The sequence below is a fragment of the Calidifontibacillus oryziterrae genome (assembly GCF_000331575.1).
GTDB lineage: Bacteria > Bacillota > Bacilli > Bacillales > Bacillaceae_J > Calidifontibacillus_A > Calidifontibacillus_A oryziterrae.
Map to the genome: position 1 here is coordinate 1 of NZ_ANOK01000009.1, position 50,563 is coordinate 50,563.

The window sequence follows — 50,563 nt, forward strand, 5'->3', positions numbered from 1 at the left end:
TGTCCATAGAGGGTGCCACCTAGGAGCCTGACCCCGGGAAATAATGGGAATTGGTCTTTTTGCTGCTAGACAGACACATTAATGAAATGCCTTCATACAATATTAATACATACAGTTTTTAGTGAGTATTTCGCCTATTTTGAATTATGTATATATTTTTAATTGGGTGGTAATACTGTAGCTGTGGAGGTGGACTAGATGGACTCATATGGTATGATAGATTCATTGGGGGAAACGTGTGTTATTTGTGAAAAAAGCAAAATAAAAGGTATTCATTTATATACTAGTTTTATTTGTTGTGAATGTGAAAAGGAGATCATTAATACTGAAGCCGATGATGACAAATATAAGCATTTTTTGTATCAGCTTCGAAAAGTTACCCATCCGATAAGTAAAGTGAATTAAAAGCAGATTTCAAATCTCGAACTGCTTCTTCATTAGTTTTATAAACCAGTGAAGGTGTAGTTCAAAATATTGGAGTCTGCTTTTTCGTTCGTTAAAAACGCATAAAATTGTAGCGAGGATGTTTCTCGATGTAGTAGAAATTTTTGGAATCAAGTATAAGTTCGCTATGTCTCTTCCTTAGCCTTTGTGGCTCGTCATTCGGCGAGTTTTCTGTATTGTTAGAAGGTATTATTTCCTTTAAAATGATATAGTAATGAACATAGGAATGAGGAAACAAAATGAACCAAAATACTGTTCCGTTATACCAAGGGTTATTAAATCATAAAAATAGTGATCCGATTTCATTTCATGTTCCTGGACATAAAAATGGTGCTATGTTCAAATCAGTTGATTTCGGAACGGTTTCTTTTAATGATTTATTGAGAATTGATTTAACTGAGCTTAATGGCCTAGACGATTTACATTCACCTACTAGCATTATAAAAGAAGCTCAACATTTAACAGCAGATCTTTATAAAGTAAAGAAGAGTTACTTTTTGGTAGGTGGCTCTACAGCTGGGAATTTAGCTATGATTCTTGCAACCTGTAATCCTCATGATGTTGTGTTAGTTCAAAGGAATAGCCATAAATCAATTATGAATTCCTTACAATTGGCTAATGTAAGACCTGTCTTTTTAAGTCCTGAATTTGACTATGAAAGTCAAATTGCAACAAATATCTCATATGAAACTGTAAAACAAGCCATAAAGGATTATCCCGAAGCAAAGGCGTTAATTTTAACAACACCTAATTATTATGGCATGGTCAGTCATAATTTAAATGAAATCATTAAACTTGCAAATTCTGCAGGTTTACTAGTGTTAGTAGATGAAGCGCATGGAGCACATTTTATATTAGGGAAACCTTTTCCTACAACAGCAGTGACCTTAGGCGCTGATATTGTAGTTCAATCTGCTCATAAAACACTCCCTGCAATGACAATGGGTTCGTATCTCCATTTTAATAGTTCGCGAATTGATATTGGTAAGGTAGAATATTATTTGCAGGTTGTGCAGTCAAGTAGTCCCTCTTATCCAATCATGGCTTCATTAGATTTGGCAAGGTATTATTTAGCTCATATTTCTAATAAAGATAAAGAAGAAATCATTGACTCAATCGAAAATTTTCGTGAAAGTCTAGCAAGACTACCTCAAATTAATTTAATTGCTCAAAAAAGTGATCTTTATCAAGCAGATATACTTAAAATAATAGTTCAATCCAACTGTGCTCTTACTGGTTATGAAATACAAGAAGCTTTTGAAAAAGAACATATTTATACTGAATTAGCTGATCCTTGGAATGTGCTATTTGTTTGTCCTCTATCGGAAGTAGAGGATTATTCAACTATTGTTGCCAAAGTTGAAAGGGCAATAAAACATGTTCCTACAGAGATAAGAGATAAACAAAAAGTTGATCAAAGTACTCCTAGCATTTTTACTTTGGCTATTACATACGAGGAAATGAGGAAACGTAAAACTTGTAAAATACCTTTACGTAATGCTGTCGGAGAAATAGCAGCCAGTTCTGTAATTCCTTATCCACCTGGCATACCTGTTATTTTACCTGGAGAGACAATTACCAACAATCATATCAATATGCTATTAACATTAAAGGAATCGGGAGCATATTTTCAAAACAATCCTGAGCTTTGGGACAAGGGAATAGATATTTTTAACTAAAGGAGACTAACAATTGTGAAAAACGGATACTTTATATCGTTGGAGGGTCCAGAAGGAGCCGGGAAATCTACAATTGCAAAACGAATTAAAGAATATTTAATACAAACAGGGAGGGACGTTATTTTAACAAGAGAACCTGGTGGGATAGAGATTGCTGAACAAATAAGAGGTATTATTTTAGATAAAAAGAACACGATGATGGATGGCCGAACAGAGGCGTTACTGTATGCTGCTGCAAGACGACAGCATCTGGTTGAGAAAATTATTCCAGCTTTGGAACAAGGCCAAGTTGTGCTATGTGACCGTTTTATTGATAGTAGTCTTGCTTATCAGGGATATGCAAGGAATTTAGGGCTTGAGGAGGTCTTAGCTATTAATAAATTCGCAATTGGCCATTATATGCCTCATTTAACCATTTATTTTGATGTAAGACCGGAAATAGGATTAGAGCGAATAAATAAAAATAAGGACCGTGAAATTAATAGATTAGATCTTGAAACACTTGATTTTCATCATAAAGTTTCGGAAGGATATAAGCTACTTGAAGAACGTTTCTCAGATCGGATTGTGAGAGTAAATGCCGAGCAACCAGAAAATAGAGTTTTTGAAGATACTAAATCAATAATAAACTTGAGATTACATACTAAATGATAATGAGGTAATGTTTTGTGTCGCTTGTAATATATGTAGTAAGGGGTGAGAGTTTCCAGTGTATACGTGGGGAGAATTGAAAAATAAGCAACCCAATGCTGTTAGAATGTTAACGAACAGTATTGCAAAGAATCGGATTGCCCATGCATATATATTTGAAGGTGGCCGAGGTACAGGTAAAAAAGAGGTTAGTATTCAGCTAGCCAAAAGCTACTTTTGTACTAAACGTATCGGAGTTGAGCCTTGTAACAGTTGTATTGAATGTAAGAGAATTGAATCAGGTAATCATCCAGATGTATTACTATTAACACCTGATGGATTATCATTAAAAAAAGAACAGATAAAAGACTTGCAAAGGGAGTTTGCAAAGAAAAGTGTAGAGGCAAAAGGGAAAATATATATTATCGAGCATGCCGATAAGATGACCGTACAGGCAGCTAATAGTTTGCTTAAATTTTTAGAGGAACCAAATGGTCGTACAATTGCAATGCTGTTAACAGAACAAGTTCAAAAAATGCTTCCAACAATATTATCAAGATGTCAAATCTTAAATTTTCGGCCGTTAACACCAGAATTGCTTTTTCAAGAATTGCTAGAAAAAAATGCTCCGACAGTATTAGCGAAAATTGTTGCCTCTCTTACCAATAATATAAATGATGCACTTGCTATTATTTCAGACGATTGGTTTGCACAAGCCCGAAATATAGTGATACAATTAAATGAGGTTCTCGTAAATAGAAGTCACCATGCACTTTTGTTTTTACATGAACATTGGCTACCACATTTTATCGAGAAGGAACAGCTGAACGTAGGTCTTGACTTATTATTATTATGGCATAAAGATCTTTTATATATCCAAATAGGTGAACAGAATAATCTTATTTTTATAGATCAAAAGGATTTACTTGAGGTACAGGCTATGCGATTTTCACAAAAAAGAATTGCAGACCAGTTAACCATAATTTTAGAAGCTAAAAAAAGGTTAGATGCCAATGTAAATCCACAATTATTGATGGAGCAGCTAGTTCTCAAGCTGCAGGAGGGATAACGTTTGTATGAGGTAGTAGGAGTTCGCTTTAAAAAAGCGGGTAAAATATATTATTTTGATCCAGGTGATTTTAAGATTAGCGAAGGAACATATGTCATTGTAGAAACCGTCCGTGGAGTTGAGTTTGGCAAGGTTGTTATTAGCTCTAAGAAGGTAGATGAAAATGATATAGTTCTTCCGTTGAAAAAAGTACTTCGACTAGCAGATGAAAATGATATAGTAAATGTTGAAGAAAATAGAAAAGAGGCAAAACAAGCATATGAGCTCTGTAATGAGAAGGTAATTGAGCATGGCCTTGATATGAAGCTTGTCGATGTTGAGTATACGTTTGATCGAAACAAAATAATTTTCTACTTTACAGCTGATGGCCGTGTTGATTTTCGAGAACTTGTTAAAGACTTAGCTGCAATTTTTCGAACAAGAATTGAGCTAAGGCAAATAGGAGTACGTGACGAAGCGAAGATGCTAGGTGGTATTGGACCTTGCGGAAGAATGCTTTGTTGTTCAACATTTTTAGGTGACTTTGATCCTGTTTCAATTAAAATGGCGAAGGATCAAAATCTATCACTTAATCCAGCGAAAATATCTGGTTTATGTGGTCGGTTAATGTGTTGCTTAAAATATGAAAATGATGACTATGAAGCAATAAAGGAAAGGCTTCCGGACTTGGGTGAAGAAATTATAACACCACAAGGAAAAGGCGTAGTAGTCGGACTCAATATTTTGGAGGGCCTTATTCAAGTAGAGCTACCAGAAATTGAACGTGTAATTGAATATACAATTAATGAACTAATCGAAGAAGGTACTGTTTCGTTTTAAGCCCACAAAGTAATAGAGGTGGAATCGGAGTGGACAAAAAACAATTATTTGATCATGCGATCCATATGGAGGAGCAAATCGGTCAATTATACAAGCAGTTAGGTGAATTTAAAGCTCATTTGGCTGATTTGCTAGAGGAAAATCATAATTTAAAGATGGAAAATCATCATCTTAGACAGCGTTTAGGAATAGATGAGGAGCCTGAAGGAGATGGCAATTCTTCTAGTACTAATAAAAAAGAGAAATCATCATTAGACGTTGGTGAGGGTTATGATAATCTTGCCCGTCTTTATCAAGAAGGATTCCATATTTGTAATGTTCATTATGGAAGCTTACGAACTGAGGGCGATTGCTTATTTTGCCTATCATTTTTAAATAAAAAGTAATGATAGCGGGACTGTCTTTTTTTTGGACAGCCCCTTTTTAATATATTTAGTTAAGGAAGGTTGTTTTAAATGATTGAATTAAAGGAAGGCGAGCGGTTAGATTACTTATTAGATGAGCGGATGAAGATTATTCAAAGTTCGGAAGTGTTTAATTTTTCTTTAGATGCTGTTTTATTGGCAAACTTTGTATATGTCCCAATTCAAAAAGGGGATCTGTTGGATTTATGTACAGGAAACGCCGTTATTCCGTTATTATTAAGTAAACGTACAAAAGGGTCGATAACGGGTGTAGAAATACAAGAACGTATATTTGATATGGCTTTACGAAGTATTAAATTTAATAATTTAGAACATCGTCTGTCTGTAATTCATGGAGATTTAAAGGATATGCCGCAGCGTTTAGGGCATAGCCGCTATGATGTAGTCACGTGTAATCCGCCATATTTTCCGACTCCTAGTGAAAATGAATTCAATGAAAATCTGCATTTGGCTATTGCTCGGCATGAAATAATGTGTACGTTGGAGGACGTTATTCGCGTCTCAAGTCAACTAGTACGACATGGCGGAAAAGTAGCATTTGTACACCGTCCTGGCAGGCTATTAGATATTTTGACTTTAATGCGGCATTATAAGCTTGAGCCGAAACGACTTCGATTTGTTTATCCAAAGGTAGGAAAGGAAGCAAACACGTTATTAATAGAGGGAACAAAGTATGGGAAAGCAGATTTAAAAATTTTACCCCCCTTATACGTGTATAAGGAAAATAACGAATACACTGAGGAGATGTATGAAATCTTATATGGGAAACGGTAAGCATTATGTGTATATATTAAGGTGTAATGATGGCACATATTATACAGGATATACAAATGACCTTGAAAAAAGACTAAACAAGCATCAAGCGGGAAAAGGTGCAAAATATACAAGAGGGCGAACACCTGTACAATTAATTTTCTCGCAGGAGTATGACACAAAAACTGAGGCGATGCATGCTGAATATCGGATAAAACAATTAACGAGAGAGCAAAAAGAAGCCTATATTAATAAGAAAATAAGCGTTACGTAACAACCACTGCTTTTCAATCGCTTCATCATAAAGTATGTTGAAGTACTATTAATGGAGGAATAATTATGAAGCAACAAAAAAGTTTTAGCTCTAGCGGTAAAGGCATTCTATACTTAGTACCAACACCTATAGGGAATCTAGAAGATATGACTTATAGAGCCATTCGTATTTTAAAGGAAGCGGATCTTATTGCCGCTGAAGATACGAGACAAACTGTGAAGCTTCTGAATCACTTTGTAATTTCAACACCGATCGTCAGTTACCATGAACATAATAAACGTGAGAGCGGTGCCCGACTGTTAGAGGAAATAAAAGAAGGGATGACTGTTGCATTAGTTAGCGATGCTGGTATGCCGGCAATTTCTGATCCTGGCTATGACTTAGTAATTGCAGCACTAACAGCGGATATTACAGTTATTTCATTACCGGGCGCAAATGCAGCACTTACGGCGTTAATTGCATCGGGGTTACCAACAGACCATTTTTATTTTTATGGGTTTTTGCCAAGAGGGAAAAAAGACCGGATTGCTGAACTGGAAAAAGTAAAGGGGTTAAAAGCCTCGATCATTTTTTATGAAGCGCCACATCGTTTAAAAGAAACACTAGCAGCAATTGCCCAGGTTTTAGGAGATCGAAAGGCAGCAATTTCTAGAGAGTTAACAAAAAAGTTTGAAGAGTACATAAGAGGTACGTTGAATGAACTTGTAATGTGGGCAGAACAAAATGTCGTAAGAGGGGAATTTTGTATTATTATTGAAGGTGATTCGGGAAACAACGGAATAGTTGATAAAGCTTGGTGGGAATCCATGCAGCTAAAAGACCACGTTCAATACTATATTGACAAGGAACATTTACACTCTAAGGATGCAATCAAAAAAGTAGCAGAAGAACGGAGATTAGCAAAAAGAGAGGTTTATCAGGCGTTTCATATAGAAGAATAGTTGCTAAAAGATAGACCTTTATTCAAACAAACAAAAAGGTGGTCGATGAATAATCGGCCACCTATATATTAAAATAGTTTATTTAGCTACAGATAGATGCTCTTGGATCTGTTTTAATAAAGTTTCTGCGCCTTCACGACTTAAAACGATTTTACCGTTTGCAAGTGTGAAATTATCATCAGATACTTCGCCAGTTACACTACAAGTCATGTTAGGCTTGTACTTCTTCAAAACGATACGGTCATCATCAACATAGATTTCCAAAGCATCTTTCTCAGCAATTCCTAATGTACGACGTAATTCTATTGGAATTACCACACGCCCTAATTCATCAACCTTACGAACAATACCTGTAGATTTCATATTAATTCTCCCCTCGTGTAATCAATTTCTTTATATAATAATTCGCCAACTTTCGACAAATTTCTCCTGTCTCTACTATATCAATACATCCAAAAGCAGTCAATTTATTTTTTGTAAAAATGTGTAGGAATTATAAAAAAATGTATATTAATAACCACTAAAACCGTTGATATATTAAGGTTTATAATTATCACTATAAGAATATTTAATATCATTTTCTTACATATTTTTACTGATAATGGAAGTATGGTTAGTTTCATTATAAGCTAAAATCGACAAATTTCAACAATATAAGTCGACAAATTTATCGTTTAGTATTGATAGTCTTGACATCCTTACTTGGGATTAGTATATTTTGGTGATAGTATAAAAGGGACGTTTTAAGTCTGAAACTAAAGGGGGCAATTAAAATGACTGATAAAAAGACATTTTATATTACAACACCTATTTATTATCCAAGTGACAAATTACATATTGGACATGCATATACAACTGTAGCTGGCGATGCGATGGCACGATACAAGCGACTTCGCGGCTTTGATGTTATGTATTTAACAGGTACTGATGAACATGGTCAAAAAATACAAAAAAAGGCTGAAGAAAAAGGGGTAAGTCCTCAAGCATTTGTTGACGGTATCGTTAGTGGAATACAAAGTCTGTGGAAAAAATTGGATATTACCTACGATGATTTTATAAGGACAACAGAAGATCGACATAAAAAAATAGTTGAAAGCATTTTTTCAAGGTTAGTTGAGAAAGGTGATATTTATTTAGACCAATATGAAGGTTCATATTGTACACCTTGCGAATCGTTTTTTACCGAAAGACAATTAGTAGATGGAAATTGTCCTGATTGTGGTCGTGCAGTTGAAACAGTAAAGGAAGAATCATACTTTTTTAAAATGAGTAAATATGTTGATCGCTTGCTTCAATACTATGAAGAAAATCCTGAGTTTATCCAGCCGGAATCTCGAAAAAATGAGATGATTAATAACTTTATAAAGCCGGGCTTAGAGGATTTGGCCGTTTCAAGGACTACATTTGATTGGGGAATAAAAGTACCAGGAGATCCAAAGCATGTGATTTATGTGTGGATTGATGCACTGTCAAATTACATCACCGCTTTAGGATATGGAACAGACGTTGATAAAAAGTATCAAACTTATTGGCCGGCAGATGTTCACTTAGTCGGTAAAGAAATTGTTCGCTTCCATACAATTTATTGGCCAATTATGTTAATGGCATTAGATGTACCACTTCCTAAAAAAGTATTTGCGCATGGCTGGCTTTTAATGAAGGATGGAAAAATGTCAAAATCAAAAGGGAATGTCATCGATCCTGTTACATTAATTGACCGGTACGGCTTAGATGCATTACGTTACTATTTATTACGTGAAGTTCCATTTGGGTCAGATGGTGTTTTCACACCAGAAGGCTTTGTAGAACGAATTAATTTTGATTTAGCAAATGATTTAGGAAACTTATTAAATCGTACCGTAGCGATGATTATTAAATATTTTGGTGGCAAAATCCCAGAATACAATGGAAAAGTAACGGAGTTTGATGAAGCGCTAGAAGTAATTGCAAAAGAGACTGTCCAAAAAGTAGAAAATGCAATGGAAAAAATGGAGTTTTCCGTTGCATTAACCGCGATCTGGCAACTTGTAAGTCGAACAAATAAATATATTGATGAAACTCAGCCATGGGCGCTTGCAAAGGATGAAGACAATAAGCCACAACTGGCATCTGTTATGTACCATTTGGCAGAGTCTTTACGCCATATTTCAATTATGCTACAGCCTTTTGTAACGAGAGCACCGAAAAGAATTTGGGAGCAGCTAGGTATTCAAGATATTGCAGCTATTACAAATTGGGATAGTTTGTATCAATATGGATTAATCCCAAGTGGTACAATGGTGCAAAAGGGTGAACCAATATTCCCGCGTCTTGAAGTTGAAAAAGAAGTGGAGACTATAAAACAGGATATGCAAGCTCCAGTCGGGCAAAAGGAAGCAAAACAGGGTGATAAAGATATTATCAAAGAAGAAGTTGAAGAAATTACAATTGATGACTTCATGAAGGTTGATTTACGCGTTGCTCAGGTGATTAAAGCTGAAGCTATAAAAAAAGCGGACAAGCTATTAAAGCTACAGTTAGACTTAGGCTTTGAAAAACGGCAGGTAGTCTCTGGAATTGCCGAATATTATACTCCTGAAGAACTTGTTGGGAAAAAGGTTATTTGTGTTACAAATTTAAAACCAGTCAAGTTACGTGGTGAATTATCACAAGGGATGATTCTGGCTGGAAAAGAGGATGGTAGGCTAAAGCTTGCATCCATTGATGGAACGATACCAAATGGAACAAAAATAAAGTAAATCCGTTTAAAAACACAAAAAAATACTATTATAAAGAAGGAAGATAAAGGATGCTATTTGATACTCATGTTCATCTTAATGCAAGACAATATGCTGAGGATGAAGAGGAAGTAATCAAGCGAGCTAAAACTGAAGGCGTGTCAACTATGGTATGCGTCGGTTTTGATCAGGAAACAATCAACGGTGCAATTAGAATTGCTGAACAATACGATTTTATCTATGCAGCAGTTGGCTGGCATCCGGTCGATGCAATCGATATGACTGCCGAGGATCTTGTTTGGCTTGAGAAACTAGCCGAACACCCAAAGGTTGTGGCTCTTGGTGAAATGGGATTAGATTATCATTGGGATAAATCACCGAAGGATGTTCAAAAGGATGTGTTTCGAAAGCAAATTCAACTTGCAAAAAAAGTAAAGCTTCCTATTATTATTCATAATCGCGATGCTACACAAGATATTGTAGAAATTTTAAAAGAAGAAGGTGCCCACGAGGTGGGTGGGATCATGCACTGCTTTAGCGGAAGCGTTGAAACTGCAAAAGAGTGTATCGATATGAATTTCTATATATCATTTGGCGGTCCGGTTACTTTTAAAAATGCTAAAAAGCCAAAAGAAGTTGCGATAGAGGTTCCGTTAGAAAAGCTATTAATTGAAACAGACTGTCCATACTTAACCCCTCACCCCTATAGAGGAAAGCGCAATGAACCTGCATTTGTTAAATTAGTTGCACAACAGATTGCGGAATTAAAGGGAATTACTTATGAAGAATTAGCGAAAAAAACATCTGAAAACGCAAAAAGATTATTTAGAATTTCATAATTTGTCGAAGGAAGAGAGGGTTGCTCTCTTCCTTTTTTAGCCTTTTTCTTACTAATTACATAGAACTACAAGATTCGTAGCGAAGATGTCGAGAAGTAAATGTGGATTTATAAGGTGGATTGGCCTTATAATTTGAAACCAAGAGGTTTGTCAAGATATTCGCGGATGGTAAATTATAAGAACAGAGGTAAATTATAGTTGACAACTAGTGAATGCTTTTATATAATTCACTCCGTGAAGAAGGAGGCATACATAATGCTTAAATCTAAGAAAGTAATAGTCGCCATATCTAGTATTCTAGCAGTGTTATTACTGGGAATACTTGCATATGAAGGGACTAAACAGCCTGTCACGGTTGTCTTGGATGGGAAAGAGGAAATAATTCGAACCCACGCTAAAACAGTAAAAGAATTGTTAGTGGAGCTAAAATTAGAAGTACTGGAGGAGGATAAGGTTACACCGCCGCCTGATACCGAATTAAGAGATGTAGTAAAGGTTACTTGGGACCCCGCACAACCAGTTAGATTTGTTGTGAAGGGTGATAAAACTATAGTATGGACTACTGCTAAAACGGTAGAAGAATTTATTAGGGAACAAAATTATGTCCTAAATGAACACGATATTATAACTCCAAGCAAAGATACAAAGCTTAATCAAGACACAGAAATAATTGTGGAGACAGCTTTTCCGATTACATTGAAGGATTCAGATGAAGAAAAGCAAGTTTGGACGACTTCGACTACTGTCGCTGACCTTTTGAAGCAACAAGAAATTAAGCTTAATGAACTTGATCGCGTTGAGCCAAAAGCTGATACTCAAGTTACAGAAAACATGGTTGTGAATGTAATACGCGTAGAAAAGGTCACCGATGTGGTGGAAGTGCCAGTTGATTATGCAGTAGTAACGAAAAAGGATGCTTCATTATCATCCGGAGCAGAAAAAGTAATAGCTAAAGGTGAAGAAGGATTAGAAAAACAGTACTTTGAAGTAGTTCTCGAAAACGGGAAAGAGGTCTCAAGGAAAGTTATAAAGAAGGAAAAAGTAAAGGATAGCAAAGACCGCATTGTAGCGATTGGAACAAAACCTATAAAAATGCAACCAGCCCGTGGCTATGACGGGCCGTCAGTGAAAGAATTTTATGTAAGTGCAACCGCATATACAGCATATTGTAAGGGCTGTTCTGGTATTACTTCTACAGGTATAAACTTAAGAAAAAATCCGGACCAAAAGGTAATTGCTGTCGACCCAAGAGTCATTCCGTTAGGAACAAAGGTATGGGTAGAGGGTTATGGTGAAGCTATAGCAGCAGACACCGGTGGTGCAATTAAAGGCAATAAGATTGATGTATTTATTCCAGATAAAGCTACAGTCGACCAATGGGGACGTAAAAAAGTTTTAATAAAAATTTTAGAATAGGATACGTATACACAGGGGATATTGTCCTCTGTGTTTTTTATTTGAAATAATTTAGCTTATACTGTTTTATATAGAAGACGATATATTTTGGTGAAAAGTTTCACCATTGGAGGAAAATATGCAAAAATTGAAAGAAATTATTGTTGTTGAAGGTAAAGATGATACAGTCCGTGTAAAACAAGCGATTGATGCTGATACAATTGAAACAAATGGGTCAGTCATTAATGAGACTACAATTGAACAAATACGACTCGCACAGGAGCAGCGAGGGGTCATTATTTTTACGGATCCTGATTATCCAGGAGAAAGAATTAGAAAAATTATTTCCGAGCGAGTTCCAGGCTGTAAGCATGCGTTTTTACCGAGACAAGAAGCGATAGCTAAAAAGGGGAAAGGTCTAGGGGTTGAGCATGCGTCGATTGAGGCGATTAGGCAGGCTTTAAGAGCTGTTCAGCAAGAAACGATAGATATTTCTGAGGAAATTGCAAAAGAAGATTTATTAGAGGCGGGTCTAATTGGGGATGCGCGTTCAAAGGAACGGAGAGAGAAGTTGGGTGTGATATTAAGAATCGGTTATACAAATGGGAAACAATTGCATAAGCGTCTAAATATGTTTCAAATAAAAAAATCAACCTTCTTACAGGCGGTACTTCAAGTGTTACAGGAGGAGAAAGAATGATAAAGGATATTGCAACTCCGCTGCGTACAAAAGCGATATTAGAAAAGCACGGCTTTTCTTTTAAAAAAAGTCTTGGACAAAATTTTTTAATTGATTTGAATATATTAAATCGGATCGTCGATTTTGCGGAACTAACGGAAAATAGTGGAGCAATTGAAATTGGGCCAGGTATTGGCGCTTTAACGGAACAGTTAGCGAAACGAGCGAAGAAAGTTGTTGCGTTTGAAATTGATGGGCGGTTATTACCAATTTTAAAAGAGACGCTCAATCCATATCCACATGTTAAGGTAATCCATAATGATGTGCTAAAGGTTAATGTAAGTGAAGTAATTAAATCCGAATTTGAAGCCGATCAAGATCTAATGGTTGTTGCAAATCTTCCGTATTATGTAACAACGCCTATTATTATGAAGCTACTATCGGAGCGCTTACCAATACGCGGCATGGTTGTCATGCTGCAAAAGGAGGTGGCAGACCGGATTTCTGCATCACCAGGAACTAAGGATTATGGTTCTTTGTCAATTGCGATTCAATATTATACAAATGCAAAAACTGTAATGATTGTTCCGAAAACTGTTTTTATGCCACAACCAAATGTAGATTCTGCAGTTATTCGTTTAACAAGAAGAGAGAAACCACCAGTTGAAGTAGTCAATGAAGAGTTTTTCTTTGAAGTCGTTCGCGCAAGCTTTGCCCAAAGAAGAAAGACGATATTTAATAATTTGGCTAGCTTTTTTAATGGACAGCTTGAAAAAAAACAAGTTGAAGAAGTGCTTGTATATGCCCAAATTGATCCAAAGAGACGCGGAGAAACGCTTGCTATTCAAGAATTTGCTGTTTTAAGTGATCATTTCTACAAAATAATCTCAGAGTAATTAGAGACCATTTCCCCCTTTTAATCATAGGTTATAAAAGGAATAGGTTATTAATGGAAAGGAGAAAGAAGTGGGTAGCGTATAGTAACGCTCGGACAGGAGGGGAAAATGGGTATCAAAGTTGGCGATATGGTTACAAGAATATCTTATAATCATGATTTACTTTTTCGTGTTATCGAAATTAACGATCAATTAGCAACCTTATTTGGCGAAGACGTCCGCCTAATAGCTGACGCACCATTATCAGATTTGGTCGAAATTGATGATAAGGAATATAAGGATAGGCAAAAAAAAGAAAAGGAAAAACAGGATCAATCATATCGGCTATTTCGCCAAGATTATAATCTAATTCGGCAGCGAAGTGAATATAATGCTTCAAATGGTTATGCTGAAAGTGAAACGTATTTTCAAATGCCAGGTCGTGTTTTGCATTTAGACGGTGATCCTGTTTATTTACAAAAGTGTAAAGCATTATATGAAAGACTTGGCGTTCCTTTTTTTGGCGTTCATTTAGATGAGAAGGAAATGCCGGATAAGGTAGGAAAGTTTATTGAACAATTGAGGCCGGATATTTTAGTTGTAACCGGACATGATGCCTATATAAAATCTAAAGGACGACAAACGGATCTAAAAGCATATCGCCATTCTCGATATTTTGTACAGACTGTAAATGAAGCAAGAAAGAAAATTCCAAATTTGGACCAGCTTGTTATTTTTGCTGGAGCTTGTCAATCCCATTTTGAGTCGTTAATAAGGGCAGGCGCTAATTTTGCAAGCTCTCCAACAAGAATAAACATTCATGCACTTGATCCAGTATACATCGTAGCAAAAATTAGCTATACGCCTATCAAGGACCATATTAACGTCTGGGATGTAATTCGAAATACCTTAACTGGTGAAAAAGGATTGGGTGGAATTGAAACAAAAGGGCTTCTACGAATCGGATTACCATATCGCAAATATGAGTATGAGTAACTATCTCTAGTGGTAAAACCATTAGGGGTTTTTTAGTATTTGGCCTGCAAATTCCGTCGAATTATACATATTTTTGCAAAAGTGAGGCAAAATAATGATATATTCACAAAAAAATAATAGTTGCAGCAAAAAAACCCATTGACAGGAAAAATGGTTCACTGATATAATTTTAATTTTATTTGACTAAATAATATCAGGATGTTATAATGTAAATTAGTGAGGTGGAGTGAATGGGAAAAACTTTATTGGACATTAAACGTAATCTTGATAATAACCTAGGTAAGCGTCTAACATTAAAAGCGAATGGCGGGCGACGGAAAACGATTGAGCGTTCAGGAGTTTTGGCTGAAACGTATCCATCAGTATTTATTATTGAATTAGACCAACAAGAAAATTCATTTGAACGCGTATCATATAGTTATGCAGATATTTTAACTGAAACGGTGGAATTAACTTTTTTCGATGAAAATTCAGGGAATATTGCATTAAGCGGGCAGTAAACTAAGTTTACTGCTTTTTAATTGTTTAGCAAATTATAAAATTTGATCCTGTGGATAAATACTATAGCACAGAGAGTAGTCATCCAGCGCAAGCGCTCAGCGACTAGTAAACTTAGCTCATCTCTTTTGCGATAAGTCAACATCGACTCGTCCCTCGACGTGTTTCCTTTATCCCAGTCGATGCGCTCTTATTTTTACGTCGCTAATCAGGGCGCCTATAGCTTTTGTTCTTTGCCATTCGGCAAATTATCTACATCTAATCTCTTTGTTAGCTTCGGTTCTCCGTTACGTTGTACGCTCCGTTACTCGAACCTTTGCTTCCTCGACCTTCTCGCTTCTAATTTGCCTATCGGTGTTACATTCTCTAATTAAAGAAACGTGTCTTATACATATTCTTCTTCGTATTATCCAAATACTATAATTGTCGCAGTTTCAGAAAGGGGTCATTAATAGTGGGTAGACGCAGAGGTTTAATGTCTCAGCAATTTAAAGATGAACTCGCAAAGGAACTAGGGTTTTACGATACGGTTCAAGCTGAAGGTTGGGGTGGAATAACCGCAAGACAAGCGGGTAGTATGGTAAAGCGTGCCGTTGAAATAGCCCAAAAAGGGTTAGTAGACCAGCAGCAGAATCAATAAAACGTAAATCTACTATGTCCAAACACAATAAACTGCGATAGCCGAAGTTTTTTAAGCTTCGGCTTTTTTATACTATAAGAAAGTTTAACTTTGTTAAAGGATTAAAGTATAAGAAAGTTAGGTTCGTTTTGCCAATAAATTTTTGTCTATTTATAATAAAAAATGGTTATAATGGATGTTTATGATACAATATCAGAAGTATCTTGATTGAAGTAGGTGATTGTAGATGGATAAGCGAATATTATTAAAAGCACCAGCGAAAATAAATCTGTCATTAGACGTTTTACATAAAAGAGCTGATGGGTACCACGAAGTAAAAATGGTGATGACCACAATTGATTTGGCCGATAGAATTGAACTTAGAGCAATTGATGAAAATAAAATAAGGATTGTTACCCAAAATCGATTCGTCCCTGACGATGAGCGTAATTTAGCATATCAGGCAGCAAAATTGCTAAAGGAACGATATGAGGTAAACAAAGGCGTAGAAATTTCCATCTCAAAGGTAATTCCTGTCGCGGCTGGTTTAGCAGGTGGGAGTAGTGATGCTGCAGCGACATTACGAGGGCTGAATCAATTATGGGGACTTGATCTTACAATTGATGAACTTGCACGTCTTGGTGCTGAAATTGGATCGGATGTCTCTTTTTGTGTGTATGGTGGAACGGCAATCGCAACAGGAAGAGGAGAAAAAATTGAACATATTATTTCGCCACCCCCTTGTTGGGTTATACTAGCAAAGCCGACAATCGGTGTTTCGACAGCAGATATATATCGTAATTTGAAATTGGATGAGGTCAATCATCCGGATATTGAGGCGATGGTTCAGGCAATTAACAACCAGGACTTTAAGAGTATTTGTGAAAATGTTGGTAATGTTCTTGAAAGTGTTACATTAAGACTTTATCCAGAAGTGAATCATATAAAATCCAAAATGATTAACTTTGGAGCCGATGCAGTTTTAATGAGTGGCAGTGGCCCGACAGTTTATGGTCTGGTTCAATATCAATCAAGACTTCAACGCATTTATAATGGATTAAGAGGATTTTGTGATCATGTGTACGCTGTTAGAATTCTGGGAAATCGAAATGAAAGCTGAAAAAGCAGGGGCTCTTGATTAAATCCGTATAAAAGTGTTATATTATCTATAAAATATTCGGATTTAAGGGAGGTGCGCTATATTGAAGATTAGACGAAGCGGGAGATTAGTAGACATGACGAGCTACTTATTAGACCACCCTCGTGTATTAGTATCACTTTCTTTTTTCTCAGATCGATATGGAGCGGCAAAGTCATCAATAAGTGAAGATTTGGGGATAATAAAGTTAACATTTGAGCAACAAGGTATAGGTTCTTTACATACAGTTGCTGGTGCTGCTGGTGGAGTTAAGTTTATCCCCTATGCTTCCGAGGAAGGTTCGCATGAATTTATCTCTAAATTGTGTGACCTTATAGCAAAACCGGAGCGTTTGTTGCCAGGTGGTTATTTATATTTGACCGATATTATTGGAAATCCACGACTAGTAAAAAAAATCGGCCTTTTGTTTGCTACTGTTTTTTCAGACCGCCAGGTTGATGTTGTAATGACAGTTGCTACAAAAGGAATTCCTATTGCTTATGCAGTTGCAGCTTATTTAGATGTCCCGGTTGTCATTGTAAGGCATGATAGTAAAGTAACGGAAGGTTCTACTGTTAGTATAAACTATGTTTCTGGTTCAACAGGGAGAATTCAAAATATGGTATTAGCAAGAAGAAGTTTGGCTGAAGGATCAAATGTATTAATTGTTGATGATTTCATGAAAGCAGGCGGGACTATAAACGGTATGGTAAATTTGCTTGAGGAATTTAAAGCAAAGGTAGCAGGAATTGGTGTTTTAGTGGAATCAAAGGAAATTGAAGATCGATTAGTAGATGAATATATTTCACTGGTACGGTTATCAGAGGTTAATGTTAAAGCGAGGCATATTGAAGTGGAAGAGGGGAACTATTTTCAATTTATGAAGCCACTTTCACTTGGAGATGAGGAGGAAATACGATGAAAGCAATTCATACAAACGAGGCACCAGCGGCAATAGGTCCATATTCACAAGGGATTATCGTAAATAATATGTTCTATAGTTCTGGACAAATCCCTTTAAAGGCTGATGGTGAATTAGTAACTGGGGATGTCCAAGTGCAAACACACCAAGTATTTACAAATTTAAAGGCGGTGCTAGCTGAAGCTGGAGCATCATTAGATTCCGTTGTTAAAACAACAGTTTTTATTAAAGATATGAATGATTTTGGAAAAATGAACGAGGTTTATGGGGAATACTTTGCAAATCATAAACCAGCCCGATCATGTGTTGAGGTAGCTAGGTTACCAAAGGATGTATTAGTTGAAATTGAAGTAATTGCTTTAGTTAAATAATTTATTACAAAAATCCAACATTTTCATAAAACGTTGGATTTTTTTTGAAATTTTTTTGCGAACGAGAAGGAATTAAAAAAAATATGTGGAATTATTGGTAATATGTTTTTATTTAGGAAATTTTTATTTAATAAAGGTGGTGATACAGATGGAAGTAACTGACGTAAGATTACGCCGCGTAAACACCGAAGGACGCATGAGAGCGATCGCCTCCATTACGCTTGATCATGAATTTGTCGTTCACGATATTCGTGTGATAGATGGAAATAATGGTTTATTTGTCGCAATGCCAAGTAAACGCACACCAGATGGAGAATTCCGTGACATAGCTCATCCTATTAATTCTGGAACTCGTGGAAAAATTCAAGATGCAGTTTTAGCCGAGTATCATCGTTTAGGTGAGCTTGATGAAGTGGAATATGAAGAAGCTGGAGCTTCATAATGTTGAAAAAACACAAAACCCAACTATAATTTTATAGTTGGGTTTTTTGCATATTCTATTAAAATTATTACATTTTCTCAGAAATGTTGAAATGCAAATATTTTTAAGATATATTCGAAGGTGGAAAAAGGTGCCCGAGTGGAGGTTTTCAATGAATCGTTTTGCCATTATTTTAGCAGCAGGTCAAGGTACAAGAATGAAATCTAAGCTTTATAAAGTTCTACATCAAGTATGCGGAAAACCAATGATAGAGCATGTTGTTGAACATGTGTCTGCACTTGATATTAAAAAAATTGTAACGATAGTTGGTCACGGAGCAGAAAAAGTTCAAGAATTTTTAGGTGATAGAACTGAATATGCGCATCAAGAAGAACAGCTTGGAACTGCACATGCAGTCGTGCAGGCTGAAGGAATTATTGGAAATGAACAGGGTACGACACTTGTAGTATGTGGAGATACTCCATTAATTACTCCTGAAACAATGAAAGCACTTCTTGAGAACCATGAAAAAACAAATGCAAAAGCATCCATCTTGACTGCTTTTACGGATGACCCAACAGGTTATGGAAGAATTATTCGTAATAATGAAGGGTCAGTTGAAAAAATTGTTGAGCATAAGGATGCTAGTCCAGAGGAGTTAAAGGTACAAGAAATTAATACAGGTACATACTGCTTTGATAATCAAGCACTCTTTATGGCTCTTAAAGAAGTGGGAAATGATAACGCGCAAGGTGAATTTTATTTACCGGACGTTATCGGGATTTTGAAGCAGAAAGGTGAAAAGGTTTCTGCATATCAAACGGAAGATTTTGAAGAGACGCTAGGTGTAAACGATCGTATTGCATTATCACAAGCAGAAAGCATTATGAAGGCAAGAATTAATCGGTTACATATGAAAAATGGGGTTACAATTATTGATCCCGCTAATACGTATATCTCAAAAGAAGCCGTAATCGGTGCTGATACTGTAATTTATCCGGGGACAATGATTAAAGGTAAGACAATTATCGGTAGTGATTGTGTTATAGGCCCTAATACAGAAATAGAAAATTGTAAGATTGGGGATTTTACCGAGGTAAGACATTCAACAATGTTTTCAAGCGAGATTGGTAGTCATGTAAAGATTGGTCCATTTGCTCATATACGACCACAATCCGTTATACATGACGAAGTAAAGATAGGGAATTTTGTTGAAGTGAAAAAATCTATTTTTGGAACAGGCAGCAAAGCATCTCATTTGAGTTATATTGGTGATGCTGAGGTTGGGAAAGATGTTAATTTAGGTTGCGGCTCAATCACAGTAAATTATGATGGTAAAAATAAATATTTAACGAAGATTGAAGACGGTGTTTTTGTTGGCTGTAATTCTAACCTAATTGCTCCGGTAACAATCGGTAAAAATTCATATATTGCTGCGGGATCAACAATTACTGATGATGTGCCTGAAAGCAGCTTATCTATCGCACGTGCAAGGCAGACAAATAAACTAGGCTATATTGAAAAAAAGAAAAAATAAAACAAACTTAACGGAGGGTTTTTGCCAAAATGCCAAACCAATATCTTGACCCAAATTTAAAAGTATTTGCCTTAGGATCAAATCAGGCTCTAGCTAAAGAAATCGTGGAACATATCGGGATTGAAATGGGGAAATCCGCAGTTTCTCACTTTAGCGATGGAGAGATCCAAATTAATATTGAAGAAAGTATTCGTGGTTGTGACGTCTATGTTATCCAATCGACAAGTGCTCCGGTAAATGAACATATTATGGAACTACTAATCATGGTTGATGCACTTAAGCGTGCTTCTGCTAAAACCATTAATGTTGTTATGCCATATTATGGATATGCTCGCCAAGATAGGAAGGCAAGGGCACGTGAACCTATTACTTCAAAACTAGTAGCAAATTTAATTGAAACTGCAGGTGCCACTCGAGTTATTTTATTTGATCTACATGCACCACAGATTCAAGGCTTTTTTGATATTCAAGTTGACCACTTAATGGGTGTTCCAATTTTAACTGATTACTTTAAACAAAAAAATATAGAGGATGTTGTTGTTGTTTCACCAGATCATGGTGGTGTTACTAGAGCACGGAAAATGGCAGACCGTTTAAAAGCCCCAATCGCAATTATAGATAAACGTCGTCCACGTCCTAATGTTGCTGAGGTCATGAATATTGTCGGTAATATTGAAGGGAAAACAGCTATTCTGATTGATGATATTATTGATACTGCTGGTACGATAACGCTTGCTGCAAATGCACTTGTAGAACATGGAGCAAAAGAAGTTTATGCATGTTGTACCCATCCGGTATTGTCCGGGCCTGCAATGGAGCGGATTATGAATTCAAAAATAAAAGAATTAGTTGTGACAAACACAATTGCATTACCTGAGGAAAAGAAAATTCCTAAGATTACGGAATTATCAGTTGCTCCATTAATTAGTGAAGCAATTATTCGGGTACATGAAGATCAATCTATTAGTACATTATTTGATTAAGAAGTAGCTGGATTTTATTTTTCATGTTTGATTTTCTTTTCTTTTGGAGAAATTGATAGATAGGGATATAAAAATTCCATTAGGAAGGTGATATTCTTGTCTGCAATTACTGCAAAAAAAAGAACTGATTTTAAAAATTCAACCAAAACAAAGCTAAGAAGAACAGGGCAAATCCCTGCTGTTGTGTATGGCAAGGACAAGCCAACAAAGCATATTTTCGTAAATTCGATTGACTTTGCAAAAACTGTTAAAGAAAATGGTCGAAACGGGATATTAAAGATAGAGATAGAAGGAGAAAAAGCTGAGTCTGTTATTCTTCAGGATGCACAAACAGATCCGTTAAAAGGTACGATTCTACATGCAGATTTCTTTGTTGTTGATATGTCTTCGACAATTGATGTTGAGGTACCTGTTGCATTAGTAGGAGAAGCAAAAGGGATCAAAGATGGTGGAGTTTTGCAGCAACCACTTCACCTAATTTCAGTAAGGTCACTACCGCAAGATATCCCCGCAAAGATTGAAATTGACATATCTCCTTATGATATTGGGGATACAATAGTAGTAGGAGATATTCATACCAATGGGAAGTTTGAAGTATTAAGTGATCCGGAGATGGTCATCGCGTCCATTCTTCAACCTAGAGTTGAACAAAACATTGATAGTGGTGAAGTTCAATCTGAGGATGAAGCAGAAGTTGCTGATACAGAAGATGCGGTCAATACAGAAGAATAACGGTTAAAAATGTTATAATAAGAGGGTGTCCCAAGCTTAGGGTCATGCAGCTCCGATACTACCTTGTGTAAACATTACATGTTTGCGCTTGTATGATTATCAGGGTGAGCCAGACACATTAAACGGGACATCCTCTTTTTTGTTAAGAAAGAAATTAGTTGAAGCGAGGGAAAGGAACATTGAAATATATAATTGGTTTGGGAAATCCAGGGAAGAATTACGAGAAAACAAGACATAATGTCGGGTTTATGGTAATTGATGAACTTTCTAAACGTTGGAACATACAACTTAATAAAGAAAAGTTCAAAGGGCTTTATGGTTCAGGAATATTTAATGGTGAAAAAGTCATATTATTAAAACCGCTTACATATATGAATTTATCAGGGGAAGCAATTCGACCATTGCTTGATTATTATGATATTAATACTAACGACCTTATTGTTATTTATGATGATTTAGATTTACCTACAGGTAAAATAAGGCTCCGATCCAAAGGGAGTGCTGGCGGACATAATGGTATCAAATCAACTATCCAGCATTTAGGTACAGAAAATTTTAACCGCTTAAGAATTGGAATTGATCGTCCAACTAATGGCATGGCAATAACGAATTATGTGTTAGGGGCGTTTTCAGATGATGAGCGTTCAGCCATTGACCATGCAATTAACCAAGCCTGCAATGCTTGTGAAAAGTGGCTAACCGTGCCTTTTCTGGAGGTTATGAACCAATTTAACACTTCCAGTTGATGAAAAATATGTATATAAACTCCTTGTGGTGATCATAATAAACGTAAGATTGCCTTTAGGGGGTTAATTATGCCTATTCGTTACTTCTGTAGACACTGTAATATCCAAATAGGTGAAGTTGATAACGATCATATTGAATCAAAAAGCTTAGGTTTCCACTTTTTGAATGATGAAGAACGATTAGATATGATACAATATGATGAAAATGGGAATATTGATGTTAAGTCGATTTGCGAGGATTGCCAAGAAGCATTACAGCGTAATCCAGACTATCACTCACTACATACTTTTATACAATAATATAAACAGGATAGGCTTTGGTACTGTACCAAGGCGTTTTTCTGTTTGTATATTGCTAAAGTCCTAGGCAAATTTGAACGAGAGAGAGTCGCTTATGTATTTAGATTGGGGAGGAATTGCTTTGATAGGTTTACGATCCTATTTTACAAATAATGGAGAGGTTAAAACAATTGCGAGCGGCTATCGAGAAGGACTTGTCGAGCAGCTAGTTGCAGGTTTATCTGGATCAGCTCGATCGCTGTTTATGGCAGCAATGTATAAAGAAACATTTCAACCGCAATTAGTTGTTACTCATAATTTATTTCAAGCCCAAAAAGTTTTTGAGGATTTGACAGAACTAATTGGGGAAGATGAGGTTTTTCTTTATCCTGTTAATGAATTAATTGCTTCGGAGATTGCAATTGCTAGTCCTGAATTAAAAGGGCAAAGAATTGAAGCTATAAATTATTGGTGTAAAGAAAAAAGGGGAATCGTTATTGCGCCAGTTGCAGCCTTGAGAAGACTTTTACCACCTAAAGAAATTTGGTTAAAAGGACATTATCATTTTCAGGTTGGAGAAGATATAGAGGTAGATTCCTTTTTATCTAGATTAGTTCATCTGGGATATGAAAGGGCTGCAATGGTAGCTACTCCTGGTGAATTTAGTGTACGGGGTGGTATCATTGATATTTATCCTTTAACGGAGGAATTACCTATTCGTATTGAATTATTTGATACGGAAATTGACTCAATTCGCTTTTTTAATATTGAGGATCAACGTTCTTTGGAAACATTACAATCTATTTCAATTGGACCTGCTTCTGAGGTTATTTTATTCGAAGAGAATTTTTTAAAGGGTGCAAACGAGCTAGAGCTGGGATTAGCTAAAAGCCTAAAAAAAATAAATGATACTACCGTTAAACAAGCCCTTACTGAAAATGTTACGTACGAGATTGATCAACTAAAAAACGGACAATCATTTACGGGGATTAGCAAGTATATGGATTTATTTTACGATCATCCAGCTAGTTTACTAGATTTTCTACCGGAGAACGGATTAATTATATTAGATGAAATCAGTCGAATTCAGGAAATGGCTAATAGCTTAGATAAAGAAGAGGCTGAATGGCAGACATCTTTAATTCAAAAAGGTGATATTATCACGGATATAACGCTACATCACCAATTTCAGGAGTTGTTAGAAAAGAAAAATCAACCAAAACTCTATTTATCTCTTTTTTTACGGCATGTTCCTTATACACATCCAGAAAATATTGTGAACATAACGTGTAAATCGATGCAGAACTTCCATGGGCAGATGGATCTTTTAAAGGGAGAGCTTGAGAGGTGGAAAAAAAGCCAATTTGCCGTAGTGTTCTTAGGGGAAAATGACGAAAGAGTAAATAAGCTAGCTAATGTTCTCGAGGATTATGATATTGAAGCAGAGATCATTAAAAGTGATAGTAATATCTCTACTGTACGTCCCCAAATTATGAAAGGGGATTTAAACAGCGGTTTTGAATTACCACTTCAACATTTAGTTGTCATCACAGAAGAGGAACTTTTTAAAAAGAAGGCCAAAAAATCAAAACGCCGACAAAAACTGTCAAATGCGGAACGAATTAAAAATTACTCTGAATTAAAAATTGGTGATTATGTTGTTCATGTAAATCATGGAATTGGAAAGTATTTAGGGATTGAAACGTTAGACATAAAAGGCATTCACAAAGATTACCTTCACATTAAGTATTCTGGTAATGATAAGTTATATGTACCAGTTGAACAAATCGACCAAGTTCAAAAGTATGTAGCATCCGAAGGGAAAGAACCGAAGATCTACAAGCTTGGCGGAAGTGACTGGAAGAAAGTAAAAACAAAAGTACAGAAATCTGTACAAGATATTGCTGATGATCTTATCAAACTTTATGCAGAGAGAGAAGCTAGTAAAGGTTTTGCGTTTTCAAAGGATGGTGAAGAGCAACGAGAGTTAGAAGCATCCTTTGCTTATCAGGAAACAGAAGACCAATTACGATGTATCGAAGAAATTAAGAAAGATATGGAAAGTGAAAGACCGATGGATCGTCTTCTTTGTGGTGATGTTGGCTATGGAAAGACTGAAGTTGCGATTCGTGCTGTGTTTAAGGCTGTAATGGATGGAAAACAGGTTGCTTTTTTAGTACCAACAACAATTTTAGCGCAGCAGCATTATGAAACGATTCGAGAACGTTTTCAAGGTTTTCCGATTGAAGTAGGACTAATGAGTCGCTTTCGTACGAAAAAGCAACAAACCGAGACTATTAAACGGCTAAAGGATGGAACGATTGATGTAGTCATTGGAACACACCGAATTTTGTCGAAGGATATTGTGTACCGTGATTTAGGGCTATTGATTATTGATGAAGAACAGCGTTTCGGAGTTACCCATAAGGAAAAAATAAAAAAGCTAAAAGCGAACATAGATGTCCTTACATTAACTGCAACACCAATTCCAAGAACGCTCCATATGTCGATGCTAGGTGTTCGGGACTTATCCGTTATCGAAACACCACCTGAAAATAGATTTCCTATTCAAACGTATGTGGCAGAATCTAGTCCAGGTTTAATTCGTGAAGCTATTGAGCGTGAATTGGCTCGAGATGGGCAAGTTTATTATTTATATAACCGTGTTGAAGATATTGATCGAAAAGCAGAGGAAATCGCGGTTCTAGTTCCTGATGCAAGAGTTGTTTATGCACACGGAAGAATGAATGAAAATGAACTAGAGAATGTCATTCTGAGTTTCTTGGAAGGGGAATATGATGTCCTTGTAAGTACAACCATTATTGAAACAGGTGTGGATATACCAAATGTTAATACGTTAATTGTGCATGATGCGGACAAAATGGGATTATCTCAGCTATACCAGCTTCGCGGTCGTGTAGGTCGATCAAATCGCGTTGCGTATGCATATTTTACGTATCATAAAGACAAGATTTTAACAGAGGTTGCTGAAAAGAGGCTTCAAGCTATCAAGGAATTTACTGAATTAGGATCGGGATTTAAAATTGCGATGCGCGATTTATCCATACGAGGAGCAGGCAATTTACTAGGTGCTGAACAGCATGGATTTATTGATTCTGTCGGATTTGATTTATATTCGCAAATGCTTAAAGAAGCCATTGAGGAAAGAAGAGGACAACCTAAAGAAGAGCGGGTTTTTGATGTTGAAATATCTGTTGATATTGATGCCTATATTCCATCTGAATATATTCACGATGGCAAGCAAAAAATTGATATGTACAAACGATTCCGGAGCATTGAATCTCTTGAGGACCTTGAAGACCTTAAAGATGAAATGATTGACCGGTTTGGAGAGTATCCGATTGAGGTCTACTATTTATTTCAAATTTCTCGTCTTAAAATTTATGCAAAAAAACAAAAGGTTGAAAGTATCGTTCAAAAGAACAATGAGCTCTGGATATTAATGAGTAGTAACAAGGAGCATGTTAGTAAGGTTGTTGATTTATCGGCGAGATATGTGAAGGATATTCGTTTAGGTCAAGAAGGAGATAAGTTAAAGGTTATTACGGAGCAAAAAGGAAACACAATCCAAGAGCAAATGAAGATTGCTGAAAAGTTTTTAGCAGAACTTTGTGAAGTAGAGTCAGAGGCAATTATTGAACATTAAAACACGAAAAACGGAATAAATTGGAAGCTTAATTCCGGCGGTAAATTAATGAATTTTATCGTTCGCTATGAATAGAACTCTAAAGGTGGAGGATACTAAGGTCAAGAAAATGGTGATTTCTTCATTACAAGGCGTTATCCAACTAGATCACCAATAGTTTCAAACAATCATCAGATGAAAGTGAGGCATCTAGAATGAAAGCAACAGGTATCGTTCGTCGTATTGATGATTTAGGCAGAGTTGTTATACCAAAAGAAATAAGAAGAACACTTCGGATTCGTGAAGGAGATCCATTAGAAATTTTCGTTGATCGAGATGGTGAAGTAATTTTAAAGAAGTATTCGCCTATAAGTGAGCTTAGTGATTTTGCAAAGGAATATGCAGAGGCGTTATATGATAGTTTAGGACATACGGTTCTTATTGCAGACCGTGATACGTTTATTGCGGTTGCTGGGGGGTCGAAGAAGGAATACTTAAATCGTAACATTGGCCAGGTAATTGAACGGGCAATGGAAGATCGACAGGTAATGTTAGAAACAACAGAGAAGGAAGTAGAATTAATTGATGGTGTAGAAGAAAGGATAGGTTCTTTTGTTATTGGTCCCATTGTTGCGAACGGAGATCCAATTGGAGCAGTACTCATTATGTCGAAGGAAGGAAAAGCTGTTGGTGATATTGAACAAAAAGCGGCTGAAACAGCGGCTAGCTTCTTAGCACGACAAATGGAGCAATGATATACTTAGCTGACTAAAATTTGTGATGAAGGCTGACTCATATGGGTCGGCCTTCTTTAATAATGGGAACCGCTCATTTAGGGTTTATTTTCGGGGTATAAAACGTTTAAGACTTGGTTTTATGGTATAATACGCTCATTGGTAAGCTCGGTCGGAGGGTAGTTGGGATGAACAGTAGACAAGTTAATGAGCAGCTTTTATGGAAAAGTGCACTTATTTTAACAATAGCAGGAATCGTTACAAAAATTTTAAGTGCTGCTTATCGCATCCCATTTCAAAATATTGTTGGTGATATTGGATTTTACATCTATCAGCAGGTATACCCTTTTTATGGAATTGCACTTATTCTATCTACTTATGGTTTTCCTGTAATTATTTCGATGGTCATAGCTGAACATATCGATGCCAATAACATAAATATAAAAAAGGTTATTCTAACTTCATTTTTCGCTCTTACCATTGTTTTTACATTAGTATTTATTAGTATATTTTTGGGTGCTGAAAGAATAGCTCGATTAATGGGGGATATTGAGCTCGTTTTTCCAATAAAAGTAGTGTCTTTTTCGTTTTTATTCGTGCCCATTTTGTCGATATTAAGGGGCTTTTTTCAAGGGCAAAACAATATGACACCGACGGCCATTTCGCAAATAGGTGAACAATCGGTACGAGTTGCAACAATTCTTATTTTTACATATTTGCTTTTTGTTAATGGTTTTTCAAACTATACGGGGATAGCCGGAGCAGTTTTTGGATCCATTACTGGTATGCTTTGTTCATCAACTATACTTATTTATTTTCTATTGAAAACAAAATATGGAGCAATCATTCGTTCACCCAATTTAAACAATAGTAGATTACTTAAAACTTCCTCAATTGTAAAAGTAATTATTGGGCAAGGGTTTATAATTTGTATTAGTAGTATGTTCTTAGTTCTTTTGCAATTGGTGGATGCGATGACTCTTTTTTCTCAACTTGTAAAAAGCGGGGACTATTCAATTGCAGAGGCAAAGGTTGTTAAGGGCGTTTATGATCGTGGTCAGCCCCTTATTCAGTTAGGGACGGTGGTTGCAACATCTCTATCACTAACAATGGTGCCTCTTATTTCGAGTGCATTGGCAAGAAATGATTTTTCATTAATTAAAGAAAAAGTTCGGTTAGCGATTCGGATTAGTGTTATTGTTGGGTTAGGAGCAACAGTAGGACTCATTAGTATTATTAGACCAACAAATATAATGCTGTTTAAAACAATTGACGGTTCTACTGTATTATCCGTTTTGGCAATTACCATTTTATTTAGTTCGGTAACTATGACGGCAACGGCTATTATTCAAGGAATGGGAACAAGCTTAACACCGGCTTTATATGTTGGGATTGGTGTTGGAAGCAAAGTTTTTCTAAATTACTTACTTATCCCTCATTTTGGAACAATCGGCGCAGCGGTAGCAACAGTTATGGCATTCGCAATTACTACTTTTTTAATGATCAGGCTCCTAACTGTGAAATTAGCAGTTCCACTATTTATCTTGAAATATGCAAAAAGCGCCTTACTTGCCGGACTGTCCATGGCTATTATTTTATATATATACGAATTGTTGATTTATATAATTTTGCCATTAGAGGCTACTAATAGACTGTTTGCAACAATCCACTCATTATCGGGAGTGTTGGTAGGCGGCGCAATATATATTTTTATCATTATTAGAAGAAACGTCTTTTCACAACATGAGCTGACTGCATTACCTTTTGGAAGGAAATTACTCCGTATTGGCAAAAGCAGTACTACTATTTAATCAATGGAGGCAGATACAATGACAAAGCGGATCACAGTAGTAGGGTTAGGCTCAAGTGATTTTGAACAGATGCCAATTGGTGTATATCGTAAATTAAAAAATGCAAAATGTTTATTTTTACGTACGAAGGAACACCCGGTTGTAAATAGCCTACTCGGAGAAGGAATTAAATTTCAGACCTTTGATCGCGATTATGAAACGAATGAGCAATTTGAAGAAGTATACGAACAGATTGTCAAAAAATTATTTGCAATGGTGAAGGATGAAGACGTGACATATGCGGTTCCGGGTCATCCATTGGTAGCTGAGAGAACCGTACAGCTGCTATTAAAGCGTGCGAAAGAGGAACAATGTGAGGTTGTTATTGAAGGAGGGCAAAGCTTTTTTGATGCGATGTTTACCGCATTGAAAATCGATCCAATTGAAGGATTTCAATTTTTAGACGGAACGGCCCTCCATGAAAGTGATTACCATTTAAATCAACACGTGATTATTGGACAAGTGTATGATGCCTTTATTGCTTCTGAGGTAAAGCTTACTTTAATGGAACGCCTACCGGATGATTACGAAGTTGTTATTGTCACTGCTGCAGGTAGTTCTGAGGAGCAAATTAAAAAGGTGCCTTTATATGAGTTAGACCATGTAGCTGAACTTAGTAACTTGACGAGTGTCTATATCCCGCCGGTACAAAAAGAAGAGCTATTATATCAGGAGTTTCAAACGTTGCGTGGAGTGATTTCGGCCTTGAGAGGTCCGAACGGCTGTCCTTGGGATCGAGAGCAAACCCATGAGTCATTGAAAAAGTATTTGGTCGAAGAAACCTATGAAGTACTTGATGCAATTGAAAAGGGTGATGATGATCTTCTAGTTGAAGAGCTAGGAGATGTTTTGTTACAAGTTATGCTCCATGCCCAAATCGGGGAGGATGAAGGTTTTTTCTCGATAAACGATGTCATTAGGGCAATAACGGAGAAAATGATCCGTCGCCATCCGCACGTGTTTGCTAATGTAAGTGTTGAATCAGCAGAAGACGTGGTGGCTAATTGGGATGAAATCAAACGCAAAGAAAAGAAAACTGAACAAGAGAAGTCGATTTTAGACGGAATACCACAAGAACTCCCAAGCTTATATCGTGCCTTTGAACTTCAGAAAAAAGCAGCAAAGGTTGGCTTTGACTGGATTGAGGTAGAACCAATGTGGGCAAAGGTTAATGAGGAACTCAAAGAGTTTCAAGAAGAGACAATACGGGCTAACAAGGAAAAACTCGAAAAAGAATTTGGCGATATTATTTTTGCGCTCGTAAATATTGCAAGATATTACAAAATTGATCCAGAAGAAGGACTCAGAGCTACTAACTTGAAATTTTATAACCGTTTCCGCTTTATCGAAGAAAAAGTAAAGGAAAAGGGCTATGATATTCAGAAAATGTCATTGCAGGAGCTAGACCTTCTATGGGAGGAGGCGAAACAACATAATATTTAAAATGGAAATTTCATCCGGGGTCAGGAACCTCTATGGACACCTCTATGGACACCGCCCTGGCACCGATGATGAAAAATATAAGAGAGAGTGGTCAATAAATGCAAATGCGTTTGGATAAGTATTTAAAGGTATCGAGGTTAATTAAAAGAAGAACGTTAGCGAAAGAGGTTGCAGATCAAGGGCGAATTACAATTAACGGTATACAAGCTAAAGCTAGCTCAAATGTTAAGGTTGGGGACGAATTGACGATTAGGTTTGGTCAGAAGCTTGTGACTGTTAAAGTTGATGCTATTAAAGAAACTTCAAAAAAGGATGAAGCTGCTTCCATGTACACTGTTGTAAAAGAGGAGCGTATTCAACCTAAATATGAAGATGTTGAAGAGGACGATCACCCTATTTTTTAGGGTGTTTTTTTATTGTTTTTGGAATAATAGCTTTCGGGGCTGATCAAGGTGCTTCCGCTTTTTTGTAATCCAGCTCCAGCACCTAGCCCCTCGGATAAAATTTCTTTCCACAACGAAGCCAAAACCGGACTTCTTTTGTGGAAAGAGCATTTTTCTTTCGGGGCTGATCAAGGTGCTTCCGCTTTTTTGTATAGGCTTGTTCTAAACGTCGAACAACCATCATATATTGCATTAGCAGGTTTTATGGATATGATAAGGGGCCAAAAGTCCCTTTACAATTACCAATTTTTACAATAAAATAGGAGGTCTAAGAGATGGATCAATACTATGATATCGGTACTACAAATAAAGGCACAACGCCGCAGCATGACATCGTTTTGAGAAGCAGAAGAACCTTGGAAATTTCAGGAGTTAAGCAAGTAGAAAGCTTTGATAATGAGGAATTTTTACTAGAAACGGTAATGGGATTTTTAATTATTCGTGGCGATAATTTACAGATGAAGAATTTAGATGTAGACAAGGGTGTTGTATCGATAAAAGGGAGGATCTCAGGGTTTTCTTACTTAGATGACCATCATGGGGAGAAGGCTAAAGGTTTCTTTAGCAAGTTATTCAAATGAGTTTAACTGTCCAGTTTAATACGATGATAGCGATGGTCGTAATGGGCGGATGGTTGGGAGTTGCTCTTGATACATACGGTCGCTTTTTAAAGCGGCCTGAGCGCACCTCGTTTATTTTGTTTGTCAATGATATATTATTTTGGCTTGTACAGGCCTTATTATTTTTCTACATACTTTTTCTTGTAAATGAAGGGGAACTTCGGTTTTATATAATATTAGCAATTTTATGTGGTTACGCAGCTTATCAAAGTTTATTTAAAGGTATTTATTTGAAATTATTGGAATTTTTCATTCAAACCTCAATTCGTATTTATCAACTGGTATATCGGTTAATTGTTTTGTTGTTCGTTCGTCCTGTGAAAATAATATTACAATATTCGTTTGTCGCACTATTATTTATAGCAAATGTTATTCTACGCATCCTGAAATTTTTATTAAAAATTATTGCTGCACCGATAAAGTGGTTTTTTTTGTTATTATGGCGGCGAATTTTGCCACAAAATCTCAAAATCTTTTTAATTAATAAAGCAGGTTTTTTTATTACAAAAAAGAATACTATAGTACGATGGTTAAGGAGTATTAGAAAATAAGGAGGATTTGTGTGATGGAGCCAGCAAGAAGTCGTAAACTAACAACACTTCATTCAAGCTATGTAAGTGAACAAGCAGACAAACAACAAGAGAATAAGAAAAGACGACGCGGTCTCTATCGCAGGCTAATGATGATAGGGATCTTAGCCCTTATTATTAGTATTGGTATGGGATCTACGATCCTTTCGCAATCCAAAACTGCTGCGCAAAAATTGACTGAAAAACAAGAGCTTGAAACGAGATTTGAAGAATTAAAGCAACAGGAACAGCTCCATCGTGAAGAAATTGTTAAATTAAAGAACGACGAATATGTTGCAAAAATAGCGCGCAGTGAGTATTTTCTATCGGAAGAGGGAGAAATCATATTTAAGCTTCCTAATGAATGACTTGAACTTTGCATTATTGACCCTAAATTTTGAATTTAGTATAATAGATTAAAATGATTTTTTATAATTCAAGGAGGAGCAATTTTTTTATGTCAATTGAAGTGGGCAGCAAGTTACAAGGTAAGGTAACAGGAATTACTAATTTTGGAGCGTTTGTAGAGCTGCCAGAAGGCTCAACAGGCCTTGTTCATATTAGTGAGGTTGCCGATAATTATGTTAAAGATATAAATGAGTTCTTAAAAGTTGGCGACGAGGTCATGGTAAAAATTTTAAATGTGGAAAAAGATGGTAAGATTGGACTTTCAATCAAAAAGGCAAAAGAACAAGAACAAACTCTAGAACGACCAGACCGTCCGGAACGTCAACAACGTCCACAGCGCCCTCGTAATTTCAAAACTGAAAAACGTAGTGCGTCAACAGAAAATTTTGAGCAAAAAATGTCTCGCTTCTTAAAAGATAGTGAAGACCGTCTTGCGTCTTTGAAGCGCCATACAGAGTCTAAGCGTGGTGGAAGGGGAGCAAGAAGAGGTTAACCATAAACTTGTTGCTTATTAAAATTAAACTTAGATAAAAATACCGCACCCGATTGGGTGCTTTATTTTGTTATTGACATCTTTTTATAAGTCTTATATTATAAATCTTGTGTTTTTTGTTTGTCGATTATGGCGGCGTAGCTCAGCTGGCTAGAGCGTACGGTTCATACCCGTGAGGTCGTGGGTTCGATTCCCTCCGCCGCTACCAAACAATAAAGGCCCGTTGGTCAAGTGGTTAAGACACCGCCCTTTCACGGCGGTAACACGGGTTCGAATCCCGTACGGGTCATAATATTGGAAGTGAAAAAGCGATTACTGTCAAATTAAAGACGGTGGTCGCTTTTTTACTGGATTGTACAAGTTACATCCCTTTTCTTATTGCGTTTATGCATTTTCCTACATATTTTCCTACAATTAATATTTAGAATTGTGCTTGTTAAAGAATCATTTTGACAAGGTTTATTGAAACTCGTCGAACAGTTTTTAAAGTTTTACCTGATGTTTTGACAAAAAAATAAATACGCCTGTGATTAAATAGATAGCAACTATTTCTAAGACAGGAGTGTGTTAATATGCAGAAGGTAGAACGGGATTTGGCATTGTCTACGCGAACGCAGCAGACATTGAATAGCTGGATTGAACAATTATATCCGAGACTAGAAACGTTATTTATAAAAAAAGGCTTGCTATTACTCGTTATAGGTTTTCTTCTTGGACGAGCATTAATACTTACAAAAATAGCACCGTTTGCCTTACCTTTCTTTGCGACAGTTTTTTTACTTCGCAAGGATAGGGCTGGACAAGTCGCGATTGCTGTTGTCTTAGGTGCATTGGCTACTTCGGTTGCAAGTGCAGGATTTACGTTCGGTTCGATAGGTATGTTTTTTATAATTTATGCACTATTTTCAAAGATTAGTACAGATAGATTTAAGACGTTACCTGTTATTGTGTTTCTTGCAAGTGTTTCTACAAGATTAGTTTTAACGTATTTTTCCACAAATGCAATTACATATTATGATATGATGATGAGTTTGATTGAAGGTGGCTTGAGTTATATTTTAACGTTAATATTTATCCAAAGTGTTCCACTACTAACAGCGCGAAGGCGTAAGCAAGCATTAAAGAATGAAGAAATTATTTGTTTAATTATTTTATTGGCGTCAGTTTTAACAGGTACAATTGGTTGGTCGATCCAAAATATAGCGGTTGAGCATGTGTTATCTCGATATTTAGTGCTATTATTTGCTTTTATTGGGGGAGCGGCAATTGGCTCAACCGTCGGGGTGGTTACTGGTTTAATTGTCAGTCTGGCAAATATTGCAAGTCTTTATCAAATGAGTTTACTAGCCTTTTCAGGTCTTTTAGGTGGGTTATTAAAGGATGGGAAAAAACTAGCAGTTGGTATTGGCTTGTTGATAGGGACTTTGTTAATCGGCTTGTATGGTGAAGGGACCACTGAACTTATACCAACAATCGTAGAATCGTGTGTAGCTATACTACTATTCCTACTAACTCCAAAAACAGCCATTTCAAAAATTGCTCGTTACATCCCAGGGACGGAGGAGCACGCGAATGAGCAACAACAATATATGCGCAAAATTCGAGATGTAACCGCTAAAAGGGTTGAACAGTTTTCAACATTATTTCAAACATTATCTAATAGCTTTAATAATCAATCACTACTTTCCAGTGAAGATGAAGATAAAAGGGAGATTGACTATTTTTTAAGTAATGTAACTGAACATACTTGTCAAACATGCTTTCGGAAAGCGAAGTGTTGGGAACAAAACTTTACTAGAACGTATGATTATATGATTGAACTTATGCGTGATATTGAAACAAATCCTAAAAGCCCAAATAGGAATCTTTATAGAGAATGGGAAAAGCATTGTGTTCGGGCTTTAAAAGTTAGAGAAGCAATTCAACAAGAACTATCTTTCTATTATGCCAACCAAAGGTTAAAGCAACAAGTAAAGGAAAGTAGGAGGCTGGTTGCGGATCAGCTATTAGGAGTTTCCCAAGTAATGGGCGATTTTGCAAAAGAGATTCAAAAAGAACGAGAAAGTCACCAGCATCAAGAAGAACAATTAATTGAAGCATTAACTTCAATGGGGATCAAGCTTGAACAAATAGATATTTATAGTTTAAAGGAAGGAAATGTTGATATAGAGTTGACGATACCATATTGTAACGGTAGCGGGGAATGTGAAAAAGTTATTGCGCCAATGTTATCTGACATTCTGGGTGAAACAATCATTGTGAAAAAAGAAGTATGTGCCAAGTCCCCTAATGAAAATTGCCATGTTTCATTAGGGTCGTCAAAAGCATTTATTGTTGAAACAGGGGTTGCTCATGCCGCGAAGGGTGGTGCATATATATCTGGAGATAGTTATTCGACTATTGAGCTTGGAACGGGCAAATATGCAATTGCGATTAGTGACGGAATGGGTAATGGTGAACGCGCGTACCTTGAAAGTAATGAAACATTAGTGCTTTTACAAAAAATTTTACAATCTGGAATTGAGGAAAAGGTGGCTATTAAGTCCGTAAATTCAGTGCTTTCGCTACGGACAACGGATGAAATATTCTCAACACTTGATTTAGCGATGATTGATCTCCAGGACGCATCGGTCAAGTTCCTCAAAATAGGTTCATCACCAAGTTTTGTAAAAAGGGGAGAAAGTATCAAAAAAATTGTAGCTAGCAATCTGCCAATGGGTATCATTCAAGAGTTTGAAGTCGATGTTGTTAGTGATCAGTTTAAATCAGGCGACTTATTAATTATGATGAGTGATGGTGTATTTGAAGGACCGAAGCATGTAGAGAATTATGATGCATGGATGAAAAGAAAGCTGAAAGAAATTAAAACAGACGATCCGCAGGCCGTGGCTGATATATTGTTAGAAGAGGTAATCCGTACAAGTGGACAAATCCAAGATGATATGACGGTCATTGTTGCAAAAATAAAGCATAATACGCCGCGATGGGCGGCAATTCCGGTGTATTCAAAGTCATTAAATAGGGACATATGCTCTTAAAAAGCTTATTGTTAACGTATATTTCCTTTTTTATTCGTTAAAAATGATACTAGACCAATAGAGGAGGATATATACGAATGAAAAAAGGAACCTTAAAACAAATACTACTTATTACAGATGGATGCTCGAACTCTGGAGAGGATCCGCTTGCAATGGCTGCGCTCGCCAAAGAGCAAGGAATAACGGTGAATGTAATCGGAGTTATTCTAAATGATAGTGTAGGTGATCAAGGTAGACAGGAGATAGATGGGATAGCAATGAGTGGGGGGGGGATTAGTCAAATAGTTTATGCTCAGCAGCTTTCACAAACGGTGCAGATGGTAACGAGAAAAGCAATGACGCAAACACTGCAAGGAGTTGTGAATAAAGAACTTAAACAAATTCTTGGAAATAGCTGTAGAATTGAGGATCTTCCACCTGAAAAACGCGGAGAAGTGATGGAGGTTGTTGATGAGTTAGGCGAAACGGTTGATTTGGAAGTTTTAATTCTAGTAGATACAAGTGGTAGTATGGCAGATAAATTACCAACAGTAAAGGAAGCTTTATTTGATCTTTCCATTAGTTTAAATTCTCGGATTGGTCAAAACAAATTTTCGATTTTTGCATTTCCCGGGAAACGCCATGAAGTAGAAAAAGTCTTGGATTGGACACCAAAGCTTGATTCAATATCTAGCGTCTTTCCTAAATTAACATCAGGTGGCATTACACCTACAGGCCCAGCGCTTAGGGAAGCTATTCAATATTTCCAAAGTAAGAAATCACGTTCACTAAGGAGCTGGATTTCTCGTGGTGATGAATATATCGAAGAATCAGGATTGTAAGCTATCCCCTGGCACTGTAATTAATGGGAAATGGCATCATAACAGTTACAGAGTAGTTAAACCATTGGGGTATGGAGCAACAGGAATAGTTTATTTAGCTGAAGGGAATCAAGATTTAGTAGCAATAAAGATTAGTAATGATAGTTTAGCTATTACGTCCGAAGTAAATGTACTACGGCACTTTTCAAAGGTCCAAGGTCGCCTTGGGCCTTCTTTGCTCGATGTCGATGATTGGATACGTCCGAACTTTGCCAAAGCTATGCCGTTTTATGTAATGGAATATTTAAAAGGAATTGATTTTTTAACCTTTATTGAAAAAAATGGAAACGAATGGCTTAGTGTATTAATTTTACAATTATTAGCGGATCTAGAGCGGTTACATAAACATGGATGGATTTTTGGAGATTTAAAGCCTGATAATCTTTTAGTAGTTGGTCCGCCTCAAAGAGTAAGATGGCTGGATGTTGGTGGTACTACAATGAATGGGCGGTCTATTAAAGAGTTTACGGAGTTTTACGACCGCGGCTACTGGGGTCTAGGGTCAAGAAAAGCGGAGCCTGCTTATGACTTATTTGCAGTAGCAATGATCATGCTTAATACACAATTTCCAAACCGTTTTTCAAAAAAAACGACAGTTGGAAACAACCTACCGCAATTAGTAACAGCTATTGAGGCTAAGCCTGCTTTAAGAAAATATGAAAAAGTAATGATACGAGCTATTCAAGGAAAATATCAAACGGCTACTGAAATGAGGTATGAATTACTTCATATAGCTAATAGAAAAAATGATATAAGGCAGGACCAGACTAGACAGACAATCAAATCTTCTAATTCCTTTCGTAAAGCAACAACCAGTAAAAGGAAAACTAATAATAAGAATCAACGTGAAAGAAAATTTAAAGGCGTGCTTGAAACAATTGTAATTGCGTTTTTATTATTTATTGCTTACTTTCTTTATATAGCTAGTCAAATGTTGTAAACTTGGGTATGAAAGCACAAATCATTGAATAATATGATATGAAGGACGAGTTATATGAAGCTGGATAAGGTGGAAGATTTTATTAAAAAACATCATTTATTAAAAAAGGGAACTACTGTTGTTGTAGGGGTATCCGGTGGCCCAGATTCAATCTCTCTTCTTCATTATTTATGGAAAACTCGTGAGAAATGGTCGCTAACAATTATTGCTGCACATGTTGATCATATGTTTCGTGGAAGTGAATCATATGAAGATTTGTTATTTGTGAAGCGATTTTGTAACGAATATAATATTTTGTTCGAAGGTAATAGCATTGATGTATCTGCATATGCACGCACACATCAATTAAGCTCACAAGTTGCTGCTCGAGAATGTAGGTATGATTTTTATAAACTCGTGATGGAAAAGTATAATGGTGATTATTTAGCGTTAGCTCATCATGCAGACGATCAAGTTGAAACAATGCTCATGCGTTTGGTTCGAGGGAGCTACGGGATTGGACTTGCTGGGATCCCAATTAAGCGTTCTTTTTATAATGGGACAATTATTAGGCCGTTTTTATGTTTGACAAAATATGAAATCGAACAATATATAGATGAGTTTAATCTTCAATATCGGATCGACCCTAGTAATGATAAAGATGCTTATCAACGAAATAGATTCAGACACCACATAATGCCTTTTTTAAAAAAAGAAAATCCTAATGTTGCTGAAAGATTTCAAACATTAAGTGAATATATAACAGAGGATAATGAGTTGTTAGAAGCATTAGCTCATAAGGAGATAGAAGGAATATTAGTAGAAAAAAATGAGCAAAAGGTTGTTTTTTCAATTAGTCAATTTCTATTATTGCCTATTTCTTTACAAAGAAGAGGTATTCAACTAATATTAAAATATCTCTATAAGACCATCCCTTCAAATATTACTACAATACATAATAGTCAGCTGTTATCATTACTGAGTAATGAGCATCCTTCAGGTATGTTAAATTTTCCAAAGGGTTTAGTGGTAACTCGTTCCTACGATCAATGCACGTTGGCGTTTTCGGGAAAATGTGAGAAAGTACAACCATTTGATATTTTGCTACCTGTACCTGGTGAAGTATCTCTAAACGGTTATGGTTCCATAAAAGCTGAATGGATTGATCATTTATCGGAAAAACTAAAAAGTATTGATTTTTTCGTCTGTGATAGCAAGGAAATAGCGTTACCGATACATATAAGAAGTAGAAATAATGGAGATCGGATGACAATAAAAGGGATGAAGGGAACAAAAAAAATTAAAGACATCTTTATCGATGAAAAAATCCCAATGGAAAAACGTAGCTTGTGGCCGATTGTTACAGATGCAAATGGAAATGTTCTATGGCTACCCTATCTTAAGAAGTCTGCTTTTTCGATTGAAAGTCAAAAGAATAATTATCAAAAGAATCAGCAACAAAAGCAAGATAATGGGACTCGTTTTTTACTTTTGCACTATTTACCATACAACGAAGAGCTCTAGGAGGATCAGTAGATGTATCAGGATATTGAGAAAATATTAATTTCAGAGGCAGAAATACAAGAAAAAGTAAAAGGGCTTGGAGCAAATTTATCTGAGGAATATCGTGATAAGTTTCCGCTTGTAATTGGTGTACTAAAAGGTGCAATGCTTTTTATGGCGGATTTAGTAAAGCGAATGGATATTCATCTTGAAATGGACTTTATGGATGTTTCTAGCTACGGCAGCTCAACAGTTTCAACAGGAGAGGTAAAAATCATTAAGGATTTAGATACGTCTGTTGAAGGTCGAAATATTATTATTGTAGAAGATATTATCGATAGCGGATTGACTTTAAGTTATTTAGTAGAGCTATTTCGTTATCGCAAAGCAAAGTCAATCAAGATAGTGACTCTACTTGATAAGCCTGAGGGAAGAAAGGTTGACCTGCACGCGGATCTTGTTGGCTTTATCGTACCGGATGCATTTGTTGTTGGCTATGGCTTAGACTACGCAGAGCGGTATCGGAACCTACCGTATGTAGGTGTTTTAAAACAGGAAGTATATAATAGTTAATAACACTAAACACTATAATTATTCATATTTAGTTTTTAGTTGTAATTTCTTGTGTTTTTTTTGTTTATATGGTACCATTTACTATAGTTTGTGTGCTTCGTGGGAGGAGGTAAGGAATGAATCGGATCTTCCGGAATACAATTTTTTATTTGTTAATTTTTTTAGTTGTCATTGGAGTTGTAAGCTTCTTTAATGGCAATGGCCAACAGCAAGAAACACTATCATATGACCAGTTCATGACTCACCTTGAAAATGGTGAGATAAAAACTTTGTACATTCAACCAGAACGACAAGTTTATGAAATAAGGGGTCAACTTAAATCTTACAATGAAAATCAATTTTTTGTAACCTTTATATTACAGAGTGAGGCGGCAACTGAAATCATTGAGACTGTACGTCAAAACGGTGGTGTTGTTGAACCTGAGCCTGCAGAACAAACAAGTGGATGGGTTACATTCTTTACATCAATTATACCATTTATTATCATCTTCATTTTATTCTTCTTCTTGTTAAATCAAGCTCAGGGCGGCGGAAGTCGTGTTATGAACTTTGGGAAAAGCAAGGCGAAGCTATATAGCGATGAAAAGAAAAAGGTGCGTTTTAAAGATGTAGCTGGTGCGGATGAAGAAAAGCAAGAATTAGTAGAGGTTGTCGAGTTTTTAAAAGACCCGCGCAAATTTGCTGCTCTAGGTGCACGTATTCCAAAAGGAGTTCTCCTTGTTGGTCCGCCGGGTACTGGTAAAACGTTACTTGCTCGAGCGGTAGCTGGAGAAGCGGGCGTTCCATTCTTCTCTATTAGTGGATCGGATTTCGTCGAGATGTTTGTTGGGGTCGGAGCTTCACGCGTTCGGGATTTATTTGAAAATGCGAAGAAAAATGCTCCTTGTATCATATTTATAGATGAAATAGATGCGGTTGGTCGTCAGCGTGGTGCCGGTCTTGGTGGTGGCCATGATGAGCGTGAACAAACTTTAAACCAATTGTTGGTCGAAATGGATGGATTTGGAGCAAACGAAGGTATCATTATTATTGCTGCAACAAACCGCCCTGACATATTAGACCCGGCATTGCTTCGTCCGGGACGTTTTGATCGTCAAATTACCGTTGATCGTCCTGACGTTAAAGGTCGTGAAGCTGTATTAGGTGTACATGCTAAAAATAAACCGTTAGCTGATGATGTGAACTTAAAAACAATTGCACTGAGGACGCCAGGTTTCTCGGGGGCAGATCTTGAAAATCTCTTGAATGAAGCAGCTCTAGTGGCAGCTAGGTTTGATAAAAAACAAATTTCAAGTGAAGATATTGATGAAGCGATTGACCGGGTTATAGCGGGACCTGCTAAGAAGAGTAGGGTAATCTCTGAAAAAGAACGTAAAATTGTTGCTTACCATGAAGCTGGACATACTATTATTGGTGTTGTGTTGGAAGAGGCTGACATGGTTCATAAAGTCACTATCGTACCACGCGGTCAAGCTGGCGGCTATGCTGTTATGCTACCAAAGGAAGATCGTTATTTTATGACGAAACCAGAGCTTTTAGACAAGATAACAGGTTTACTTGGTGGTCGTGTAGCAGAGGAGCTTGTTCTCGGAGATGTGAGCACAGGTGCGCATAACGATTTCCAACGAGCAACAAATATTGCTCGCAAAATGGTAACAGAATATGGTATGAGTGAAAAGCTTGGCCCATTGCAATTTGGTCACGCTTCAAGCGGTCAAGTATTTCTAGGTCGTGATATTAATAACGAACAGAATTATAGTGACGCAATAGCACATGAAATTGATATGGAGATTCAACGTATTATTAAAGAATGCTATGAAAAAGCAAAGAAGATCTTAACAGAGTATTCACAACAGCATCATTTAATTGCGCAAACACTTTTAGAGGTTGAAACTCTAGATGCTGAACAAATCAGACACTTATTTGACCATGGAACTTTACCTGAAAAAAGTAATGGTGTAGAACAATCAACTTCAACAAATTTACAAACTGAAGAAAAAGATGATGTTAAGGTAACTATTACTGCAAAAAAGGAAGACAACGAAGTCGAGAATGCAGATGAAACAAAAAGAGTAGGTCATTGATAGGATGCCATTGTGGCATCCTATTTTTACGTAACGAATGGTCATTAAGGTCGTTATATATGGTATGATGGTGTCGGCGTTGAAAGCGTTTTATAATAGTAATTAATTATTAAACTAATTTTACAGGGTGATAAAAATGATATTTGTATTTGATGTTGGGAATACTAATACAGTATTAGGTGTATTCGATGGGGATGAATTAAAGCATCACTGGAGAATCGAAACAAGTCGTCATAAAACTGAAGATGAATATGGAATGGTTATTAAACAACTATTTGCTCATGAACAAATTCATTTCTCTGATATTAGCGGAATTATTATATCTTCCGTAGTACCACCGATTATGTTTGCGCTTGAACGTATGTGCGAAAAGTATTTTCATATTAAGCCAATTATAGTTGGTCCTGGTATTAAAACAGGTTTGAATATTAAATACGAGAATCCACGTGAAGTGGGGGCCGACCGAATAGTAAATGCTGTTGCGGGTATCCAACTTTACGGTGCTCCTTTAATTATTGTCGACTTTGGAACAGCGACAACATATTGTTATATAAATGAAGATAAGCAGTACATGGGTGGAGCTATAGCGCCGGGGATCAATATATCTACGGAGGCTCTTTATACGAGAGCTGCTAAATTGCCACGTATAGAAATTGCACGGCCAAATGGCATTGTCGGTAAAAATACGGTTCATGCAATGCAATCTGGAATTCTATATGGGTATGTAGGACAAGTTGAGGGAATCGTGAAAAGAATGAAAGAAGAATCTTTAATAGAACCTAAGGTTATTGCTACTGGGGGGTTAGCTCCATTAATTGCTGAAGAGTCAAGGGTCATTGATGTTGTAGATTCCTTTTTAACATTGAAAGGTCTATATATGATATTTCTTCGTAATCAAGCAGAAAAGGAAAGGGGTTAGGTTGAATGTCTGATTATTTAATAAAAGCGTTAGCGTATGACGGGCAAGTAAGAGCCTATGGCATTCGATCGACCGAAACCGTTAAAGAAGCACAAAGGCGCCACGATACTTGGGCCACAGCATCCGCAGCATTAGGAAGAGCGATAACCGCTTCCGTGTTGATGGGAGCCATGTTAAAAGGTGATGATAAAATCACTGTTAAAATAGAGGGTGGTGGACCAATAGGTGCTATTTTAGTCGATGCTAACGCTAATGGAGAAGTTCGTGGGTATGTAATGAATCCACATGTTGATTTTGAATTGAATGAAAAGGGAAAGCTTGATGTAGCGAGAGCGGTTGGTGTAAATGGATTCTTAACCGTAGTCAAGGATTTAGGAATGCGTGAGCATTTTACAGGACAAGTACCTCTAGTATCAGGGGAGCTAGGGGAGGATTTTACTTATTATTTTGCTTCGTCCGAGCAAGTTCCTTCAGCAGTTGGTGTCGGTGTTTTAGTGAACCCTGACCTTTCCATTTTAGCTGCAGGTGGTTTTGTCATTCAGTTAATGCCGGGAACAACAGATGAAACGATTGATGCTGTTGAAAAACGTATACAAGCAATTCCACCGATATCGAAATTAATTCAGGATGGTTTATCACCAGAAGAAATATTAGGGCAATTACTCGGGGAAATAAAAATTCTTGAGAAAATGCCAGTTTCTTTTAAGTGTCAGTGTTCTAAAGAAAGAATAGCAGGAGCGTTAATCAGTTTAGGTGCACAAGAGTTAAAAGAAATGATTGAAGAGGACGGCAAAGCTGAGGCGCAATGCCATTTTTGTAATGAAAAGTACCATTTTACAAAAGAGGAACTTGAAGATCTGTACGAGCAAACGCTGGAATAGTCTATAAAAGTTTAAGTAAATGAATTGACATTTCTTCAAAAACTTGATAGGGTTTAACTATAAAGTCTTAAAAACCAATAAAATTACTTGGTATTGGAGTGGATAATATGCGTGTAGCTAATTCTATTGAGGAATTAATTGGATTTACGCCAATTGTTAAACTAAATCGATTAACTGAAGAAAATGATGCTGAAGTTTATTTGAAGTTAGAATTTATGAATCCTGGTAGTAGTGTGAAAGATCGAATCGCTCTTGCGATGATTAATGCGGCAATTGAAAAAGGCGAAATAAAACAAGGTGATACGATTGTAGAACCAACTAGTGGTAATACTGGGATTGGTCTAGCAATGGTTGCAGCAGCAAAAGGATTAAAGGCTGTTTTAGTTATGCCTGATACGATGAGTCTTGAAAGACGTAATTTATTACGTGCATACGGTGCCGAGCTTGTTCTTACTCCCGGAGCGGAAGGTATGGGCGGGGCAATTCGAAAAGCCGAAGAACTTTCAAAAGAAAATGGATATTTCATGCCTCAACAATTTAAAAATGAAGCCAATCCACAAATCCATCGAGAAACGACTGGTAAGGAAATTGTACAACAAATGGGTGATCAGTTAGATGCTTTTATTTCAGGAATAGGAACAGGCGGTACGATTACTGGAGCTGGTGATGTATTAAAGGAAAGCTACCCAGAGATCGAAATTATTGCTGTTGAGCCCGCAGATTCTCCGGTATTATCTGGCGGGAAACCTGGTCCACATAAAATTCAAGGTATTGGTGCAGGATTCGTACCAGATACTTTAGACACAGAAGTTTATGATCGTATTTTAACGATTACAAACGATGAAGCCTTTGAATATGCACGTCGGGTAGCAAGAGAAGAAGGTGTTTTAGTTGGCATCTCTTCGGGTGCAGCGATTTGTGCAGCATTAAAAGTCGCTAAACGATTAGGAAAGGGTAAAAAAGTATTAGCGATCATACCAAGTAGCGGAGAACGTTATTTAAGCACACCATTGTTCCAATTTGAAGAATAGTTATGTTTATTGAAGCGGACTGAATGATATGAGGTCCGCTTTATTTTATTTTTAAGGGATTAATAAATGTAAAAAATATAATAAAAGTGAAAAAACTACTAAAAATAGAGTATAATGGTGTGGAGATTAGATAAGCTAGAGCAGAGGTGAGCGAAGTGATTTTAATGATTGATAATTATGATTCATTTACTTTTAATTTAGTTCAGTATTTAGGGGAAATAGGTCAGGAAGTATTAGTAAAACGGAACGATGAAATTACTATTGCAGGAATTAGAAAGCTTAATCCTGATTTCTTAATGGTTTCCCCTGGGCCATGTAGCCCAAATGAAGCAGGGATAAGTATGGAGGCAATTCGTGTATTTGCAAGCGAGATTCCTGTATTTGGAGTGTGCCTTGGGCATCAATCAATAGCCCAAGTATTTGGTGGAGATGTTGTCCGTTCAGGGCAATTAATGCACGGGAAGACATCGGAAATTTACCATGATGGCAAAACGATTTTTTCTAACTTACAACAACCATTTATTGCAGCAAGATATCATTCATTAATTGTAAAAAAAGAAACTTTACCTGATTGCTTTGAGATTTCTGCTGAGACGAAAGACGGAGAAATTATGGCGATCAGACATCGGGATTTACCGATAGAAGGTGTTCAGTTCCACCCCGAGTCAATTATGACAGCCTTTGGGAAAGAAATGTTAAAGAATTTTATTGAGACATATGGCAACATGGTACCTTTATCTTAATTAAATATAAGTTATCATCACCATTAACTACGTTTGTTTTAATTTGTTGGATGATTTATTTAAAGTAGACCAGTTGCTTAAGGCAAATGGTCTTTCGCTTGTACCGTAAGAATGTTTGACTATTGTTGGATCTTCGCCGTTGAGGGTGTAAAGACTTGGTTTTCTTTAATTAGTGTTGGTTTAGAAGGGACTGTAAGGGATGTCAACCATTTTATGTAGAAATTATACGCTTGACATGAATAAGAAGACTTGGATTATGGGTATTTTGAATATAACCCCTGATTCCTTTTCAGACGGGGGTCGTTATTTTAAGAAAGATAATGCCATTGAACAGGCGTTAAAAATGGTTGAGGATGGAGCGGATATTATTGATGTTGGTGGGGAATCAACAAGGCCCGGTTATGTGAAGATTGACAGTAACGAAGAAATTAACCGAGTGGTACCAATTATAAGTGCTCTCAATGAGGAGATAGATATTCCAATTTCCGTTGATACATATAAAGCTAATGTTGCTAAAAAAGCAATTGAGGCTGGTGCCTCTATTATTAATGATATATGGGGAGCTAAGGCTGATCCAAAGATGGCGGAGGTCGCAGCCCATTTTGATGTACCAATCATTCTTATGCATAATAGAGAGAATATGAATTATCAAAATTTACTTAAGGACATCGTTTCAGATTTAACTGAGAGTATTCATATTGCCAAGAGGGCCGGTGTTCGGGATGAAAAGATAATTCTAGATCCCGGTATTGGCTTTGCAAAAAATTTTGAACATAATTTAGAAGTATTACGTCAATTAGATATAATTGTAGAGATGGGGTATCCTGTCTTACTTGCAGCATCAAGGAAAAGGTTTATAGGCACTGCATTAAACTTGCCTGTTGAAGATCGTGTTGAAGGGACGGGGGCCTCGATTTGCTTAGGAATTGAAAGAGGGTGTCATATTGTTCGTGTTCATGATGTGAAGGAAATGACTAGAATGGCAAGAATGATGGATGCGTTGTTAGGGAAAAGAGTGATCCAATATGGATAAGATATATCTGAATGGAATGGAATTTTACGGATATCACGGAGTATTGCCAGAGGAGACGACATTAGGACAACGGTTTTTAGTAAATGTCATTCTGGAATTAGATTTATCTCAGGCGGGAAACACCGATAATTTAGAACAAACTGTTAATTATGCGCTCGTTTATGAATTAATAAAAGGTGTTTTAGAGGGTGAACCCCACAAGTTAATTGAGAGAGTTGCGGAACAAGTTGCAAAAGCAATATTATCTTCTTTTGCTAGGGTAGATTATTGTACGGTAAATATTATTAAACCAAATCCACCAATTCGCGGGCACTATAAAAGTGTTGCCGTTGAGATACGCAGGGGAAGAGCATGATGCAAAATACTGCATACGTCGCACTAGGTACAAACCAAGGTCACCGTGAAGAGTTTTTAAGACAGGCGATAAAAATGTTGGATTTCCAACCACAAATCACCATTCAGGATTGTTCATCAATTTATGAGACAGAACCAGTTGGATATTTGGATCAGCCTAAGTTTTTAAATATGGTACTAAAGGTAGCAACCTTTTTACAACCGTTAGAATTGCTAAATGTTTTGCAAAAAATTGAGGAGGATCTTGGGAGAATAAGAAGTATTCGCTGGGGCCCGAGAACGATAGATCTTGACATTTTGCTTTTTAATAACGAAAATATAAAGTCGGAGCGGCTTATTGTTCCACATCCAAGAATGTTTGAAAGATCCTTTGTTATTAAACCTCTTTTAGAAGTATACGAAGATCTTTTAAAAATATATGAAATAAATACTGACGTGGTAGCTAATGATTCAGGAATAAGGATGTATACGAGTCGGGATAATGTTTACCATTGGTGGTAATAGAAAAGAGGTGGGAAAATGTTAACAATCGGTGATATTAAGATTAAGAATCCAGTTGTCCTTGCCCCGATGGCAGGAGTATGTAATTCGGCTTTTCGTCTTATTGTTAAAGAGTTTGGGGCTGGGTTGGTTTGCGCTGAAATGGTTAGTGATAAGGCGATTCTTTTTAAAAATGAAAAGACGCTGGATATGCTTTATATTGATGAACGTGAAAAACCATTGAGTCTACAAATTTTTGGGGGCGAAAAAAAGACTCTAGTCGAGGCTGCGAAATTTGTTGAGACAAATACCACTGCTGATATTATTGATATTAATATGGGATGCCCAGTTCCTAAAATTACTAAATGTGATGCAGGGGCCAAATGGCTGTTAGATCCAAATAAGATTTATGAGATGGTTGCAGCAGTTGTTGATGCTGTAAAAAAGCCTGTCACTGTAAAAATGCGGATGGGCTGGGACGATGACCATATTTTTGCTATAGAAAATGCCAAATCTGCAGAGCGCGCTGGGGCGCAAGCAGTCGCTTTGCATGGTAGAACACGAGTTCAAATGTATGAAGGAACCGCGAATTGGGATATTATTAAACAAGTAAAAGAGGCTGTTAGTATTCCGGTAATCGGTAATGGTGATGTTAAAACTCCGGAGGATGCAAAAAGAATGCTAGATACGACAGGTTGTGACGGGGTTATGATCGGTCGTGCGGCATTAGGTGATCCTTGGATGATTTATCGGACAGTACAATATTTGGAGACAGGAGAGCTTTTGACTCCACCAACTCCTGCGGAGAAAATAAAGGTATGTATCCTTCATGCTGACCGTTTAATTGATTTAAAAGGTGAAAAAGTAGCAATTATGGAAATGAGAAAGCATGCTGCTTGGTATTTAAAAGGATTACGCGGAAATGCTAGAGTGCGTAATATGTTAAATGAATGTAAAACGAGAGAAGAGTTAGTAGCAGTGTTACAAGACTATGCTTCTTTTCTTGAACAGGAGCAGGAAGACAATAGCATTTGTGTTGGCCAGACTATTTGACATCATGGAGTCTCTACCCTATAATACCCGTTAGATGTTTTTAAAACTGCCAGTACGTACTGGCAGTTTTTTGTACTACTTTACTTTATATAATTATGACTTTTTATATAGATGATAATTTAAATTGGAGATGATGAAATGAGTCAAGAAGAATTAAACGATCAATTAAAGGTAAGACGGGAAAAACTTTCACAACTGAGAGAGAAAGGTATCGATCCGTTCGGAAAACGTTTTGATAGAACTGATACTTCTAAAAGTTTAGTAGAGCAGTATGGAAATTATACAAAAGAAGAGTTGGATGAAAAAGCTGTAGATGTAAGTATTGCAGGAAGAATAATGACAAAGCGCGGAAAAGGGAAAGCTGGTTTTGCCCATTTACAGGATTTGCATGGACAAATTCAGATTTACGTACGCCAAGATGCTGTTGGTGAAGATCAATATGACATTTTCGATAGAGCTGATCTTGGTGATCTTGTAGCGGTTAATGGTAAAGTGTTTAAAACAAAGGTTGGCGAATTATCAATTAAGGTAAATGAATTTATTTTTCTTACAAAAGCTCTACGTCCATTACCTGATAAATTCCATGGATTAAAGGATATTGAACAACGTTATCGCCAGCGTTATCTTGATTTAATCGCAAGTATGGAAAGTAGAAATACATTTGTGACTCGAAGTAAGATCCTACAATCTATGAGACGCTATTTAGATGAACGGGGCTATTTAGAGGTAGAGACACCGATGATGCATTCAATTCCTGGGGGCGCCGCGGCAAGACCATTTATTACACATCATAATGCGTTAGATATGGAATTGTATATGCGTATTGCGATTGAACTACACTTAAAACGATTAATTGTTGGCGGATTAGAAAAAGTGTATGAAATCGGTCGTGTATTTCGGAATGAAGGGGTATCCACGCGCCATAATCCTGAGTTTACAATGATGGAGCTCTATGAAGCATACGCTGATTTCAATGATATTATGAATTTAACGGAGAATTTAATCGCGTATATTGCTGAGGACACGTTAGGAACAACTAAAGTTCAATATGGAGAGTATGAGGTTGATCTTAGTCCAGGATGGACTCGTTTACATATGGTAGATGCTATTAAGCAATATGTTGGCGTTGATTTTTGGAAGTCAATGACAAATGATGAGGCGCGTGCATTAGCGAAAGAGCATAATATTGAAATCAATGATACTATGTCTTTTGGTCATATTGTTAATGAGTTTTTTGAACAAAAGGTTGAGGAAAAGTTAATTCAACCAACATTTATTTACGGTCATCCTGTCGAAATTTCTCCACTTGCAAAGAAAAATGCAGAAGATGAGAGATTTACAGACCGCTTTGAATTGTTTATTGTTGCACGTGAACACGCGAATGCCTTCACAGAACTTAATGATCCGATTGATCAAAGAGAAAGATTTGAAGCTCAACTGAAGGAAAGAGCTCAAGGTAATGATGAAGCTCATATGATGGATGAAGACTTTGTTGAAGCATTAGAGTATGGAATGCCTCCTACAGGAGGGCTGGGAATAGGTGTAGATAGGTTGGTCATGCTATTAACAAATTCGCCATCAATTCGTGATGTATTGTTATTCCCGTTAATGCGACATCGGGATTAAAAAAGTTTTATCCAGGTGTTATTATTTACGGTGAATCAAAGATTGAAGAAAAGAAATTTGAAAGAAATCTGATAGAAGCTTTGTATTTTATCAAGACAACTTAATTAAATTATTAGTTAAATGGGGCGTATTTTCTTAGGAATTATAATAAGTGTACGATTTGGTGGAAATACTAATCACGATTCCTAAGAGATTGCCCTTTAAATATGTTTTATTAAATAAGGTGCAAAATAGATAAATCACACTTTTTTGTTGACACTAATGAAACAAAGTGATATATTGTAAAGGTCGCTGTTTTAAACTGGACATAGGAAACTCGGTGACTTCCACGAAATTTCGTGGTAACATCATAACTGTCGCCGCCAAAAGGTAGCGAAAAGAAAACTTATTAAAAGTTGTTGACTTCCACGAAACTAAATGATATGATAGATTTTGACGCTGGAGATAAGCGACATCGTAACATTTTTGCTTTTGAGAAG

The 50,563-nt window shown here is 36.6% G+C and carries 51 protein-coding genes and 2 tRNA genes; 52 read left to right on the plus strand and 1 reads right to left on the minus strand.

All coding sequences use genetic code 11. The features are described from left to right. Nucleotides 1–198: 198 nt before the first annotated feature. The 9 genes from D612_RS0107695 to rsmI all read left to right on the plus strand — a co-directional run bounded on the left by D612_RS0107695 (nucleotide 199) and on the right by rsmI (nucleotide 7,034). The gene (locus D612_RS0107695) at nucleotides 199–405 is read left to right on the plus strand and encodes a sigma factor G inhibitor Gin (protein WP_017754896.1); all 207 of its coding nucleotides are present in this window, start codon (nucleotides 199–201) and stop codon (nucleotides 403–405) included. 278 nt (nucleotides 406–683) lie between these two features. Beyond that, entirely contained in the window at nucleotides 684–2,123 is a 1,440-nt protein-coding gene (locus D612_RS0107700; protein WP_017754897.1) for an aminotransferase class I/II-fold pyridoxal phosphate-dependent enzyme, read from the plus strand. 15 nt (nucleotides 2,124–2,138) lie between these two features. Next, nucleotides 2,139–2,774 (plus strand): dTMP kinase, encoded by a 636-nt coding sequence (gene tmk / locus D612_RS0107705; protein ID WP_017754898.1) that lies wholly within the window; start codon nucleotides 2,139–2,141, stop codon nucleotides 2,772–2,774. A gap of 58 nt (nucleotides 2,775–2,832) precedes the next feature. Beyond that, nucleotides 2,833–3,822 (plus strand): DNA polymerase III subunit delta', encoded by a 990-nt coding sequence (gene holB / locus D612_RS0107710; protein WP_017754899.1) that lies wholly within the window; start codon nucleotides 2,833–2,835, stop codon nucleotides 3,820–3,822. A gap of 3 nt (nucleotides 3,823–3,825) precedes the next feature. Then, on the plus strand, nucleotides 3,826–4,641 hold the full coding sequence (locus tag D612_RS0107715) for a PSP1 domain-containing protein (protein ID WP_017754900.1): 816 nt from the start codon (nucleotides 3,826–3,828) through the stop codon (nucleotides 4,639–4,641). Nucleotides 4,642–4,706: 65 nt separating this feature from the next. After that, a complete protein-coding gene (gene yabA, locus D612_RS0107720; RefSeq protein WP_407637456.1) occupies nucleotides 4,707–5,027 on the plus strand; it encodes a DNA replication initiation control protein YabA in 321 nt (106 codons plus the stop codon). 72 nt (nucleotides 5,028–5,099) lie between these two features. After that, complete coding sequence (locus tag D612_RS0107725) at nucleotides 5,100–5,840, plus strand: tRNA1(Val) (adenine(37)-N6)-methyltransferase (protein ID WP_026092433.1); 741 nt, start codon at nucleotides 5,100–5,102, stop codon at nucleotides 5,838–5,840. Then, on the plus strand, nucleotides 5,827–6,093 hold the full coding sequence (locus tag D612_RS0107730; protein WP_026092434.1) for a GIY-YIG nuclease family protein: 267 nt from the start codon (nucleotides 5,827–5,829) through the stop codon (nucleotides 6,091–6,093). The genes D612_RS0107725 and D612_RS0107730 overlap by 14 nt, the downstream gene beginning before the upstream one ends. A 65-nt stretch (nucleotides 6,094–6,158) precedes the next feature. Further along, nucleotides 6,159–7,034, plus strand: a complete 876-nt coding sequence (rsmI, locus tag D612_RS0107735) for a 16S rRNA (cytidine(1402)-2'-O)-methyltransferase (protein ID WP_017754904.1) — start codon at nucleotides 6,159–6,161, stop codon at nucleotides 7,032–7,034. A 78-nt stretch (nucleotides 7,035–7,112) separates the two neighbouring features. Here the strand turns inward: rsmI and D612_RS0107740 are convergent, their stop codons facing one another. Then, nucleotides 7,113–7,397 (minus strand): AbrB/MazE/SpoVT family DNA-binding domain-containing protein, encoded by a 285-nt coding sequence (locus tag D612_RS0107740; RefSeq protein ID WP_017754905.1) that lies wholly within the window; start codon nucleotides 7,395–7,397, stop codon nucleotides 7,113–7,115. 410 nt (nucleotides 7,398–7,807) lie between these two features. On the opposite strand from D612_RS0107740, the gene metG reads away from it, so the two are divergent. The 43 genes from metG to lysS all read left to right on the plus strand — a co-directional run bounded on the left by metG (nucleotide 7,808) and on the right by lysS (nucleotide 50,084). Next, on the plus strand, nucleotides 7,808–9,772 hold the full coding sequence (gene metG / locus D612_RS0107745) for a methionine--tRNA ligase (protein WP_017754906.1): 1,965 nt from the start codon (nucleotides 7,808–7,810) through the stop codon (nucleotides 9,770–9,772). A gap of 50 nt (nucleotides 9,773–9,822) precedes the next feature. Continuing rightward, nucleotides 9,823–10,590: a TatD family hydrolase gene (locus D612_RS0107750; protein ID WP_017754907.1), complete on the plus strand. Its 768-nt coding sequence runs from the start codon at nucleotides 9,823–9,825 to the stop codon at nucleotides 10,588–10,590. Between the two features lie 255 nt (nucleotides 10,591–10,845). Then, nucleotides 10,846–12,006, plus strand: coding sequence for a G5 and 3D domain-containing protein (locus D612_RS0107755; protein WP_017754908.1), 1,161 nt, complete (start codon nucleotides 10,846–10,848; stop codon nucleotides 12,004–12,006). A gap of 118 nt (nucleotides 12,007–12,124) precedes the next feature. After that, nucleotides 12,125–12,685: a ribonuclease M5 gene (gene rnmV, locus D612_RS0107760; RefSeq protein WP_017754909.1), complete on the plus strand. Its 561-nt coding sequence runs from the start codon at nucleotides 12,125–12,127 to the stop codon at nucleotides 12,683–12,685. Then, on the plus strand, nucleotides 12,682–13,560 hold the full coding sequence (rsmA, locus tag D612_RS0107765) for a 16S rRNA (adenine(1518)-N(6)/adenine(1519)-N(6))-dimethyltransferase RsmA (protein ID WP_017754910.1): 879 nt from the start codon (nucleotides 12,682–12,684) through the stop codon (nucleotides 13,558–13,560). Before rnmV ends, rsmA begins: the two co-directional genes overlap by 4 nt. A gap of 108 nt (nucleotides 13,561–13,668) precedes the next feature. Continuing rightward, complete coding sequence (gene yabG / locus D612_RS0107770) at nucleotides 13,669–14,535, plus strand: sporulation peptidase YabG (RefSeq protein ID WP_017754911.1); 867 nt, start codon at nucleotides 13,669–13,671, stop codon at nucleotides 14,533–14,535. Nucleotides 14,536–14,765: 230 nt separating this feature from the next. Then, nucleotides 14,766–15,035 carry a biofilm formation stimulator Veg gene (gene veg, locus D612_RS0107775; RefSeq protein WP_017754912.1) on the plus strand — a complete coding sequence of 90 codons (270 nt, stop codon included), beginning with the start codon at nucleotides 14,766–14,768 and terminating at the stop codon, nucleotides 15,033–15,035. Nucleotides 15,036–15,487: 452 nt separating this feature from the next. Then, nucleotides 15,488–15,673: a small, acid-soluble spore protein, alpha/beta type gene (locus tag D612_RS0107780; RefSeq protein WP_017754913.1), complete on the plus strand. Its 186-nt coding sequence runs from the start codon at nucleotides 15,488–15,490 to the stop codon at nucleotides 15,671–15,673. Between the two features lie 226 nt (nucleotides 15,674–15,899). Beyond that, the gene (gene ispE / locus D612_RS0107785; RefSeq protein WP_017754914.1) at nucleotides 15,900–16,772 is read left to right on the plus strand and encodes a 4-(cytidine 5'-diphospho)-2-C-methyl-D-erythritol kinase; all 873 of its coding nucleotides are present in this window, start codon (nucleotides 15,900–15,902) and stop codon (nucleotides 16,770–16,772) included. 82 nt (nucleotides 16,773–16,854) lie between these two features. Continuing rightward, nucleotides 16,855–17,712: a pur operon repressor gene (purR, locus tag D612_RS0107790; RefSeq protein WP_017754915.1), complete on the plus strand. Its 858-nt coding sequence runs from the start codon at nucleotides 16,855–16,857 to the stop codon at nucleotides 17,710–17,712. After that, nucleotides 17,709–18,083 (plus strand): RidA family protein, encoded by a 375-nt coding sequence (locus tag D612_RS0107795; protein WP_017754916.1) that lies wholly within the window; start codon nucleotides 17,709–17,711, stop codon nucleotides 18,081–18,083. Before purR ends, D612_RS0107795 begins: the two co-directional genes overlap by 4 nt. A 148-nt stretch (nucleotides 18,084–18,231) precedes the next feature. Then, nucleotides 18,232–18,525 (plus strand): septation regulator SpoVG, encoded by a 294-nt coding sequence (gene spoVG / locus D612_RS0107800; RefSeq protein ID WP_017754917.1) that lies wholly within the window; start codon nucleotides 18,232–18,234, stop codon nucleotides 18,523–18,525. A 151-nt stretch (nucleotides 18,526–18,676) separates the two neighbouring features. Next, nucleotides 18,677–20,041 (plus strand): bifunctional UDP-N-acetylglucosamine diphosphorylase/glucosamine-1-phosphate N-acetyltransferase GlmU, encoded by a 1,365-nt coding sequence (gene glmU, locus D612_RS0107805; RefSeq protein WP_017754918.1) that lies wholly within the window; start codon nucleotides 18,677–18,679, stop codon nucleotides 20,039–20,041. Between the two features lie 29 nt (nucleotides 20,042–20,070). Beyond that, nucleotides 20,071–21,024, plus strand: coding sequence for a ribose-phosphate diphosphokinase (locus tag D612_RS0107810; protein WP_017754919.1), 954 nt, complete (start codon nucleotides 20,071–20,073; stop codon nucleotides 21,022–21,024). 87 nt (nucleotides 21,025–21,111) lie between these two features. Next, nucleotides 21,112–21,756: a 50S ribosomal protein L25/general stress protein Ctc gene (locus D612_RS0107815; RefSeq protein ID WP_407637455.1), complete on the plus strand. Its 645-nt coding sequence runs from the start codon at nucleotides 21,112–21,114 to the stop codon at nucleotides 21,754–21,756. 179 nt (nucleotides 21,757–21,935) lie between these two features. Then, nucleotides 21,936–22,502, plus strand: a complete 567-nt coding sequence (gene pth, locus D612_RS0107820) for an aminoacyl-tRNA hydrolase (RefSeq protein WP_026092435.1) — start codon at nucleotides 21,936–21,938, stop codon at nucleotides 22,500–22,502. Nucleotides 22,503–22,571: 69 nt separating this feature from the next. Then, entirely contained in the window at nucleotides 22,572–22,802 is a 231-nt protein-coding gene (locus D612_RS0107825; RefSeq protein ID WP_017754922.1) for an anti-sigma-F factor Fin family protein, read from the plus strand. 121 nt (nucleotides 22,803–22,923) lie between these two features. Continuing rightward, nucleotides 22,924–26,448 carry a transcription-repair coupling factor gene (gene mfd / locus D612_RS0107830; protein ID WP_017754923.1) on the plus strand — a complete coding sequence of 1,175 codons (3,525 nt, stop codon included), beginning with the start codon at nucleotides 22,924–22,926 and terminating at the stop codon, nucleotides 26,446–26,448. A gap of 194 nt (nucleotides 26,449–26,642) precedes the next feature. Further along, nucleotides 26,643–27,182 carry a stage V sporulation protein T gene (gene spoVT / locus D612_RS0107835; protein WP_017754924.1) on the plus strand — a complete coding sequence of 180 codons (540 nt, stop codon included), beginning with the start codon at nucleotides 26,643–26,645 and terminating at the stop codon, nucleotides 27,180–27,182. Between the two features lie 167 nt (nucleotides 27,183–27,349). After that, nucleotides 27,350–28,972 carry a putative polysaccharide biosynthesis protein gene (locus tag D612_RS0107840; protein WP_017754925.1) on the plus strand — a complete coding sequence of 541 codons (1,623 nt, stop codon included), beginning with the start codon at nucleotides 27,350–27,352 and terminating at the stop codon, nucleotides 28,970–28,972. An 18-nt stretch (nucleotides 28,973–28,990) separates the two neighbouring features. Next, entirely contained in the window at nucleotides 28,991–30,454 is a 1,464-nt protein-coding gene (gene yabN / locus D612_RS0107845; protein ID WP_017754926.1) for a bifunctional methyltransferase/pyrophosphohydrolase YabN, read from the plus strand. A 104-nt stretch (nucleotides 30,455–30,558) separates the two neighbouring features. After that, entirely contained in the window at nucleotides 30,559–30,858 is a 300-nt protein-coding gene (locus D612_RS0107850; RefSeq protein WP_034726192.1) for an RNA-binding S4 domain-containing protein, read from the plus strand. Between the two features lie 314 nt (nucleotides 30,859–31,172). Then, a complete protein-coding gene (yabP, locus tag D612_RS0107860) occupies nucleotides 31,173–31,478 on the plus strand; it encodes a sporulation protein YabP (RefSeq protein ID WP_017754929.1) in 306 nt (101 codons plus the stop codon). Further along, nucleotides 31,475–32,068 (plus strand): spore cortex biosynthesis protein YabQ, encoded by a 594-nt coding sequence (gene yabQ / locus D612_RS0107865; RefSeq protein WP_017754930.1) that lies wholly within the window; start codon nucleotides 31,475–31,477, stop codon nucleotides 32,066–32,068. The genes yabP and yabQ overlap by 4 nt, the downstream gene beginning before the upstream one ends. Nucleotides 32,069–32,082: 14 nt before the next feature. Beyond that, a complete protein-coding gene (locus tag D612_RS0107870) occupies nucleotides 32,083–32,454 on the plus strand; it encodes an FtsB family cell division protein (RefSeq protein WP_017754931.1) in 372 nt (123 codons plus the stop codon). 89 nt (nucleotides 32,455–32,543) lie between these two features. Further along, on the plus strand, nucleotides 32,544–32,987 hold the full coding sequence (locus D612_RS0107875) for a S1 domain-containing RNA-binding protein (protein ID WP_017754932.1): 444 nt from the start codon (nucleotides 32,544–32,546) through the stop codon (nucleotides 32,985–32,987). A 131-nt stretch (nucleotides 32,988–33,118) separates the two neighbouring features. After that, nucleotides 33,119–33,195 (plus strand) — tRNA-Met (locus tag D612_RS0107880). A gap of 9 nt (nucleotides 33,196–33,204) precedes the next feature. Then, a tRNA-Glu gene (locus D612_RS0107885) sits at nucleotides 33,205–33,276 on the plus strand. Between the two features lie 283 nt (nucleotides 33,277–33,559). Then, the gene (gene spoIIE, locus D612_RS0107890) at nucleotides 33,560–36,025 is read left to right on the plus strand and encodes a stage II sporulation protein E (RefSeq protein ID WP_017754933.1); all 2,466 of its coding nucleotides are present in this window, start codon (nucleotides 33,560–33,562) and stop codon (nucleotides 36,023–36,025) included. Nucleotides 36,026–36,102: 77 nt separating this feature from the next. Further along, on the plus strand, nucleotides 36,103–36,846 hold the full coding sequence (locus D612_RS0107895; protein WP_017754934.1) for a VWA domain-containing protein: 744 nt from the start codon (nucleotides 36,103–36,105) through the stop codon (nucleotides 36,844–36,846). Further along, the gene (locus tag D612_RS0107900; protein ID WP_026092436.1) at nucleotides 36,815–37,825 is read left to right on the plus strand and encodes a serine/threonine protein kinase; all 1,011 of its coding nucleotides are present in this window, start codon (nucleotides 36,815–36,817) and stop codon (nucleotides 37,823–37,825) included. The genes D612_RS0107895 and D612_RS0107900 overlap by 32 nt, the downstream gene beginning before the upstream one ends. A 54-nt stretch (nucleotides 37,826–37,879) precedes the next feature. Next, entirely contained in the window at nucleotides 37,880–39,328 is a 1,449-nt protein-coding gene (tilS, locus tag D612_RS0107905) for a tRNA lysidine(34) synthetase TilS (RefSeq protein ID WP_017754936.1), read from the plus strand. A 12-nt stretch (nucleotides 39,329–39,340) separates the two neighbouring features. Next, nucleotides 39,341–39,880, plus strand: a complete 540-nt coding sequence (gene hpt, locus D612_RS0107910) for a hypoxanthine phosphoribosyltransferase (protein WP_017754937.1) — start codon at nucleotides 39,341–39,343, stop codon at nucleotides 39,878–39,880. A 116-nt stretch (nucleotides 39,881–39,996) separates the two neighbouring features. After that, nucleotides 39,997–41,964, plus strand: a complete 1,968-nt coding sequence (gene ftsH, locus D612_RS0107915; RefSeq protein ID WP_017754938.1) for an ATP-dependent zinc metalloprotease FtsH — start codon at nucleotides 39,997–39,999, stop codon at nucleotides 41,962–41,964. 136 nt (nucleotides 41,965–42,100) lie between these two features. Beyond that, nucleotides 42,101–42,883 carry a type III pantothenate kinase gene (locus D612_RS0107920; RefSeq protein WP_017754939.1) on the plus strand — a complete coding sequence of 261 codons (783 nt, stop codon included), beginning with the start codon at nucleotides 42,101–42,103 and terminating at the stop codon, nucleotides 42,881–42,883. A gap of 5 nt (nucleotides 42,884–42,888) precedes the next feature. Then, on the plus strand, nucleotides 42,889–43,764 hold the full coding sequence (hslO, locus tag D612_RS0107925) for an Hsp33 family molecular chaperone HslO (protein WP_017754940.1): 876 nt from the start codon (nucleotides 42,889–42,891) through the stop codon (nucleotides 43,762–43,764). A gap of 107 nt (nucleotides 43,765–43,871) precedes the next feature. Beyond that, nucleotides 43,872–44,795 (plus strand): cysteine synthase A, encoded by a 924-nt coding sequence (gene cysK, locus D612_RS0107930; RefSeq protein WP_017754941.1) that lies wholly within the window; start codon nucleotides 43,872–43,874, stop codon nucleotides 44,793–44,795. 155 nt (nucleotides 44,796–44,950) lie between these two features. Then, a complete protein-coding gene (gene pabA, locus D612_RS0107935; RefSeq protein WP_017754942.1) occupies nucleotides 44,951–45,538 on the plus strand; it encodes an aminodeoxychorismate/anthranilate synthase component II in 588 nt (195 codons plus the stop codon). Nucleotides 45,539–45,737: 199 nt separating this feature from the next. Continuing rightward, nucleotides 45,738–46,571 (plus strand): dihydropteroate synthase, encoded by an 834-nt coding sequence (folP, locus tag D612_RS0107940; protein WP_026092437.1) that lies wholly within the window; start codon nucleotides 45,738–45,740, stop codon nucleotides 46,569–46,571. Next, nucleotides 46,564–46,926, plus strand: a complete 363-nt coding sequence (folB, locus tag D612_RS0107945; protein WP_017754944.1) for a dihydroneopterin aldolase — start codon at nucleotides 46,564–46,566, stop codon at nucleotides 46,924–46,926. Before folP ends, folB begins: the two co-directional genes overlap by 8 nt. After that, entirely contained in the window at nucleotides 46,926–47,426 is a 501-nt protein-coding gene (folK, locus tag D612_RS0107950) for a 2-amino-4-hydroxy-6-hydroxymethyldihydropteridine diphosphokinase (RefSeq protein WP_017754945.1), read from the plus strand. Before folB ends, folK begins: the two co-directional genes overlap by 1 nt. A gap of 18 nt (nucleotides 47,427–47,444) precedes the next feature. Continuing rightward, complete coding sequence (gene dusB / locus D612_RS0107955; RefSeq protein ID WP_017754946.1) at nucleotides 47,445–48,458, plus strand: tRNA dihydrouridine synthase DusB; 1,014 nt, start codon at nucleotides 47,445–47,447, stop codon at nucleotides 48,456–48,458. A gap of 138 nt (nucleotides 48,459–48,596) precedes the next feature. Then, the gene (gene lysS, locus D612_RS0107960) at nucleotides 48,597–50,084 is read left to right on the plus strand and encodes a lysine--tRNA ligase (protein WP_017754947.1); all 1,488 of its coding nucleotides are present in this window, start codon (nucleotides 48,597–48,599) and stop codon (nucleotides 50,082–50,084) included. Nucleotides 50,085–50,563: the final 479 nt, after the last annotated feature.

What these genes read in the sequence shown, in the direction of transcription:
- D612_RS0107695 (WP_017754896.1), top strand. Translation starts at nt 199, where the DNA reads ATGGACTCATATGGTATGATAGATTCATTGGGGGAAACGTGTGTTATT.
- D612_RS0107700 (WP_017754897.1), top strand. Translation starts at nt 684, where the DNA reads ATGAACCAAAATACTGTTCCGTTATACCAAGGGTTATTAAATCATAAA.
- yabA (WP_407637456.1), top strand. Translation starts at nt 4,707, where the DNA reads ATGGAGGAGCAAATCGGTCAATTATACAAGCAGTTAGGTGAATTTAAA.
- D612_RS0107730 (WP_026092434.1), top strand. Translation starts at nt 5,827, where the DNA reads ATGGGAAACGGTAAGCATTATGTGTATATATTAAGGTGTAATGATGGC.
- rsmI (WP_017754904.1), top strand. Translation starts at nt 6,159, where the DNA reads ATGAAGCAACAAAAAAGTTTTAGCTCTAGCGGTAAAGGCATTCTATAC.
- D612_RS0107740 (WP_017754905.1), bottom strand. Translation starts at nt 7,397, where the DNA reads ATGAAATCTACAGGTATTGTTCGTAAGGTTGATGAATTAGGGCGTGTG.
- metG (WP_017754906.1), top strand. Translation starts at nt 7,808, where the DNA reads ATGACTGATAAAAAGACATTTTATATTACAACACCTATTTATTATCCA.
- D612_RS0107750 (WP_017754907.1), top strand. Translation starts at nt 9,823, where the DNA reads ATGCTATTTGATACTCATGTTCATCTTAATGCAAGACAATATGCTGAG.
- D612_RS0107755 (WP_017754908.1), top strand. Translation starts at nt 10,846, where the DNA reads ATGCTTAAATCTAAGAAAGTAATAGTCGCCATATCTAGTATTCTAGCA.
- rnmV (WP_017754909.1), top strand. Translation starts at nt 12,125, where the DNA reads ATGCAAAAATTGAAAGAAATTATTGTTGTTGAAGGTAAAGATGATACA.
- rsmA (WP_017754910.1), top strand. Translation starts at nt 12,682, where the DNA reads ATGATAAAGGATATTGCAACTCCGCTGCGTACAAAAGCGATATTAGAA.
- yabG (WP_017754911.1), top strand. Translation starts at nt 13,669, where the DNA reads ATGGGTATCAAAGTTGGCGATATGGTTACAAGAATATCTTATAATCAT.
- veg (WP_017754912.1), top strand. Translation starts at nt 14,766, where the DNA reads ATGGGAAAAACTTTATTGGACATTAAACGTAATCTTGATAATAACCTA.
- ispE (WP_017754914.1), top strand. Translation starts at nt 15,900, where the DNA reads ATGGATAAGCGAATATTATTAAAAGCACCAGCGAAAATAAATCTGTCA.
- D612_RS0107795 (WP_017754916.1), top strand. Translation starts at nt 17,709, where the DNA reads ATGAAAGCAATTCATACAAACGAGGCACCAGCGGCAATAGGTCCATAT.
- spoVG (WP_017754917.1), top strand. Translation starts at nt 18,232, where the DNA reads ATGGAAGTAACTGACGTAAGATTACGCCGCGTAAACACCGAAGGACGC.
- glmU (WP_017754918.1), top strand. Translation starts at nt 18,677, where the DNA reads ATGAATCGTTTTGCCATTATTTTAGCAGCAGGTCAAGGTACAAGAATG.
- D612_RS0107810 (WP_017754919.1), top strand. Translation starts at nt 20,071, where the DNA reads ATGCCAAACCAATATCTTGACCCAAATTTAAAAGTATTTGCCTTAGGA.
- D612_RS0107825 (WP_017754922.1), top strand. Translation starts at nt 22,572, where the DNA reads ATGCCTATTCGTTACTTCTGTAGACACTGTAATATCCAAATAGGTGAA.
- spoVT (WP_017754924.1), top strand. Translation starts at nt 26,643, where the DNA reads ATGAAAGCAACAGGTATCGTTCGTCGTATTGATGATTTAGGCAGAGTT.
- D612_RS0107840 (WP_017754925.1), top strand. Translation starts at nt 27,350, where the DNA reads ATGAACAGTAGACAAGTTAATGAGCAGCTTTTATGGAAAAGTGCACTT.
- yabN (WP_017754926.1), top strand. Translation starts at nt 28,991, where the DNA reads ATGACAAAGCGGATCACAGTAGTAGGGTTAGGCTCAAGTGATTTTGAA.
- D612_RS0107850 (WP_034726192.1), top strand. Translation starts at nt 30,559, where the DNA reads ATGCGTTTGGATAAGTATTTAAAGGTATCGAGGTTAATTAAAAGAAGA.
- yabP (WP_017754929.1), top strand. Translation starts at nt 31,173, where the DNA reads ATGGATCAATACTATGATATCGGTACTACAAATAAAGGCACAACGCCG.
- yabQ (WP_017754930.1), top strand. Translation starts at nt 31,475, where the DNA reads ATGAGTTTAACTGTCCAGTTTAATACGATGATAGCGATGGTCGTAATG.
- D612_RS0107870 (WP_017754931.1), top strand. Translation starts at nt 32,083, where the DNA reads ATGGAGCCAGCAAGAAGTCGTAAACTAACAACACTTCATTCAAGCTAT.
- D612_RS0107875 (WP_017754932.1), top strand. Translation starts at nt 32,544, where the DNA reads ATGTCAATTGAAGTGGGCAGCAAGTTACAAGGTAAGGTAACAGGAATT.
- spoIIE (WP_017754933.1), top strand. Translation starts at nt 33,560, where the DNA reads ATGCAGAAGGTAGAACGGGATTTGGCATTGTCTACGCGAACGCAGCAG.
- D612_RS0107895 (WP_017754934.1), top strand. Translation starts at nt 36,103, where the DNA reads ATGAAAAAAGGAACCTTAAAACAAATACTACTTATTACAGATGGATGC.
- tilS (WP_017754936.1), top strand. Translation starts at nt 37,880, where the DNA reads ATGAAGCTGGATAAGGTGGAAGATTTTATTAAAAAACATCATTTATTA.
- hpt (WP_017754937.1), top strand. Translation starts at nt 39,341, where the DNA reads ATGTATCAGGATATTGAGAAAATATTAATTTCAGAGGCAGAAATACAA.
- ftsH (WP_017754938.1), top strand. Translation starts at nt 39,997, where the DNA reads ATGAATCGGATCTTCCGGAATACAATTTTTTATTTGTTAATTTTTTTA.
- D612_RS0107920 (WP_017754939.1), top strand. Translation starts at nt 42,101, where the DNA reads ATGATATTTGTATTTGATGTTGGGAATACTAATACAGTATTAGGTGTA.
- hslO (WP_017754940.1), top strand. Translation starts at nt 42,889, where the DNA reads ATGTCTGATTATTTAATAAAAGCGTTAGCGTATGACGGGCAAGTAAGA.
- cysK (WP_017754941.1), top strand. Translation starts at nt 43,872, where the DNA reads ATGCGTGTAGCTAATTCTATTGAGGAATTAATTGGATTTACGCCAATT.
- folP (WP_026092437.1), top strand. Translation starts at nt 45,738, where the DNA reads ATGTCAACCATTTTATGTAGAAATTATACGCTTGACATGAATAAGAAG.
- folB (WP_017754944.1), top strand. Translation starts at nt 46,564, where the DNA reads ATGGATAAGATATATCTGAATGGAATGGAATTTTACGGATATCACGGA.
- folK (WP_017754945.1), top strand. Translation starts at nt 46,926, where the DNA reads ATGCAAAATACTGCATACGTCGCACTAGGTACAAACCAAGGTCACCGT.
- dusB (WP_017754946.1), top strand. Translation starts at nt 47,445, where the DNA reads ATGTTAACAATCGGTGATATTAAGATTAAGAATCCAGTTGTCCTTGCC.
- lysS (WP_017754947.1), top strand. Translation starts at nt 48,597, where the DNA reads ATGAGTCAAGAAGAATTAAACGATCAATTAAAGGTAAGACGGGAAAAA.